Raw genomic sequence first — 54,818 nt, forward strand, 5'->3', positions numbered from 1 at the left:
GTTCGGTGAAGACCCCGAGACTGGTGGCACTCAGCAGTGCCTTCGACGCCCAGAATCCCTGACCGAGCTCGAGTATGCGTTCGGGAGTCGGCTCGTCTCCTGGCATCTCATGTACCCTCCGTGGTCCCGGTGACCACGGATGAAGCTATCGCGACCGCCAGAATTATAATTTTTGTGAGACGATTGCGACTCGGTGTGACCACCACAACGAGCTAACCGGCGGTAACCTCGCGGGAGGCGTCCGCGGTCAGTCCTGGACCTCGAGCGCGGGCATCTCCGCGGCGGTGTACTCGAACGCCCAGTCCTCGAACGCCTCGAACACGGTCGCGAGTCCGTCACCCGGTTCGGTCAGGTCGTAGTAGGTGGCGATGGGCCGGTCCTCCAGCCGGCGCGTGACAAGCTCCTGCTCCTCGAGCTCCTCGACAACTCGGGAGAGGGTGGACGAATCGGCGGTCGTCGTCTCCTGGAGCTCGCTGAACCGTTGCTCGCCGTACAGATGGAGGCTCCGGAGGACAGCGAGCCGCCACTTGGAGCCGACGATCTCGAACGCCCGGGCGACCGGGCAGACTTCGAACAGGTCGTCTTCCGGGTCGGGTTTCGGTGGGTCCTCGTAGTCCATCTTCCTAGGCTAGTGTTAACATCCCCCACGAAAAAGCTATCCGAAGCGTTCCGTCGGACACGAACGGCCCGGCACGGAGTCGACACCTGGGGTGGAGTCCCCTTGGAGAGCGACCGTCGCCGACGACCGTCTCTGCAGGGTGCGTGCGAGGCTACTGTGACTCGACACGGAGCCGTTCTGCCCGTGTCTGCGAGTCAACAGGATCCAGCTCCGAGACTGCGAACGGTCGCGCCTCCTCCCGGCACCGGGCGTAGACTGCCTCCGCCCATTCGCGTGCATCGGGCGACGCTGTGTCGATGACGGCTTCGAGCTGGGCGGTCTCCGGGTCGTGCCCACAGATACCGATACAGTCGTCCATGACGTTGAGGCCACACCGGGTGTCGTCTGGCAGGTCGTCGTGAAGGAAGACGGTGCAGTTGTCACACTCGAACGCGCTGGCCACCAGCTCCGGATTCCAGTCCACGACCGCCTGGAGCACTGGACGCGAGTAGATGTACTCCATCTCCATTCCCTCCAACACGCGTCGGCAGAAGACCTCGAGGTTCCCCGACTTGTAGATCGTCGTTCCGAGCCCCCGGATGGAATCGGTCGATTCGAGGAGGTGGGTCACCCGTTCGACGGGCGTGTACGGGTAGTTCGGCCCGGGGTACGCGACGACGACGTCCTCGAACTGCTCGACCGCGAACCCATCCATCTCCTGGGGCAACCACCGCCAGACCTCCTGGAGCGTCTCGCCTGTTCTCATCCCCTCGCGCAGTTCGAAGAACCGGTCGGTCACGTACTCGCCCAGCGGTGTGAGTTCGTACTTCGGGCCGTCGCGTGTGAGCCACGAGCGGTCCTCGAAGTCCCGGATGATCCGTCCGATGGTGGGGTCCGACGCCCCCGTCGTCGCGCGGAGGTCGCGGCGGTCCCGCGCATCTTCCCTGAAGGCCTCCAGTGCCGCGACGCGATGCTCCGAGCGTGCCAGAAACTCGATGGCCTGTATCGCGGTATCCATGCTAGAAACTCACAATCAGAGTATAAATCCCTTCTCCGGGGCTCGACCACCGTTCCAAACGGGAGCGCCTGGCTCCACACCAGAGCGTCCACGGGGTCTCCTCGCGGGAGGGCGGAGCCGCGGAACCGGACGCTACCCCGCTGACGAAACGGGGGGTCGTCCCCTCATCCACCCTCGCTCACTTTCGTCAGGACGTGATCGAGGACTGCTGCGTGCTCCTCCTGTGGGCTGAACATGACTATCTCGGAGTCGTCGTTGGCCCGAATCGTGTGGCCGGGCGGCCAGTAGAAGAGCTCGCCGGCCTGGGATATCTCCTCACGTCCGTCCGCATACTCCGCGGCGAGCTCGCCTTCCAGCACGTACCCCCAGTGGGGACACTGGCAGAGGTCGTCCTCCAGTCCGGCCAGGAGGGGCGTGAGATCCGTCCCGGAAGCGAACGTGAAGTACTCACCACTGAGCTCTCCGTACCCACTCGTGTCGCCGAACCCCATCTGCTGGCGGGCGACGGCGGCGGGCGTGTCGACTCTGACTGGCACCGCTTCTTTCGCTTGTTTCATCTGGGTCACCTGTCGTCGAGAGGCAGAACCGGAACACCTCGCATCGTCTCGACATCGGGGGCTGCTACGGTGACGTCCCGTAACTTCCTCCGACTGTGGGGGCATTCATCCGGACCGCCTCTCGGCAGTTCGACCGTCGCCCCCGGGGAATGTGTAGTTATCTTGTGAATATTTTCACGGGATGAAAGTCGTTCCAGTCCACCGGCGCGGTGACCGGTCACCGGCCCCCACTGGAGCCAGCTACTCCCGAGGGTTGTGGTCCGTGACTGTCGCGGTGATTCCGTGGCGGTACCGGGCGGCGAGCGTTCCCACGACGAGCCTGTCGCGGTCGTTGACGCCGAGCAGGAGTAGCGTGCCGACGTACGTCAGCGCACCCAACCCGAGCCCGACGGCGACCCCGCCGACCCCGGCCAGGCCCTCGCGGACGAGGAGCATCACCACCACCGTCGCAGCGCCGGCCCCGAGCGGCTTCAGGAACGTCGCGTCGAACGGCCAGAGCCCCTCGAAGCGCCGCAGGAGGACGACCTGGATGCCGTTCTGGACGGCGATGGCGACGGCCGTGCCGAGCGCGGCACCGACCAGCCCGAACTCCCGGACGAACGCGAACGTCAGCAGCGTGTTCAGCACGGCGAGCAGCCAGTCCAGCGCCATCCGGGCGTACTGGTGGTCGGTCATCATCAGCAGCCAGCCGGTCGCGCCGACCGCGCTACCGACGAGGACGCCGCCGAGATACACCACCAGCGGGACGTAGCCGGCGGTGAAGCTCGGGCCGAACACCGACAGGATGGCTCTCCCGTAGACGAAGAGCACGACGAGAATCGGGACGACGGTGGTAACGATGAGCCGCGTCACCGCGGAGTACACCGCGTTCAGCGTCGCCATCTCGTCGTCAGCGTACAGTCCGGAGGCCACCGGCGGCAGGAGCATGTTGAACGAGAGCAGCGGAATCCACGCCAGCGACACGAGGACGAGCACGACGTTGTAGACGCCCGCCGCACTCGCCGTGAGGAGGAAGCCGACCAGCATCACGTCGACGCGGTTCTGGAACACCTTGCCGAGGCTGCTCAGGGCGATGGGACCGGAGTGGTTGTAGAACCGCCGCGCCTCGGACCGGAGCCCGGAAAGGAGCGGTCGGATGCCCGTCGCGGAGACGACCACCGGAAATCCGACGAGCGCGAGACCCGCCATCCCGAGGACGAACGCGCCGGCGACGCCGACCACCGAGTACCCGAGGAGCAGGGCCCCAAGCGCGCCGACCAGCCTGACGGCCGGTCGGAGCACGCGGTTGAACAGCACCTCGCCGCGGGCGGACTGCGTCGCCCTGAGGACGCCGGCGTGGATGTTGACGAGTCCGACGAGAACCACGAGCGCGGCGAACAGCCGCACCGTCGGCGGGAAATCGATATGCGAGACCGTCACCCGGTTGAGCCAGTCGCCGCCGAGGAACAGTCCGCCGGCGAGCACGAGACCGACGACGACCGTCGTGAGGTAGGCCAGCGCCACCACGCGCCCCTGCCGGTCCGGCTCGTCGTCGTACGCGGCGAGGTAGCGCTGGAGCGTCCCGACCGACCCGAAGTTCACGAGGCGGAACAGCAGCTGGGCGACCCGCCACGCGAACGCGTAGACGCCGTAGACGACCGGGCCGAGCCCCTGGGCGAGGGCGTACTCGGTCGCGGTCGTCAGCGCCCGCTGGAGGGACTGGCCGCCGGAGGTGATGACCGCACCGTGGGCGATGGTCAGGAGCGACTCGCGTTCGTCGTCGGGGATGTCGTCTATGGCCACTCTGTCGTCCGTGTCTCTCGATTCCGTCGGGGATAAGTCGCCTGATTCCCGGTGCCGCCGTGGGCGACGGTCACCGCGGGGACGTGTCGTGAACCCAGCGGGCCAGGTCGGCGACGGCCTCGTCGGCGACGTTCCCGCCGAAGTAGAGGCTCAGGAAGCCGGTGGGCGTGCTCACGTGCTGGAAGTAGTGGTCCACATCCTCGTAGCGTTCGACGCGACTGCCTGCCGGGAGCGGGGCGTCCCGCCAGGCCTCGAACCCCCTGTGGAAGAACGCGGCGAGTTCCGGCTGGGAGTCGTGGTCGGCACCGCAGGTCTTCAGCGCGAAGGTGGGGACGTCGAGGTCGCTCGCGGTGCCCGAAGGGTCGTACTCGCCGACGCTCCGGTGCCAGACACCGGGCTTGCCCATTATCGTCTCGTCGTCGTCGAACTCACCGTCGGCGATCCGGCGGTACATCGCCGCCACCTCCTCGATCTCGGCACGGTCCTCCTCGTCGATGTCGCCGTCGACATCGAACTCGTACCGCATGAAATCGAGCCCGTCGGGGTCGAGGACGGAGTCGGCGCGGCCGTCGAGGACCACGACACCGGCGACGCCACCGTGGCGCTCGGCGATGCGCGGCGCGGCCATCCCGCCCTGGCTGTGCCCCGAGACGAAGACCGACTCGTCGTCGACCTCGGCGGCCGCCCCGAGGGTCCGGACCGCTGCGACGGCGTCGTCCACGACGACCCGGTCCAGCGTGTACGCCTCGTCGGGTACCTCGTGTTCGGCGAGTCGCTTCTCGTACCGGAGCGTGGCGATTCCTTCGCTCGCGAGCCCCCACGCGAGGTCCTTGAGTATCTTCGCGTTCTCGGCGGTTCCGTCGGGGTCGTGGACCCCGGCCCCGTGGACGAGTACCACGCCGGGGACCGGAGCCTCGCCCTCCGGCACGGCGAGGACGCCGTCGAGGTCGACGTCGCCGGCGTCGACGGTCACCGTGCGTTCCTCGAACGCGGACTCGTCGGCGTACGCCGGCGGCTCGTACTCGGGGTCGAACCGAAGGTCGGCGATACCCTCGTCGGTGACGGCGAGGCGTGCGATCTCGGTCCCGCTCTCGAACGCGAGGGCGACCCGGCCGTCGCCGTCGTCGACGGTCAGGTCCGCGACACCCTCGGGCTCGCCGTACTGGCCGTGGAGCCCCCACCAGTACTCCTCGAACGCGTCCGCGGCGTCCATCGACTCGTCGCTGAACTCCTCGGGGAAGGAGTCGACGACGGCGTCGTGCCCGTCGTCCGTCAGCAGGTCGGCCGCGTCGGCGAACGAGCGGTCGAGGAACCGCGTCGCGAACGTCCGTGCCGTCGCCGCGGGGTCGGTCGTGTCGGACATCGTGATGGAACTCGTTCGACGGGACGGAAATAGCTTGGCGGGTCCACCGGGGGCGCGGTGTGTACCGGGCACGCCGCGACCGCACACCACCGCGTCGACGGGCTCAAAAGCTTTCCCGCGGTGTCACGTCACTCCGGTATGGACGAGCGTGGTGAGCACGTGGAACGGCTCGCACCGGCCCACCGAGCGACCGCCGACTACATGCAGGTCGCCGGGGGGCGGAGCAACGTCCACGGGCTCGTCGAGGTGGACGTGACCGAGGCGCGACGCCGAATCCGGCAGTTCGAGACGGCGACCGGCGAGGAACTGTCGTTCACCGCGTTCCTCGCGTGCTGCCTCGCGAGGGCCATCGAGTACCACCCGCGGGTCAACGCCTACCGGGACTGGCGCGGGCGACTCCACGTGTTCGAGGACGTCGACGTGAACGTGCTCGTCGAGACGACCGGGGGAGGCGGAGAACAACTGGGCGTCCCGCACGTGGTGCGGGCCGTGAACGACCGGTCGCTCCGGGCCGTCCACGACGAGATACGGGGGGCACAGTACTCGCAGAAGTCGACCGCGCTCTCGTGGGGCGAGCGGGCGGCGCTCCGTCTTCCGGGGGTCGTTCGACGGCTCGTCTGGCGACTGCCCCGGTGGTTCCCCCGACGCTGGAAGTTGCTCGCCGGGACGGTCGCCATCACGTCGGTCGGGATGTTCGGCGAGGGCGGCGGCTGGGCCGTGAGTCCGACGAACTACACCGTCCAGCTGACCGTCGGCGGCATCGCCGAGAAACCTCGGGTCGTGGACGGGGGACTGTCGACGCGCGAGCTGCTCTCGCTCACGGTGACGTTCGACCACGACGTCGTCGACGGGGCACAGGCCGCCCGGTTCGTCGATCGGCTCGTTGCGCTCATCGAGGACGGGTACGGGCTCCCGGCGGCGACGCAGGGGGCGACGCCGGAGGTGGAGTCCTCCCTGCGCTCGCGGCTGTCCTCGCTGGTCGACCGCGTAACCGGCCGGTGGTAGCGCCCGTCTCAGCCGAGGCTCCGTGCGAGCAGGTCGCGCCCACCGGCGAGCGGTGGCCCGTGTCCCGGACAGACGAACCGGACGTCGCCGAGCGCCTCGCACAGCGACCGGATGCTCTCGCGGACCTGAGCTGCGTCGTAGCTCGTGAACCTGCCGGTCGGCCTGAGTTCGTCACCGAGACCGTAGACCAGGTCGCCGAGGAACACCGTCTGCGTCCCCTCGTGGACGTAGGCGACGTGGCCGGGGGTGTGTCCGGGCGTGTGGTGGACGGTGAAGCCAGCGACGGTGTCGCCGTCCCGGACCGCGCGAATCGGCAGGTCCGGAAGGTCGAGCCGGCGGTAGTAGAGCCGGTGGAGCGCCTCCAGCCCGTTGCGGGCGGTCCACGGCGGGAGGTCGTCGCCCGCGACGTACGCGGCTTCTCGCTCGTGCACGAACACCGGCGCGTCGAGGTCGGGCGTCAGACCTGCGAGGCCGCCGACGTGGTCCGCGTCGTAGTGTGTCAGTAGCACGCGGTCGACGTCGGCGAGGTCGAAGCCCGCGCCTTCGACGCCCGCCCGAACCGTCGTCGCGTCGCCGGGCCACCCGGCGTCGACGAGCGTGAGGTCGCCGTCGTCGACGAGGTAGACGTTCGGTCTGTCCCGGGTCCGGCAGTCGACGTGTGTCACTCCAGCGGGGAGCCGGGTGGGCATCGTCCGGGCATTCGGCCGCCGTGACTTAGTCGTTCTCGTCACGGGTGGATCGCCGAGCTGCGGCTCCCATGTTCGAACTGACCCGGAAGAACGGACGGTCGGCTACAGCCCGGCCACGTCCTCGATGGCGTCGGTCAGGGCGCGGATGGACGCCACGTCGTGCTCGCCCATGTGGCCGATGCGGAACGTCTTCTCGCCGAGCTGGGAGCCGTAGCCGTTCGAGAACGCGAAGTCGTACTCGTCGCTCACCTGCTCGATGGTGGCGGCGACGTCGATGCCCTGCGTGTTCTCGATGCAGCTCACGGTCCGGGACTCGTAGCCCTCCTCGGGGAACATCCCGAAGTGCTCCTTGGCCCACTCCCGGGTGTACTCGGCCATCTCGCGGTGGCGCTCGTCGCGGGCCTCGTGGCCCTCCTCGAGCATGTACTTCATCTGCTTGCGGTAGGCGAGCATGACCGGGATGGCGGGCGTGGAGTGGGTCTGGCCCTTCCGGTCGTAGTAGTCGATGGTGCGGCGGAAACCGCCGTACCAGGACGAGGTCTCCTTCTCGACCTCGCGCTCGTAGGCGTCGTCGCTGACGGCACAGACCGCGAGCCCCGGCGGCATCGCGAACGCCTTCTGGGTCGAGGCGAAGATGACGTCGATGTCGTGTGCGTCGATGTCGACGTAGTCGCCGCCCAGCGCGGAGACGGCGTCGACGACGAAGTACGTGTCCGGGTACTCCGCGACGACGTCACCGATCTCCTCGATGGGGTTCCTGACGCCGGTCGAGGACTCGTTCATCACGGTCGCGACCACGTCGTAGTGCTTGTCGCTGGATTCGAGGTGGTCGCGGATGTCCTCCGGCTTGACCGCCTGTCCCCACTCGTACTCCAGCCGGTCGACGTCCTTGCCGAGTCGCTCGGCGACGTTGGCGTGGCGCTCGCTGAAGCTGCCACACGTCGGCACGAGGATGTTCTCGTCGACGAGGTTGAGCGTCGACGCCTCCCAGAACTCGGTCCCGGACGCCGTGAGGATGACGACCTCGTTGTCGGTGCCGAGGAACGTCTTCGTGTCCTCGACGATGGTCGTGTAGAGGTCCGTCATCCGGTCCATCCGGTGGCCGAACATCGGCTGGGCCATCTCCTCGATGACGTCCTCGCGGACCTCGGTCGGACCGGGGATGTACAGCGTCTTCTCGCGGTAATCGTCTCTGTATTCGCGTTTCTCCATGCCGGTGTCCACCTGAGTACGGCCCACTGCGCGGCGAGGTGGCATGGAACTTGTGATACCGGCTCTTGTGATGTGGTCGCCCCGGTGATTATGACGACGGGGACAGTGCTGGGTGCCGGCCCCGCCGTGGCCCCTGCCGGGTCGGCCCCGGGCGAACAGCTATCCGAGAGAGCGTGCTACAGACACCCATGGGTCGCTTCGAGCAGTTCGAGCACGACCGACGGCGGCGCATCTACGAGTACGTGGAGTCACAGGGCGCGGTGGAGCCGGAGACGGTCCGTCGTAACGTGCTGGTCACGCCCGAGACGAGTTCGAAACCCGCGCGCTCCGGGCCGAACCTCCCACCGTCGACGCCGATGTCGTTCCAGGAGTTCCGGGACCACGTCTCCACCCTGGAGCGCGAGGGCTACCTGACCGAACGCGACGGCAGGCTCAGGGTCGCGTTCCCGATGACCGAGGACGAGACGACCGTCGAACTCGACGACGAGACCGAGGCGACCGTCCGCCCGGCGAGGCAGGAGGACATGGACGGCATCGTGGACGTCGTCGAGAGCATCGCGGCCGAGGACGCCTACGCCGTCGCCCGACGGCTCGCCGACCAGGTCGCCCGCGAGGACGTGCTCCTCCGGCACAACGAGGGCGGGAACCGGGTGTTCTTCGTCGCGACCGTCGACGACGAGGCCATCGGCTGGCTCCACGTCGAGGCCGTCTCCTCGCCGATGATGGACCACACCGCCGAGCTGACCGTCGGGGTGCTGGAGCAGTACCGTGGCCACGGGCTCGGCTCGACGCTCATGGAGCGCGGCCTCGACTGGGCGCGCGAGCAGGGGCTCCGCAAGGTGTACCAGAGCCTGCCGGCGACGAACGAGCAGGCCATCGGGTTCCTCGAGGACGCCGGCTGGTCGGTGGAGTCGACGCGCGAGGGCCACTACCACGTCGACGACGAACTCGTCGACGAGGTACAGCTCGCGGTCTGGCTCGACGAGTAGCGCGGCCCGAACCCGCCGTCACGGCGATGCGGACCGGACGAGGCGGGGTGCGAGCACTCGCCAGAGGATTCCCGGCTGGAACAGCGAGGTCGGCGGGCGTTCCATCATCATCACCCGGACGAAGGCGTCGCGGAGGTGGCCGTCGTCGTGCGCCCGACGCGTCAGCCGGGAGACGTACCGGTTCATCAGGTCGGTCCCGCGCGGTTTGTCCCCGGTCGTCTCCGGGAACTGGAAGTCCGAACCGATGGCCAGCCGCCAGGCTACGTCGACGACGTCGGCGGCACCCGCGAAGAACCGCGGCGTGAGTGTCGCGTCGTCCGCCGTGGCGAGCACGTCGTGGAGGACGAGACTCTCCAGCGCCGCGACGGACATGCCCTGTCCGTAGAGCGGGTTGAAGCTCGCGATGCCGTCGCCGACGACCAGCAGGCCCTCGGGGAACCGCTCCAGGGCCTCGTACCGCCGACGGACGTTCGACGGGAACGGGTAGTGGGCGATCTCGTCGCCGACCATGGCCCGCTCGTCGAGCAACGCCGCCACGTCGGGAACGGGGAGCTCGGCGGCGAACCGCCGGAATCCGTCGGCGTCTGTCGGCGGGTGGTCACCGTGGACCCCGGCCACCGTGACGACCCACCGGTCGTCCTCGACGGGCAGGACGCCGGCACCACGCGGCTGCGACGCCGAGGGCGTCACGAGGTAGGCGGTGTGGTCGTCGGCCGGGCGGTCCACGAGTGCCGTGCTGTACGCCAGGTCGATGTGGACCTCCTCGACGGGCGGCGCGTCGAAGCCGCTGGCGGCCAGCCACGCCGGTGTCCGGCTGGTCCGTCCGGTCGCGTCGACGACCAGTGACGCGTCCAGTGCTTCGGGGTCGCCCCGCTCGGACTGCACGACGACGCCGGTCACCGCCTCGCCGGCGGCGTCGAGACGGTAGTCCGTGAACCGTGTCCCCGAACGGACCGTGACCCCCTCCTGGTCGGCGATCCGTGACCTGACGAGCTGTTCGTACAGTGGACGGGTCGCCGCGAAGTGCGGCAACGGGGTTGGCCCCGCCGCGAGGAAGTCACCTTCGGCGAAGAACGCGAGGTCGGTGGCGCTGTCGATCTCCAGCCCACCCGCCGCCCGCAGGTCGGCACCGTATCCCGGGAACAGGGACTCAAGCGTGACCCGTCCCGCCTCCAGCAGGACGTGGATGTGACGGGACTGCGGGACGCCACGGCGAGGGACCGGCTCCGTCGGGAACTCGTCGCGTTCGACCACGGTGACCGCCTCGAACGCGTCGCTGAGGACGCGGGCCGCGAGCAGTCCGGCCATCCCGGCTCCGACGACGACGGCGCGACCGCTACGCGCCGGTAGTCGGTCCCCGTCGTACCGCGGAACGGTCTCCAACGTCATGGTTCGATTCGGCACGCCGGGCCGGAGGGCCGGGTGCCAGATTTGGGCAGGGCGGGGGACCCCCGGTCACTCGTCCCCGTCGTCCGTCCCGCCGTCGGTCGCCTGGTCGGCCCCGCCGTCGGTCGCCTGCCCGCCACCGCCGCCACCGCTACCGCCACCACTGCCCGCGGGCATCGGGGCGGGGCTCTGGCCGAGCCAGCCACCGATGTTGTCCGCGACGTAGTCCTTGCCGCCCCAGCCGAAGGCGATGCCGATGGCCAGCGCGATGCCGGCGGCGACGCCCCACGCGGCTGCCTGGGCGAACGTGTACAGGATACCGACGTCGACGCCCATCGTGTCGAGGCCCATCACGATGGCGATGAAGTAGAGGAAGATGCGGGCCCCGTCGGCGAAGTACGCCGTGTACCCCGTATCGGTGACGGTCTCGGTCCGACCGATGGCGTCGGCGAGGAAGTCAGCGAGGACGAAGCCGATGACGATTATCAGGGCACCCGCGACGAACGCCGGCAGGTACGAGACCGCGGTGCTGATCCACTCCGAGAGCAACTCGACGGCGAGCACGTCGGCCGCGGCGAGCAGTGCGAGCGCGTAGACGAACCACGCGCCGACACGGCCGAACGCCCGTGAGACGGCCCGTTCGGTGCCGCCGAGCATCCGTCCGAGCGGTGTGCCGAGCACCATCCGGTCGAGTTCGATGCCGTCCGCGACTCGGGCGATGATCCTGAAGACGATACGGCCGATGACCCAGCCCACGAGCAGGATGAGCAGAGCCCCGATCAGTCGTGGCGCGAACGCGATGAGATCCGCGAGCGTCTCCTCGAACGCCTGGTCCAGATCGGTCTGGAGCACGATAACGGGATGTAATGCCATGACAGAAGGGAGGCGAGACTGGCGAATAGTTATAAACGGGTTAGTTCTGGCGAACCAGGTCGCATCTCCCGGTAACCCCGGCTGACCGGACACACGCGAGGTGCCCAGGGCGGTCGATTCCACCGCGGGGCTGCAGAAAGGCGAGGTTATCCGACCGGTCCGACCGCACGGTACTTGCTCGCCGGTCGCCTACACGGGAGGAATGGCCACCGAGGAGGGGAGCGAACGGCCGGCGTTCGCGGCGAGCGACGCCTCGATGTGGCGGCTCTACGCCGAGTACGGCCGCGACAACGTCCGGTTCGCGGTGCTGGGAACGCTGATGGCGCTCCTCTCGCGTGCGACGGGACTGCTCCCGCCGCTGCTGCTCGGGCTCGCCATCGACGCGGTGCTGCTCGGCACGCGCCCGTTCGGCCTGCCGGGGCTCCCCGCCGCGCTGGTCCCCGAGACGGCCGCCGGGCGGCTCTGGCTGGTCGTCTCGCTGCTCGTCGGGGCCACGCTGCTCGGCGCGCTCGGCTCGTACGCCGGGAGCTACGGCTGGAACCGCTTCGCACAGAACGTCCAGCACGAGCTCCGGGTCGACGCCTACGAGCGGCTGCAGGCGCTGGACCGGGCCTTCTTCGACCGCTCGCGTACCGGCGAGCTGCTCTCCGTGCTGAACAACGACGTGAACCAGCTGGAGTCGTTCCTGACCGACGGCGTCAACTCGACCATCCGGCTCCTCGCCCTGGTCGGTGGGGTCGGGCTCGTGCTGGTCGTGCTGAACCCGTGGCTGGCGGCGGTCTCACTGCTCGCGGTGCCGGTGCTGGTCGTGTTCACCGCGCTGTTCGTCCGGCGGGTACAGCCGAAGTACGCCCGGATGCGAGCCAGCGTCGGCGACCTGAACGCCAGACTCGAGAACAACGTCGCTGGCATCGACGTCATCAAGACCGAGAGCGCCGAGGGCCACGAGGCCGAGCGCGTGCGAGCGGCGTCGTTCGCCTACTACGAGACCAACTGGGACGCCATCAGGACGCGCATCACGTTCTTCCCGGGGCTGTCGCTGGTCTCCGGGCTGAGCTTCGCGCTGACGTTCGCCGTCGGCGCGTTCTGGGTGCTGAACGGCCCGCCGGGGTTCGCCTCCGGCGCGGTCTCGCCCGGCGAGTTCGTCACGTTCATGCTGTACACGCAGCAGTTCGTCTGGCCGCTCGCGCAGTTCGGTCAGATCGTCAACAGCTACCAGCGCGCCCGGGCGTCCAGCGACCGGGTGTACGGCCTGTTGCAGGCCGAGGGTGCGGTCTCGGACGCGTCGGATGCGGTCGACCTGACCGACGTCGAGGGTGGAATCGAGTACGACGACGTGACGTTCAGCTACAGCGGGACCGACTCCCCCACGGTCGACGGTGACGACGGGCGCGCGACCGACGCCGAGCCGGTGCTGCGGAACGTCTCCTTCACCGTGACGCAGGGGGACACCGTCGGCATCGTCGGCCCGACGGGCAGCGGGAAGTCGACGCTCGTGAAGCTGCTCGTCCGGCTGTACGACCCCGACGAGGGGACGGTCCGCGTCGACGGCCACGACGTGCGCGAGGTCCGCAGAGCCAGCCTGCGGCGTGCGGTCGGCTACGTCTCGCAGGAGCCGTTCCTGTTCTACGGGACGGTGCGGGAGAACATCGCCTACGGCACGTTCGACGCGACCGACGACGAGGTCGAGACGGCGGCGCGTCGGGCAGCCGCAAACGAGTTCATCGAGAACCTGCCCGATGGCTACGATACACTCGTCGGCGAGCGCGGGGTCCGGCTCTCCGGCGGACAGCGCCAGCGCGTGGCCCTCGCCCGGACGTTCCTCAAGGACCCGGCCATCCTCGTGCTGGACGAGGCGACGAGCCACGTCGACACCGAGACGGAGGCGATAATCCAGCGCAGCCTCCGGGAGCTCGCGACGGACCGGACGACCGTCGCCATCGCCCACCGGCTCTCGACGGTGAAGGAGGCCGACGAGATACTCGTGCTGGAGGGCGGTCGCATCGTCGAACGTGGCACGCACGAGGCGCTCCTCGACGAGGACGGCCTCTACGCGAACCTGTGGCGGGTGCAGGCAGGCGACTTCGACGAGCTGCCCGAGTCCTTCTTCGAGGCGGCCATCGCGCGTCGTGCGGCCGTCGAGCGCGGCGAGTCCAACTGATTCCGCCGGGCGTGCGACGATACCCACGGTAGGCTGCCGGTTTCTTCGGTCGACGTCCGGATGACTACCAGAACCATGGTAACTGTTTTACTGTCACAGACTATCATTTCACACGGCACAGCCTGACCCGGTCTGGCACGAGGTGACCACACATACATGGAATTCAGTGGGACGTTCGAACTCGAAGACACCGCGGTAGACGAGGTATGGCTCGCGCTCTCGGACCCGGTAATCGTCCAGGAGTCGTTGCCGGGCTGTACCTTCCTGTTGCACGTCGAGGGCGACGAGATCGACTTCGACGAACTACGCGAGCGGGCGGAGGGGCTGGACCGTGAGCTCACGAACGACCCCGAGGTCATCGCGGAGCGCGCGTTCCGAGAGGGGGAGCGCTACGCCGCGCTGATGCAGGTGAGCGTCGGCCCCGTCAACCCGACGTTCGAGACGGTCGTCGGGATAGACGAACGCGAACGCCCCCGGATGACCGCATCGGGCGAGGGCAGTTCGGGCGACAGCTCGTTCGAGATGTCCTCGTCGATGGCGCTGTCGGAGACCGAGGGCGGCGACGGCGTCGTCGTCGAGTGGGAGACGCAGGCCGACGTGTTCGGGAAGGTGGCGGGGATGGGACAGCGCGTCATCAACCCCGTCGCCAACCGCATCGTCAAGCGCTTCTTCTCCTCGGTGCAGGAGAAACTCCACGACCTCGGCGTGGAGGACGTATCGTCGTCCGACGACGGGTCGGATGGGAACGAGGGCCGGAGCCTGGTCGACCGCGTGCTGGGCCGGTCGAAATCGACTGATTCTGAATGACTGAACACGACATCACACTCACGGTCAACGGTGCAGAGCACGACCTCACGGTCGAATCACGGACGCTACTGGTCCACGCGCTGCGGGACGAACTCGGCTACACCGGCACGAACGTCGGCTGCGAGAGCAGCATCTGCGGTGCCTGCACCGTCCGCATGGACGGCGAGGCGGTCAAGTCGTGTACGGCGCTCGCGGTCCAGGCCGACGGGGCCGAGATACGGACCGTCGAGGACCTCGGGACGCGCCACGACTTCCACCCCATCCAGGAGGGGTTCCAGGAGGAGCACGGTCTCCAGTGTGGCTACTGCACGCCCGGGATGATGATGACCGCGCTGGACGTCCTGGAGGAGAACCCGGACCCGACACGCGAGGAGATCCGCGAGGGACTGGAGGGCAACCTCTGTCGCTGCACGGGCTACCAGAACATCGTCAACGCGGTCCAGAACGCCGCCGAGCAGATGCAGCCGGCGGCCGTCGCGGACGGCGGCGAGGCAGACGACGACCCGACCCCGGCGACCGACGGAGGTGAGGAGCGATGACGGTCGAGTCGGTCGACCCGGGGGACGTCGACGCGGCGGACATCCTCGGCTCGGCCATCGAGCGCCGGGAGGACCCCGCGCTGCTGACGGGCAACGCGGAGTACACCGACGACATCCAGATCGACGGGATGCTCCACATGGCCGTGGTTCGTAGCCAGTACGGCCACGCGGAGCTCGGCGACGTGGACACGAGCGAGGCGGAGGCGATGGACGGCGTCCACGGCGTCTACACCTACGAGGACCTGACGAGCGACGAGACACCCGGTGCGGGCTCGTTCGCGCTCCCGACGGCGTGGCTGCTCGACAGCCTGAAGCAGGTCGAGCATCCGGTACTCGCCTCCGACCGGGTGCGCCATCAGGGCGACGGCATCGCGGTCGTCGTCGCCGAGGACCGCTACACGGCCCGTGACGCTGCGGGCGCGGTCGACGTGGAGTACGAGCGACTCGACGCGGTCGTACACCCGAGCGATGCGTTCGCCGAGGACGCCGAACAGATACACGACGACGCCGAGGGCAACGTCGCCTTCGACTGGGAGATCGGCGACGCAGACAAGACCGCCGACGCGTTCGCCGACGCGAGCCACACCGCGAGCATCGACCTGGAGAACCAGCTGCTCATCGCGAACGCGATGGAGCCACGCGCCGCGGTCGCGGACTACAACCCCGGCACGGACGAGCTGGACGTGGCGATGACCACGCAGAACCCGCACGTCCACCGGCTGCTGATGGCGGGGGTCATCGGCCACCCCGAGCACAAGCTCAGCGTCCGAGCCCCGGATGTCGGCGGCGGCTTCGGCAGCAAGATACACCACTACGCGGACGAGGCGCTCGTCGCCTGGTGCTCGATGATGCACGAGGCACCGGTGAAGTGGACCGCGACGCGCTCGGAGACGTACCTCACCGACGCGCCGGGTCGCGGCCACGAGACGAAGGCCGAGATCGCGATGGACGACGACGGCAACATCGTCGGCCTGCGCGTGGACACGAAGGCGAACATGGGTGCCTACCTCTCGACGTTCGCGCCAGCCGTCCCGACGTACCTGTACGGCACCCTGCTCTCCGGGCAGTACGACATCCCGGCCATCTACGGCCACGTGAAGGGCGCGTTCACGAACGTCCCGCCGGTCGACGCCTACCGCGGGGCGGGTCGACCGGAGGCGTCGTTCCTCGTCGAACGGCTCGTCCACCTCGGCGCGAAGGAGATGGGGATGGACCCCGTGGCGTTCCGCAGGCAGAACTTCGTCCCCGACGACGCGTTCCCCTACGAGACGCAGGTCGCCGTCGTCTACGACAGCGGCGAGTACGAGAAGCCGATGGACGAGGCGCTGGAGATGCTCGACTACGAGAACTTCCGCGAGGAACAGGAGCAGGCCCGCAACGAGGGCAAGTACCTCGGCGTCGGCTTCTCCTGCTACATCGAGGCCTGCGGGCTCGCACCGTCGGAGCTCGCCGGCCAGCTCGGCGCACAGGCCGGGCTCTGGGAGTCCAGCCTCGTCCGGATGCACCCCTCGGGCACGGTGACGGCGTACTGCGGCACCTCCGGCCACGGCCAGGGCCACGGGACGACGTACGCCCAGATCGTCGCGAACGAGCTCGGCATCCCCTACGACGATGTCGAGGTCGTCGAGGGTGACACCGACGAGATCCCGCAGGGGATGGGCACCTACGGGTCTCGCAGCGCGGCCGTCGGCGGCAGCTCGCTGGTCAAGAGCGCCCAGAAGGTCGTCGAGAAGGGCAAGCAGATAGCCGCACACCAGCTCGAAGCCGACCCCGACGACATCGAGTTCGAGAACGGCCAGTACAGCGTCGCGGGCGCACCGGACCGGAGCCTGTCGATGGCCGACGTGGCCGGACAGGCGTACCTCGCCCACGACATCCCCGACGACATGGAGCCCGGGCTCGAGGAGACGAGCTTCTACGACCCGGACAACTTCGTGTTCCCCTTCGGCACGCACGCCGCCATCGTCGAGGTCGACCCCGACTCCGGCGAGATCGAGATCGAACGCTACGTCGCCGTCGACGACGTGGGCAACCAGATCAACCCGAAGATCGTCGAGGGCCAGATCCACGGCGGCATCGCACAGGGTGTCGGCCAGGCGCTCTACGAGGGTGCCGAGTACGACGAGAACGCGACACTGCTGACGGGGTCGATGCAGGACTACGCCGTGCCGAAGGCCGAGCACATCCCCGAGATGGAGACCGAATCCACGGTGACGCCGAGCCCGCACAACCCGCTCGGCGTGAAGGGCGTCGGCGAGGCCGGCACCATCGCCGCGCCGCAGGCCATCGTCAACGCCGTCGCGGACGCGCTGGAGCCGTTCGGCGTCGACCACGTCGACATGCCGATGGACGCCGAGAGCGTCTGGAGCGCGGTGCAGGACAACGCCACCGCCGACGGCGGGAGCGACGAGCCGGCAGCCGGCACCGGTGACGACCCGGACGCCGCCGCGGACGACGGGGGTGAGCGCTGATGTTCCCCGACGAGTTCGACTACTACGAGGCGACGAGCGTCTCGGAGGCCATCGACCTCATGGAGGAACACGCCGGCGCGGAGACCGAACTGCTCGCCGGCGGGCACAGCCTGCTCCCGGCGATGAAGTCCGGACTCTCCAGCCCGGACGTGCTCATCGACATCGGAGAGGTCGGCGAGCTCCACGGCGTCAGCGCCGACGGCGACACGCTGAGCATCGGTGCGATGACGACGTACAGCGACTTCATCGGCGACGACCGCTCGGCCGAGCACGCACCGGCGCTCTACCACGCGGTCCGGCAGGTCGGCGACACGCAGGTCCGCAACCGCGGCACGCTCGGGGGCAACCTCGCCCACGCGGACCCGGCCTCGGACCTGCCCGGTGCGGCGCTGGCGTCGGACGCGACCATCGTCGTGACCGGCCCGGACGGCGAGCGCCGTGTCTCGGCGGACGACTTCTTCTTCGGGATGTACGCGACCGACATCGGCCCGTCGGAACTCGTCACGAAGGTCGAGGTCCCGACGGCGGCCGACGCCGTCGGTGCGTACGCGAAGAAGCCGTCGCCGTCCTCGGGCTACGCGATGGTCGGCGTCTGCGTGCAGGCCATCGTCGACGGCGGCACCGTGTCCACCGTCCGCGTCGGCGCGAACGGCATCATGGACCACGGGGTCCGGCTCGAGGGCGTCGAGGAGGAGCTCGCCGGCGAGTCGCTCGACGAGGACACCATCGTGGCGGCCGCGGACCGCGCCAGCGAGGGCCTCGACACCGCGATGATGATGTCCGACCTGCAGGCGTCGGCGGAGTTCCGCGAACAACTGCTCGGGACCTACACGGAGCGCGCCCTCGACCGGGTGCTGGACCGCGCCGCGACGCCGGCCGCCGCCGACTGAACCACCCATCCCGCCGGGGACGTTTTCGTGCTGGGGCACCCTATTCGACACAGAGACGACGACATGAGCGAGATAGACGGATTCGACGACGTGACCGAGGCCGACATCCGTGCCGCCTTCGACGAGCAGTCGTACGTCGCGGACGACGACATCGTGACGACGGTGCTGCTCGCCTTGCGGCTCGGCCGCCCGCTACTCGTCGAGGGCGAGCCCGGCGCGGGCAAGACCGAGCTTGCGAAGGTGCTCGCCGGCGGCTTCGACGCCGACCTCGTCCGCCTCCAGTGCTACGAGGGACTCGCCGCCGAGAACGCGCTGTACGAGTGGAACTACACGAAGCAGCTGCTCGCGGTGCAGGCCGGCGAGGGAGGCGTGGCGGACGGCGAGGGGACCGCGGACCGCGACGAGTCCGTCTTCTCCGAGCCGTACCTGCTCGAACGCCCGCTACTGGAGGCGCTCCGGGGCGACGGCCGGCGCGTCCTCCTCGTCGACGAGGTCGACCGCGCCGACGAGGCGTTCGAGGCCCTGCTGCTGGAGGTGCTGAGCGACTTCCAGGTGACAGTGCCCGAACTCGGCACCGTCGCCGCGACCACGCCGCCGGTCGTCGTCGTCACCTCGAACCGGACACGGCCACTGAGTGACGCGCTCAAGCGGCGCTGTCTCTACCTGCACGTCTCGCCGCCGAGCTTCGAGAAGGAGCGCGAGATCCTCTCGCGGAAGGTACCCGAGCTCCACGACGCCGTCGCCGCCGAGCTCTGTGGCATCGTCGACCGGCTGCGGGAGGAGCCACTCCGGAAGCCCCCGGGGGCGGCCGAGACCATCGACTGGGCGCGCGCGGTCGCCACGCTGCGTGAGAACGGCGGGGGCGACGCGCTCTCGCGCGAGGAGGTCCGGCGCACGCTCGGCACCGTGCTGAAGGAGGTCGAGGACGTCCAGCGCGTCGACGAGGACCTCCTCGACACGCTGGTCGAGGCGGCGCGCGCGGCGCGGGAGGCCGCCGAGTCGTGACCGACGGCGACGCGCCCCGCGAGCCGGGCGCAGCCGGCGACGCCGAGGGACTCGACGGCGAGTCCGTCGCCCGCGCCAGCGACCACGTCCGCGACGAGCTGGTCCGGTTCGCCCGCGCGCTCCGCCGGGCGGGGGTGTCCGTGCCGGCGAACGCGGCGACGACGGCCGCCCGGGCGCTCGTCGTGGTGGGGTTCTCGGACGAGGACCGGGCGTGGGCAGCGACACGGGCCTGTCTCGTCACCGACCCGCACGACGCCGCCGAGTTCGACCGGCTCTTCCCGGAGTTCTGGCGACGGCTCACCGCCGGGCTCGGCGAGACGGGGCCGGCGGCCCGCATGGAGGAGCCGCCGGAGGGCGCACTCGCTCCGATCGGCGGCGAGCCAGCCGACGGCGAGGCGGCCGAATCCGCGGGGAGCGACGAGACGGAGGGCGACGAGCACGAGGACGACGCAGAGAGCAGCGTGGCCTGGCGCGCCTCGTCGCTGGCCGCGCACGTCGAGGACCACGGCGACGAACCGGCCGCAGTCTCCCGGTACAGCCCCACCGGCGCGCCGACGCCCGTCGAGGCGGTCCCGTCGTTCGTCGGACACGACGAGCTCGCCGCGGCGGTCGACGAGCTGACGGCCGCGCTCGCGACGCTCCGGGGGCGAGCCTGGGACACCGTCGGCGACCGGCGGACCGACGCGAGACGCGCGCTCCGGGCCAGCGTCGGCACGGGGGGGACGGTCGTCTCGCTTCCCACCCGCGACCGCAAGCGGAGCGAGGTCCGGGCGACCTGGCTGGTAGACGTGAGCCGGTCCGTGCTGGACACGCTTGACCGGAGCTTCCTGCTCGACACCCTCGGACGGACCCGGACGGCGTGGCGCGACTGTCGCGTCTTCTTCTTCGACGAGGAGATCCGTGAGGTCACGTCCGCGTTCGACGACGGCACCGCGAGCGGCGCGGCCGACGCGCTCGCCGACGCCGAAGCAGAGTGGGGTGGGGGCACCCGTATCGGTGGCTCGCTCGCGGAACTGCGTGCGCGGTCGCCGGACGCGGTCGACAACCGGACGGTCGTCTTCGTCGTCAGCGACGGGCTGGAGATGGGCGACGTCCGGACGCTGGAGCGCGAACTCGCCTCGCTCACGTCGCGAGCGGCCGCGGTCGTCTGGTGCAACCCGCTCGCCGCCTCGCCCGGCTTCGAGCCCACGGCACGGGGGATGGCCGCCGCGCTCCCGTTCGTCGCGGGGCCGTTTGCGTTCGCCGGCCCCGACGACGTGTCCGAACTCGCCCGGCAGCTCCGGGCACAGGGGCCAGGTGGACGGGTCGGCTACGAGTACGACCCGCGCCGGGAGGACGTCTGAGGACCAGGCCGGAAACGCGGCACCATCACACCGCCGTTCCAAAACGGGTTAGGCGGCGCGGCCCCGATTCGAGGTATGGACCGGGACCGGTACGTCACGCTCGCGCTCGTCGCCTTCGGGCTCGTCCTCGTGGGGTTCGTGCTGCTCGGCTTCGGCCGCATCTTCCTCGGCTACCACACCGCACAGCTCCTCTCGGCTCCGTTCGGGCTCACCGGCTTCGCGCTCGTCGTGGTGCTGTTCCTCGACGGCGTCCGGACGGTCGTGCGCGACCGGGCTGGAGAGTGACCGAACGCAACCGTTTTTCGCGCCCCGTCCGAAGCGAGTTCCATGAACGTACGAGCAGTCGCCGACCTCGGCCCCGACGAGCGCCGCGCCTTCTTCGAGCGCGACTCGGGCGTCGACGCGGTCCGGAGCGACGTGGCCGACATCGTCGACCGGGTGCGCGAGGAGGGTGACGTGGCGGTCCGGGAGTTCTGCGCGGAGTTCGACGACGTGCAGGTCGCCAATCTGGACGTGGCCGACGAGTGCGAGCGCGCCTACGAGGAGATCGACGACGACGTGCGCGAGGCCGTCGAGACGGCGGCGGCGAACGTCCGCGAGTTCCACGAGGCGCAGGTGCCCGTCGACTGGCGCGACGACTTCGACGGCCGCGAACTGGGCCGGCGGTTCCGGCCGCTCCGGCGCGTCGGCGTCTACGGCCCCGGCGGCACAGCCGCGTATCCGTCGTCTGTCATCATGGGCGTCGTGCCGGCCGTCGTCGCGGGTGTCGAGGACGTGGTGGTCTGTACCCCGCCGGCCGACGAGCTGAACCCGGTGACGCTGGCGGCCATCCACGTCGCCGGTGCAGACGAGGTGTACTCCGTCGGCGGCGCGCAGGCCGTCGCCGCGATGGCCTACGGCACCGAGTCCATCCCGGCGGTCCAGAAGGTCGTCGGGCCGGGCAACCGCTGGGTGACGGCGGCGAAGGCCGAAGTGCAGGGCGACGTGGACATCGACTTCCTCGCCGGGCCAAGCGAGGTGCTCGTGCTCGCCGACGAGACCGCCGAACCGGCGTTCGTCGCGGCCGACCTCGTCGCGCAGGCCGAGCACGACGAGCATGCATCGGTCGTCTGCGTGACCGACGACGAGGCCGTCGCCGAGGCGATCGCCGACGAGGTCGAGGCACAGGTCGCCGGGGCCGAGCGCGAGGAGGTCGCCCGCGACGCACTCGAAGGCGATGCCTCCGGCGTCCTCGCTGCACGCTCGATGAGCGAGGCAATCCTGTTCGCAGAGGAGTACGCGGCCGAGCACCTCTCCATCCAGACCGACGACGAGGAGGCAGTCCTCGACCGCATCGACAGCGCGGGCAGCGTCTTCCTCGGGCCGTACACGCCCGTCGCGGCCGGCGACTACGCCTCCGGCACGAACCACGTGCTGCCGACCGGCGGCGGCGCGAAGCGCCACGGTGGGCTCTCCGTCGACCACTTCCTGCGCTCGACCACCGTCCAGCGGCTCGACCGCGACGCGCTCGACGAACTCTCGACCACCATCACGACGCTCGCCGACGCAGAAGGGCTGGGCGCACACGCCGACAGCGTGCGTCGCCGGTTCGAGGACTGAGCTACTCGTCGTCCTCGTCGATACCGACGCCGATGCCACAGATTCCGATGGGTTCGCCGTCCTCGTCGGTGAGCAGTGACGCGCTGATACGTCGCAGTTCGAGCTCCCCCGACTTCGTCTCCATCCGCGCCTCGTAGGTCACCGTCTCGCCGTCGAGCACCCTGTCGATGACCGACTCGACCTTCCCCACGTCCTCGTCGGCGAAGATCTCGTCTATCTCGATGTCCCGCAGCTCCGCGGTCGAGTAGCCGCTCGCCTCCTCTAGCTTGCGGTTCCAGCGCCAGCCCGACCCGTCGAGGTTCGAGACGTAGAAGACGTGCGGGAGGGCGTCGAGCGCTGCGTCGAACAGCTCCTGCTCCTCGCTGAGCAGCTGTTCGGCCTCGACGCGCTCCGTCACGTCCCTCGTGTTGACGACGAACCCCTCGATGGCAGGGTCTTCGAGCCGGTTGGTGCCGTTCGACTCCAGGTGTCGCCACTCGCCGTCGGCGTGTTGCAGCCGATAGCTGACCGACGGCGTCGTGCTCGAGTCCGCTTTCATGCGCTCGAACGCGTCGGTCACCGTCGAACGGTCGTCGGGGTGGACCATCTCGAACGAGTGTTCACCGATGAGCTCCTCGGGCTCGTAGCCGAGCACGCTCCGGGTCGCCGGGCTCGTGTACTCGAACACGCCGTTCTCGTCGAGGATGGTGATGAGGTCGGAGGAGTGCTCGATGAGCGCCTGATAGCGGTTCTGGGTGTGCGTACGCTCCCGTTCGGCCCGTCGCTTCGCGACAGCGTTCCGGATACGGTTCGCGAGGACCGTGTACTGGTCGGTGCCCGCGCCCTTCTGGAGGTACTCGGTCGCCCCGGCCGAGAGCGCTCGGCTCGCGATCTCCTCGCTCCCCCTGCCGGTGAAGAGGACGAACGGGAGGTCGGGACGGCTCCCCCTGACGGTCTCCAGCAGGTCGAGCCCGTCCATCTCGGGCATCTCGTAGTCGCTGACGATGCAGTCGATGCGACCGTTCTCCCGCAGGCACGTCATCGCGCCGGACGCGGAGCAGGCGCTCTCGACGGTGATGTCCTCCCCCTCCCGTTCCAGCATGGTCTTCGTCAGGTCGAGCAACGCGTCGTCGTCGTCCACGTGGAGGACGCGGATGGTCCTCGGCATCTACCGACGAGAGACGTGGCGGTAGCTTCAAACTACCGGCAGTACGACCCCGGTGTGCAACAGGGTTAACATCCCACGGTGCCGTACGGGAACGTATGAGCACGGGCACCGCAGACGGGGAGACCACCCCACGGATCGAAGTGACCGAGACGGCCGCCGACGAGGCGCTCTCGTTGCTCGACGGCGAGGGGCTCGATACCGATGAGGCGGGCCTGCGACTGTTCGTCCAGCAGGGCGGCTGTGCCGGCCTCTCCTACGGTATGCGGTTCGACGACGAACCGGAAGCCGACGACACCATCTACGAACACCACGGGCTGCGCGTCTTCGTCGACCCGTCCAGCCTGAACTACGTCGAGGGCAGCGTCCTCGACTTCGAAGGCGGCCTGCAAGGTGCCGGCTTCCACGTCGAGAACCCGAACGTGGTGTCGGAGTGTGGCTGCGGCGAATCCTTCAGAACGTAGCCGCGTCGACCCGTCAGCCGTCCAGTTCGAACGCCACCGTCACCTCTGCCTGGTACTCCCGGTCCGCCACCGACGCGATCTCGACGCCCAACTCCTCTACTTCGACCCATTGGACGTTGTCGATGGTGTCTTGCGCGCGGTCGATGGCGTCGTCCGCGGCGTCCTCGAAGCTCTCCGAACTCGTCCCGATGAGCGTGATCTTCTTGAATACCATATCCGTGTGATAGCACGGGTCATACGAACTTAAAGCTACGTCGCGCCGCCGGTCGATTCGTCGTCGCGGTGGGCGAGTTTGTCACGGAGCGCACCGGTGACGTCGGTCAGGTACGCCTGCCCCCAGACTGCGACGACGAAGCCGCCGGCGGTGTTGAACAGGAGGTCGAGCATCGTGTCGTCGATGCCGAACTGGACGAGGAAGGTCGCGTCGCTCCCGCTGGCTGCCACGCCGATGCCGAACTCCAGCAGTTCCCAGACGACGCCGAACGCCATCACGAACGCGAGGATGAACACGAACATGAACCGCGGCGGGATGACGATGTCCTCGTTGTGTTCGTCGAGCGCGCGGACCGTGGTGTAGCCGACGGCGGCGACGACGGACGACGAGAGCGCGTGGGTCATGTGGTCCCACCAGATGGTGCTGCGGTAGAACGTGCCCTCGGTGCCGGGGATGCCGACGGTCCCGAGCGCGTGGAGGAACGCCGCGGTGGTGATCCAGAGCGTGAGCCCCGCGTCGAGGGAGATGCCGTAGTCGCGTTCGAGCAACGAGGGGAGCTGTGTGACGCCGAGTCCCACCAGCGTGTTCACCACGATACCGGGGTTCCGTCGTTCGACGCCGACGAACAGCAGGCCGACGAGGGTTATCTGCATGACTCGGGTGAGGCGACGCTGGAACGCCTCGTCGATACCGAGTCGGTCTCTGAGTCTCACTTCTCCCCCACCTCGAGGTCGAACTGCTCCCCGAGCTCCTCGGAGACGTCCTCGACCATCGCGAGCGAGCGCCGTGCAGTGTGGTTACGCCGTCGGAAGTACGCCTCGAAGGTCACCCCGGCGAGCAGCCCGGCGGCGGCGGAGTAGACGAACTCGATCATCAGCGGGTCGAGCTCCGTGTAGAACGCCGTCCCGATGTAGAGGTGCGCGAGCCACCGGACGACCGCCCAGACGCCCGCCGCCGCGAGCGTCAACACGACGACCGTGAGGACGGCGAAGCCGGAGGTGAGCTTGACCGGTGTGAACACGTGCAGTTCGACGACGACGATGAGCGCGAAGGCCGCGACCGAGACGTAGGCGGCGGTGCTCGACACCGGCGAGGCCGAGAGGAACTCCTGGACCGTGGGCATCGTCGCGATGACGAGGTCGGTCACCAGCCCGCGGACCAGCGCGGTCCGGCCCAGGACGGGCAACGCGGCGAGCAGCAGCACCTCCCAGGGGAGCATCACGAGCCAGCGTCTGTGCGTCAGCGGCGGGAGGACCGCGACGGCGGCCACTGCCAGCGCGAACAGGGTCCAGAGCCAGTCACCCAGGAACACCTCCTCGACGGCCGCCAGGACGACGATTGCCACGAGGATCCACGAGAGGACGGCGTTCAGCCGGTGCTCCTCGAACAGTCGACCTAGGTCCCGTCGTTCCGTCATACGATAGCACGAGGGGCCGGGGGTACAAGAGTCTGTGTTCGTCGGATGCACGCCGGGTCAGACGAGCACGTAGAGCACGCCGTAGGCGACGAGCGCGAGCGTCATCGCCGCGAGCCCGGTGGTCACCGACCGAACGCCGTGGTCGGCGATGGACCGGCGGAGCGTGTCTATCGCCACGCTCGTCCGACTCGGGGCCGCGACTGGCACCGCGAGCACGGTGCCGACCGCGAGGATGGAGAACACGAAGTGGTACGACACGTCGAGCGTCGGGGGCGGCAGCAGGAAGAAGACCCCGCCGTAGGCGAGCCCGGCCATCGCCCGGGGTTTCACGCGCGGCCGCCGGGCGGTCACCCAGCAGAACGCGAGCAGCGCGGCCCAGACGACCGCCAGCTCCAGCGCGAACGCGCCCAGCAGGTGTAGCGTCGGGTCGGCCGAGAGCGCGACGCGCCCGGGGAGGACCGCGGCGTCGAGCGGCCAGAGCATCGCCGGCGGCTCGCCCGTGAACAGGTCGCCGAACGGATGCGACGCGAGTCCGGCGAGTGCCACCGCGAAGGTCGTCCGTGCGTCGAGGCGGCTGTGCTCGCGGACGACGGCGGCGACGGCCACACCGGCGAGCGAGAACGCCGCGAGGACGACGAGTCCGAGCAGGCCGTGGAGCGCCGTGGCGACGACGGTCAGCCCGCCGAGCAGCACGAACCCGGCGACCGTCGTCGGGCTCGCGTGCCGGCCACGGACGACGACGAGCGCGAACGCGAGTGCCGCGACCGGGGCGACGACGAGAGAGTGCGTCATCGACCGGTGGACGACGGTGCTGGCCGACCAGAACGCGGTCGTCAGCGAGAACACGCCGTCGAACTCCGCGCCGGCGAGCCCGGTGAGTGCGTACACCATGTCCACGTCGGGCACCGCGGCGAACGCGCCCGCGGCAGCGCCGGCAGCCAGCGCTCGTCGCGGCGGCGCGTCGAGCGCACGCGCCAGCGTCGCGACGAGTGCGAACGCCAGCAGCGAGTGCCCGAGCATCATGTCAGCTTCTGTACGCCGCGGCGAGGGATAAGTCACTCGCCGGGTGCGCGAACCGTTCTCAGACGTCGGCCACGCCCGGTTCGCTCGGCTCGCCGCGCTTCGTCCACTTCTTCTCGATCTCGGCGTTCCCCCGGACGACGGTGTCGCCGTCGACGGCGAAGCGGGTCTTGCGGAGTTCGATGGTCGTCACCTCGCCACTGACGTCGCCGACGGTCACCTCGTCGCCGGGGTTGAAGTCGGGGTCACGGAGCAGGTAGACGCCAGCGACGGCGTCGGCGATCATCCCGGAGAGCGCGTAGGAGACGCCGAGCGCGATGAAGCCAGCGGAGGTCCCCAGCGCGGCGGCGAGTTCGGAGAGGCCGACGACCGAGAGGAACGAGAGCGCGACCGCGAACCAGAGCACGATCGCGACGACGGTCGAGAGGAACTGGCGGTACACCGGTGCCTCGCCGGGGAGTGCCCGCGCGAGCACCCGGCGCACCACGAGCATCACGAGCTTCACGAGCAGGCCCGCGAGCACGAGGAACACGATGCCGGCGAGCACCTTCGGGAGCGCCTCGGTGATGTCGGTGACGAACAGGTCGAGCGAGCGTTCGACGACCTCGACGACGCCGGTCGGTGGGTCGGGCTGGTCCTGCATGACCGGTCACTCGACCGCCGGGATGGTAAAACCACGTCCAGGGCTGGTGCGGCCGGTGGTCACTCCCCGTCGAGCGCGTCCGCGACGGCCTCGATGGGGTGCTGTGGCCGGTCGGCACCGGACCTGTCGGCCAGCTGGGTCCGACAGGACGCACCGGGCGCGACCGGCCGGCCGTCGGCGGCGTCGACCTGCTCGAAGAGGATGCGGCCGATGGCCCGCGAGAGCTCGAGATGCTCGGCCTCGTAGCCGAAGCTACCGGCCATGCCACAGCAGCCCGAGTCCAGCGGCTCGACCGCGTACCCCGCGCGCCGGAGGACGCCGACCGCGTGGTGGTCCGTCCCGAGCGCCTTCTGGTTGCAGTGCCCGTGGTAGACGAGCCGGTCGTCGGGCGCGTCCGTCGGCAGGTCCGCGACGAGCCGGTGGCGGTCGAGGTACTCGCAGACGCCGTAGCTGGCCGCAGAGACGGCCGCACGAGCCGACGAATCCGGCAGGAGGTCCGCGTACTCGTCGGCGAGCATCGCGGCGTCGCTCGGCTCGACGAACACCACGTCCCAGCTGTCCGCGACGGGCGGTTCGAGCGCCGCGACCGTCGCCCTGGCCCGCTCCCGGGCGGTGTCGAGGAAACCCAGCGAGTACGCCGGCCGGCCGCTCGCCCCGAGATTCCCGGGAACCGCGACGTGGACACCGGCGGCCTCCAGTACCCGAACGGCCGCCCTGCCGACCGCCGGCTCCGTATAGTTGGTGTAGGTGTCCGGGTAGAGCACGACGCGACGGTCGGCGTCGGCCGGCACCCGCGGGCCGCGGGCGTCGAACCAGTCCACGAGGCTCTCGCGCTCGAAGGTCGGGAGTTCCCGGTCGGCCGCCACGCCGAGCAGGCGCTCACCGACGGCGCGGACGCCCGGAACCCGGGTGGACCAGTTCGACAGCGGCGCGAACGTGCTCCCGAGGCTCGCCCAGCGGTCGATGTCGCGGAACAGCCGCTCGCGGAGCGAGGCACCCTCGCGCTCGTGGTGCTGGTGTTTCAGCTCCGACTTGAGCTTCGCCAGGTCGACGCCGGTCGGGCAGTCGCTCGCACAGCCCTTGCAGCCGACACAGAGGTCGAGCACCTCGGACTGGAACCGCTCGGAGTGCAGCTCGTCCTCGTCGAGCTCGCCGCCGATGGCCGCCCGGAGCAGGTTCGCCCGTCCCCGGGTGCTCTGAATCTCCTCGCGGCTGGCGCGGTAGGTCGGGCACATGGTGTCGCTCCCGGTCTGGCGGCAGGTGCCACAGCCGTTGCAGAGCTCGACGAGGTGGGCGAAGCCGCCGTCGTCGTCGAAGTCGAGTGCCGTCCGTGGCTCGACGGCGCTGTAGTCGCCCCCGTAGCGCAGGTTCTCGCGCATGTCGGCCCCGACGCCGCGGCCGTTCGGTGGCCCGCAGTCTGCGGGCGAGTCGCGGTAGACGACGTTGCCGGGGTGGAGCAGCCACGACGGGTCGAACGCGGTCTTGACCCGCTTGAAGGCGTTCCAGAGGTCGGGGCCGTACATCTTCGGCGTGAACTCGGTGCGCGCGAGCCCGTCGCCGTGCTCGCCGGAGAACGCCCCGTCGTACGCGAGCACGAGGTCGGTCACGTCGTCGGCGATGGCGTGCATCGTCTCGACGCCGTCGTCGGTCTTCAGGTTCAGGATGGGCCGGATGTGGAGGGTGCCGACGCCGGCGTGAGCGAAGTACGCCGCCGAGGTGCCGTGACGGTCCAGTATCTCCTCGAACTCCTCGACGTAGCTGGCGAGCCGGTCCGGCGGGACCGTCGCGTCCTCGATGAACGGGTACGGCTTCGGGTCGCCGTCCATCGACATCAGCAGCGGGATGGCCGCCTTCCGGAGCTTCCAGAGGTCGGCCTGGTCGTCGGGGTCGAACGCTTCGAGGTGTTCGGTGGCGGCTCCCTCGCGCTGGAGCGTGTCGGTGACGGTGTCGATGGCCGCCACGAAGTCGTCGTGGAGTTCCGAGTCGAACTCGACGAGCAGGAAGGCCGCGGCGTCCACGGGGAACGGCTCGGCGTACTCGCTGTACTCGGGTGCGTCGCGGGCCATCGCGACCACCTGGTCGTCGACGAGCTCGACCGCGCTCACGTCGTGGGAGAGCGCCTCGGGGACGGCCGCCAGTGCGTCCACGAGGTCGTCGTAGGCGAAGACGGCCAGCGCGGTGGACTCGGGACGGGTCACGAGGTCGAGGTCGGCCGCGGTGACGACCCCCAGCGTGCCCTCGCTCCCGACGACGAGCTTCGCGAGGTTCATGACGCGCTTGCCGTCCTCTTCGCGGACCACCTTGTGGAGGTTGTAGCCGGAGACGCAGCGCTTGAGTTCGGGGTAGCGGGACTCAATCTCGGTCTCGTGCCCCTCGACGAGTTCCCGCACTGTCCGGTGGAGGTCGGCGACGCGGTCGTCCCGGTCGAGGAGTGCGTCCCACTCGGGGGAGTCGAGTGTCACGTCGCCGAGCGTCGCCTCGATCCCGTCCGCGAGCACCACGTCGACGGAGCGGACGTAGGCGTCGGTGATGCCGTAGCGGACCGAGTGTGCACCCGTCGAGTTGTTGCCGATGCCGCCGCCGACGGTCGCCCGCGCCGAGGAGGCCGGGTCCGGCGCGAACTGGAGGCCGTGGGGTTCCAGGGTGGCGTCGAGGTCGTCCTGCACGACGCCGGGCTGGACCCGGGCAGTCCGTGCCTCCGGGTCGACGTCGAGCACCGAGTCCATGTGGACCGAGCAGTCGAGGACGACACAGCCCTTCCCGACGCCCTGTCCCGCCAGCGAGGTACCGGCCCCGCGTGGGAGCACCGGGACCCCGTGGTCTGCCGCCGTCCGGACCGCCGCCTGCACGTCCGTGGCGTCCCGTGGTTCGACCACACCCGCCGGACGGGCCTGGTAGATGCTCCCGTCCGTGGCGTACAGCACCTGTGCGTACTCGTCGAAGCGGACGTCGCCGCGGACCGACTCGCGGAGGTCCTCGGCGAGGTCGACGTAGGACTCGTCGTCCGGGTGCGCGAACCCGAGGCTGTCGTGGCCGGGGCGGCTGCCGTCGTCAGTCGCCATCGTGTTACGTGACGGCATACCACGGTAAATGCCTTCGCCACGGGCCGGCGAGATAGCTTTTTGCCGCGACGCCCTGATGCTCCCGGTATGCAGGACACACCACAGGTCGGCGAACTCACGCCACCGAACCGGACGCTGATGGGGCCGGGACCGAGCGACGTCAACCCGCGGGTGCTCCGCGCGATGAGCACGCCGCTGGTGGGCCACCTCGACCCGTCGTTCATCGAGATCATGAACGAGGTGCAGGAACTGCTGCGGTACACCTTCCGGACCGACAACCAGTGGACCATCCCGGTGTCGGGGACCGGCTCGGCGGCCATGGAGGCGGCCATCGGGAACGTCGTCGAACCCGGCGACACGATGCTCGTCCCGACGAACGGCTACTTCGGCGGTCGGATGGCGGAGATGGCCCGCCGGGCCGGCGGCGAGGTCGTCGAGGTCGACGCGCCGTGGGGCGAACCGCTCTCACCGGCGGACGTCGCCGACGCCTTCGACGAGCACCAGCCAGACGTGTTCGGCTTCGTCCACGCCGAGACGAGCACCGGCGTCCGCCAGCCGCATGTCTCCGAGCTCACCGGCATCGCCCACGAGCACGACGCGCTCGTCGTCGCGGACACCGTCACCAGCGTCGGCGGCGTCGAGCTGCGTGTCGACGAGTGGGACATCGACGTGGCCTACGCCGGCCCGCAGAAGTGTCTCTCCTGTCCGCCGGGCGCGTCGCCGCTGACGCTCAACGACGACGCGATGGACAAGGTGCTCGCCCGCGAGGAGCCCGCCCGCTCCTGGTACCTCGACCTCTCGCTGCTGGAGGGATACTGGGGGGAGGAGCGTGCGTACCACCACACCGCACCCATCACGAACGTCTACGCGCTCCGCGAGGCGCTCCGGCTCGTCGCCGAGGAGGGCATCGCGAGGCGGTGGAAGCGCCACGAGCGCATGGCGGGTGCGCTGAAGGCCGGCGTGAAGGCGATGGGGATGGAGATGAACGCACCCGACGAGTACTGGCTCCCGAGCCTGAACGCCGTCCGGGTACCCGCCGGCGTCGAGGACGGCGCGGTCATCTCGCGGCTGCTCGACGAGTACGACCTCGAGATCGCCGGCGGGCTCGGTGACCTTTCGGGCGAGATATTCCGCATCGGCTGCATGGGTCACTCCGCGCGGCCGAAGAACGTGACCTACCTCGTCAACGCGCTCGGCAGCGTCCTCGAGGACGAGGGCGCGGACGTGGACGCCGCTGCCGGCGCGGCGGCGACCGCAGAACGGCTGTAGGCCGGCCTAGGTGGCCGGCGGTGCGCGCTCGACCTCGTACTCCGCCTCCTCGTCGACGCCGATGACGGCCCACTCGTAGTCGGGGTCGGTCTCGCGGACGCGACGCCTGACCGCGTCGGCGTGTTCCGTACGGGTGACGAAGCAACGATACGAACCGGGCGAGGAGTTCTCCGGCGGATTACGTAGCTCCTCGGTTGCGGTCACGTGGACGACCTTCCAGTCTCGTTCCGCGCGGACTTCGTCGCCATCGGTCGTGACGGAGTAACCGAGGCGGCTGAAAATCGACTCCGCTTCCTCCCGCAAGTGCCGGTTCGTGTTAACGGGGCACATTCGGTAACTCATACCACGGCCGGCCTAATAAACGTTCACCCGAACTAACCATCGGAAACCTCCGCCGACGGGTTCTGAAACGGCCGAACTCGGCCAGGCGTTCGACCACGATGTCGTTCACTCACGGACAGACCTGTTCGTCACTGCATCGGGAGATGACGGAACGCTCACTCGTGTGCGGCGTCCCACTCGGTCGCCTTCCGGAAGTTCTCGCAGATGTTGCACTGGATGCGCCCCATCGAGTCCATCGCGTTGTCGACCGTCTCGCAGTTCGCACAGAACCATCCGTACTTTCGCCCGCGGTCCGGCGTCCCGTAGACCACGAAGAAGGGGGCCTTCGAGCCGCGGTCGCCCTCCGTCCGGTCCACGTACACCGTCTCCCCGTCCGCAGTGCGCAGCTCCTCCAGCGCGTGGTCGCTCATGCCCCGGGCTTGGGGACAGGGTCGCTTAGGTCTGTTCGTCTCGCCAGGGGAGAACGTTCTTGATGGAGCGCGGCGGACGCCCGGACGTGACCCTCCGACTGCTGCACTACGCCGACCTGGAGGCCGCCTACGACGTGCCCGAACGCGTCGGCCGGCTCGCGACCGCCATCAGCGAGCGACGGGACGACCGGACCGTCGTGACCGGCGGGGGCGACGACACCGGACCCTGCGTGCTCAGCTTCGAGGGCGACGGCGGCCACGCCGAGGCGTTCTTCGACGCCGTTGCCCCCGACGTGGAGACGTTCGGGAACCACGAGTTCGACGGGCCGATGGAGCGCGCCCGACGGTTCGCCGCCGAGACGTCGCCGACGTGGCTCTGTGCGAACCTCTACGACGGTGGCGGCGGCGACGAGGGGCGATTCGCGGCCGACGCGACGGAGCCGTGGACGACCATCGACACGGCAGCCGGTCGCGTCGGCGTCTTCGGCGTGACGACGCCCGCCCTCCCCCACATAAAGCCCGACGTACCACTCGACGCCCGTGACCCGGTCACCGCGGCCCGCGAGGCGACCGGCGCGCTCCGGGACGCCGGCGCGGAGTACGTCGTCGGCGTCTCGCACTGCGGCGACGACGAGCCCATCGCCCGGGCCGTCGAGGTGGACGCCATCCTCGGCGGACACGACCACACGCCCCGCGACGAGGTGGTTGCGGGCACGCGGATCGTCCGATCCGGCGCGGCCGGCCAGCAGCTCGTCGAGGTGCGGATCGACGATGCCGGCGCGACGACCACCGAGTTCCACGACGTGCCAGCTCACGAGCCCGACCCGGAGTTGACCGCGGTCCTGCGCGACCAGCTCGCCGCAGCCGAACTGGACGACACCGTGGCCCACGTCGACGGGCGCGTCGAGCGCACCGCACGCGAACCTTCGCCGGTCGGGACGTTCGTCGCCGAGTCGTTCCGCCGGGCCGGCGACGCCGACATCGGGCTGGTGAACAGCATGACGATGCGGGACTGCGGTGTCCCGCTCTCGGGCGCGGTCCGGCGGGTCGACCTCCACTCGCTCGTCCCGTTTCCCGCCGGGCTCGTAACGGTCGAACTCGACGGCTCGGAACTCGCCGCCGTCGTCACCGAGGCCGGAGGCGGTCACACGGGCCGCGACGGGCCGCCGTGGAACGGGCAGTTCGCCGGCCTCGAACTCGCGTGGGACGAGGAGCGCGGTCGTCCGGAACAGGTGGCCGTCCGAGGTGAGCCGCTGGCCCGGGACGCGACCTACCGGCTCACGACCATCGGCTACCTCGTCGTCGAGGACGTGGAGTTCCCGACGCTCACCGAGGAGCATGTCGTGGCGGAGCCCGGTGCCGTCCACGACGCGATGGTCGCCCACGCCGAGCGGGCGGGTATCCCGACGGAGCCGGTGGACTGGTTCGAGCGCGTCGCCGGTGGACGACGGTCTGGAGCGGGCGACGTGTGGCTTCCCGACAGGGGAGCCGAACGTTCATAACCCGATGCCCACACCGATTTACCATGCCCCTCCGCATCCTCCACTACGCCGATATCGAGCGGGCTCCCGACGACCCGGAACTGCTCGCCCGACTCGTCGGCCTCGTCCGCGACCGACGCGACGAGGAGACGCTCGTCCTCGGCGCGGGCGACAACCTCGGGCCGGGCGTGCTCTCGCTCGTCACCGGGTGCCGTCACGCGCTGGACTTCTTCCACGCCGTCGAGCCCGACGGCGACACCTTCGGCAACCACGACTTCGACCGCGGCCCCGAGGTGACCCGCGCGGTCGTCGGCGACTCCCCGATGCCGTGGATCTGCGCCAACGTCTTCGAGGACGACGGCGGGGACGCCGATTTCTTCGCCGCCGACGAGGGTGTCGTCCCGTGGACCGTCTGCGAAGCCGGCGAGCATCGCGTCGGCGTCACCGGCGTCACCAGCCCGGAGACCGCCGACATCAACCCTTCCTCGGAACCGCTCACCTTCGCGGACCCCGTCGCGGCCGCGGGCGACGCGGTCGCGGAACTGCGCGAGCACGGCGTCGACCACGTCGTCGTCATCTCGCACTGCGGGGACGACACCCCGCTCGCCGAGAACCTCGACGTGGACGTCGTCCTCGGCGGGCACGCCCACGAGGAGTTCATCGACGTGGTCGAGGGGACGCTGCTCGTCCGCGCGGGCTCGAACGCCTCCGGCCTCTCCGAGGTCGTCTTCGAGGACCGGCCACGGGGCTACCGGCTCCCCACGCGCGACGCCCCGGTCGCGGAAGACCTGCTCGACGCGCTCGAGACCCGCCGCCGCGAGGCGGGCCTGACGGACGTGGTCGGCAGCGTCGACGAGCCCGTGACGGTCGACCGGGCGGACACGAAGCAGGGGGAGAGCCGCGTCGGCAACCTCGTCACCGACGCGTACCGGTGGGCCGCCGCAGCCGACATCGCGGTCCACTCCTCCGGTGGCCTCCGGACAACCGACGCGCTCGCCGGCGAGGTGACGGCGGCCGACCTCGTCGGGCTCTGCCCGTTCGAGAACGAGCTGGTGTCCGTCCGCGTCACCGGCGAGCAGGTCAGACGGACGGTCCACGACGCGGCCCTCGCCCAGTACGGTGACGAGGTGCCGACGCACTGGTTCGGCCACGTCAGCGGTCTCTCGGTCGTCTGGGACGACCTGGCCGACGAGGCGCGCGAGATACTCGTCGGCGGCGAGCCGCTCGACCACGACGCGACGTACCGGCTCGCGACGAGTCGGTACTACGTCACCTCCTCGCACCTGTTCGACGCGTTCGACCCCGACGACGTGGTCGACTCGCACGGTCAGCAGTTCGACGCCATCGTCGAGTACGCCCGGGAGAACGAGGTCGACCCCCGGATCGAGGGCCGGGTCCGGCGGCCGACGCTCGACGAGGTCGGTGGTGCGACGGCAGACGACGTCCGGAACTGAGGGACACGCACGAACCCCGCTGCCGGCGGCTGTGCGAACCGCCCGCCGGAGCGACACGTTCATCTGTGAACCACGGTTACGCAGGGTGTATGTCTCCCCGTCTGCTCCACTACTCCGACGTCGAGAACGCCTACGACGACCCCGACCGAATCGGGCGGCTCGCCGGCACCCTCGCCGCCCTCCGCGACGACGACGCGCTCGTCGTCGGCTCCGGCGACAACACCTCCCCCGGCGTGCTCTCGCTCGTGACCGAGGGCCGGCAGGCGCTCGACTTCTTCCACGCCGTCGACACCGACGTCGAGACCTTCGGCAATCACGACTTCGACTACGGCCCCGAGGCGACCCGCGATATCGTCGCCGACTCGCCGCAGACGTGGGTCAGCGCGAACGTTCGCGACGGCGACGACCGGTTCGCCCCCGACCTGACGGAGCCGTGGACGGTCCGCGAGGTCGACGGCGCACGGGTCGGGTTCTTCGGCGTCACCGACCCGAAGACGCCCTCCATCAACCCGAACGCGACGGCACTGCACTTCACGGAGCCCATCGCCGCGGCGGAGGACGCGGTCGACGCCCTCCGAGACGCCGGCGTGGACCACGTCGTCGCCGTCTCCCACCTCGGCCAGGGCGACGAGGAGCTCGCCGTCTCGGTCGATGTCGACGTGGTCCTCGGCGGCCACGTCCACAGCGTTGTCGAGGAGTGGATCGACGACACGCTCCTCCTGCGCCCCGGCGTCAACGCCGCCGCCGTCTACGAGGTCGAGCTCGGCCCCGACGGCCCCGAGGCGACCCGGCACGACCCGATGGACGGCACCCGCGACGAGGCGCTCGCCGACACCCTCCGTGACCGGATGACCGATGCCGACCTCGACGAGGTCGTCGGCCACGTCGACGAGCCCATCGTGCGGACCAACTCGGCAGCGTTCCGCGGCGAGAGCCGCATCGGGAACTTCGTCGCCGACGCCTACCGGTGGGCGACCGACGCCGACGTCGGCCTGCAGAACTCGGGCGGTATCCGGGAGGGCGACGCGCTCGACGGCGCAGTCACCATCGCCGACCTCGTCAGCGTCGTCCCGTTCCAGGAGCCCGTCGCCGTCGCCGAGGTCACCGGGGCGGAGCTACGCGACGTGTTCCGCGAGGCCAGCGGCGCGAACCTCGCGTTCGGCGAACTCGACTGGTGGCACGCCCACATCAGCGGTGCCTCGATCACCTGGGACCGGAGCGACCACGTGCTCGTCGACGCCACCGTCGCCGGTGAGCCGGTCGACCCCGACGAGACGTACACCGTCGCCACGACGGACTACCTGTTCCACACCGATCACGAGTTCCCGACGCTCGACGAGGAGCACCGACTCGGCCTCCACGACACCCAGTACGAGGTGCTCGCTGACTACGCCCGCTCGGTCGGCGTCGACCCGAGCGTCGACGGCCGCGTCGTCTGGCGGCGCGATTGAGAAGATTTACCCGCGCACGTCGATTCCCTTCACCCGATGACCCGCGTCGTCGTCCCCGTTCGATACCCACTGAGCAAGCACTCCAGAGCGACGCTCGAATCGGCTATCGACACCGCGAAGGAACGCGACGCGGCGCTGACGGTCCTCCACGTCAACCTCTACCAGAACGGGAAACGCGTCTCGCGGGCCGACCTCAAGCGGGCCACCGAGCGCGCGTTCGGGACCGTCCCACACGCCCGGTACGTCGTCCGCCGGGGCTTCCTCGTCGAGGAGACCATCCTGGACGAGGTGGCCGCCGAGGAGGCTGACGTCGTCGTCATCGGTTCGAAGCAGATGGGCCGCTGGCGGCGGATGCTCCAGAAGGTCGTCGACGAACCCGACATCGACGAGTACCTCCGGCGCAACCTCGACTGCGAGGTCGTCACCGTCGAGGCCGAGTAGTCAGTCCTCCCGGTCCTCCGGGCGCTGCCCGGCACGGCCGGAGGGTGCCTCCCCACGCTGCATCTCCACCGGGAGCGAGCCGCTCGTCTCGTCGAAGACGACGTGGGAGTGCGGGTACGGGATGTGGACGTCGGCGTCCTCCAGCCCGGCCCACACCGCCTCGTTCACCTCCGAGCGGACCCGCATGAGCTTGTACGGTGCCTTCGACCAGTATCGGAGCACCAGCTTCACGCCGTGGTCCGCGTACTCGTCGATGAAACACGTCGGTGCGGCCGGGTACCGCGCCGAGCCGATACGGATGTCGGGGCCGCCGGTGATGACGCCGTCGACACCCTTCGCTGCGTCCTCCATCAGCTTGCGGGCCTCCGCCAGATCGCCCTCGTAGGTGACCGTCAGCGAGAGCGAGAGCCGAGTTCGCTCGTCCTCCGCGGAGTAGTTCACGATGTCGCGGTCCCGGATCGACGAGTTCGAGATGACGATGAACGTGTTGTCGAGCGTGAATATCTTCGTGTACCGGATGGTGATGTCCTCGACGAACCCGCGCGTCTCGCTGTCCGATATCTCGATCATGTCGCCGATCTCGTACGGCTGGTCCGCCAGGACGAACACCCCGTTGATGATGCTCCCGACGATGGGAGCGAGCACGATACCGAGGACGGCCGAGAACACACCGACCGAGAGGAGGATGTCGCTCCCACGGAAGCCGATGATGGAGAGCGCGACCGCGACCGCGACGAGCATGATCGCCAGCCGGACCGACCGGAGCACGGTCTGGGTGATGCTCGGTCGCTGGATACGTCGGGCGATGGTCCGCCCGAACAGCCGGATGGCCAGCTTCGAACCGTACAACCCGATGATCAGTACCAGCACGGCCATCCCGTACTCGATCACCAGCCCCGGGATGGCGTCGGGGAGCAGCTGCTCGACGAGTCGAACGCCCTCCTGCGTCGCACCGTCGCTCGTCGCCGTCTGGTTCCCGGCGGTCGTCGTCCCGCCGTCCTGCATGACCGGCCCGGGTGACATACTCCTGCCCTCTCACTGGCCCGAAATAAGGGTTGGGACCCCGGTCGAAGGCCGAACCGCTCCCGGTTTTATCGCTTAGCAGCACGTACTGACAGTATGGCCACTCAGTCCACAGAAGACGTCCGATTCGACGTGACCCACGACGAGGCGGTGTCCGACGTGGTCGTCGCCGGCTTCTCGCAGTTCGGTCTCGCCGGACTCACCGCTGTCGACTACCTGGTCGAACAGCTGGACCTCGAGCAGACCGGCCACATCGTCGCACAGGACCTCCCCTCGATCACCCCGTTCAGCGACGGTGCCCCTCGCTACAGCACCCGTCTGCTCTCGCGGGACGACCTGAACCTGACCGTGCTGATGTCCGAACTGTTCGTCCCCACGTGGGCGGCGAAACCGTTCGCCCGCGCGGTGCTCGACTGGACCGAGACGAACGCGGTCGAGGAGGTCGCGGTGCTCTCGGGCGTGCCCGTCCCACACGGACCGGAGGACCATCGCACCTTCTACGTCGCCACCGAGGACTACCGACGCGAGCGGTTCGACGAGAGCGAAGTCCCACCGATGGCCAACGGCTTCCTCGACGGCGTGAACGCGGCGCTCGTCGAGCGCGGGATGGACTCGTCGCTCGCCGTCGGCGTCTACGTGACGCCGGTCCACGCACAGGCACCCGACGTGGAGGCCGCGCTGAACCTCCTCGACGCGGTCTCGACGGTCTACGACCTCGACCTCGACACCGCCCCGCTGGAGGAGTTCGCCGAGCGCGTCGGCCGGTACTACACCGAACTCGCCGAGAGACTCGACAGCGTCCCGGAACGCGACACGCCGGACGATCGTATGTACATGTGACTGCTTGACAGGAGCCAGTTTCGGAACAGTGTGCTACTCGAATTTCAGTAAATGATTTAACGGTCGCCCCGAGTGCATACGGTATGCCATCCGACGACCTCCGTGGGACGATGGAGCGGGTTGGGGAGCGGTTCAATCTCGGGGAGTACGAGATAGACGCCTACCTGACCGTGCTCGAACACGGGCAGCTCACCGCATCGGAGATCGCCGACCGGACCGAGATACCCCAGCCACGGGTGTACGACACGGTCCGGAGCCTCTCGGACCGCGGGCTCGTCGAGCTCCGCGAGTCCCGGCCGATGAAGATCATCGCCGTCGACCCGGACGACGCCTTCACCGACCTGGAGTCCTCGCTGTCGGAACTGGTCGACGAACTCAACGCCCGCTACACCGCCCCTGCTCGCGACACGGAGGCCGTCTCGCTCGTCAAATCCCGCTCGACCATCCTCCGCTATCTGGAGGAGGTCATCGACGCCGCCGAGTACGAGCTGGCGCTGTCGCTCACGCCGGACTTGCTCGAGCGGTTCGAGGACCTGTTGGCGACCCGACACCATCAGGGCATCAGCATCGAACTGCTGGTGACCCCCGCCGCCGGCGCGCCCGACCCGGACGAGTTCGACTACAGTCGCATCGCCACCACGGCCCGTGTCCGCAGGGGCATCACGACGCCGGTCATGGCCGTCGCCGACGGCTCCTACTCCATCTACGCCACGCAGGACGCGCTCCGCGACGACCAGGACCGCTACGGCGTCATCTTCAACCGCTCCGCGCTGGGATTCCTCGTCTCCGGCTTCTTCGGCACTGTGCTCTGGACGACCGCCGAGGAGGTGTTCGCCGACGGCGAGAACCGGCCGTTCCCGCGTCGCTACTCCTCCATCCGCCGCGCCGTGAAGGACCTCATCGACGAGGGCGGGGAGTTCTACGCCACCATCGAGGGACGGGACGTCGAGACCGGGACGCCCCGGCTCGTCCGCGGGCAGGTGACTGACATCTCCTTCGAGATGACCGAGGAGGTCGCCGGGCTCACGCTGGGGACCGACGACGGCGAGATCACCGTCGGTGGGCAGGTCGCGGCCTACGAGGACGTCGAGGCCCACGAGATAACAATCGGCCGTGACGAGCCGCCAGCAGTGGACCGATAGCTCAGAACTCCATCACGCCTTCGTCCGTTATCGCACGCGTCAGGAGCGACACCGGCGTCGCGTCGTACGCCGGGTTTCTCACGTCGAACCCCTCCGCCGGCTCGCGCATCACCTCGCTGGGCGACCGGAACTCGTTCTCGAAGACGAACCCGCCCTCGATGACCTTCGAGCTCGACCCGACGACGCTCACGGGCACGTCGCAGTGGGCCGCCGTCGCCGCGATGGTGAACGTGCCGACGCGGTTGTACAGGGTGTCGCCGACGATGCAGTCCATCCCGACGAACACCTCGTCGCACTCGTCGAGGTAGTAGCCCGACGCGGCGTCGGTCAGCAGGTGGGTCTCGACGCGGTCGTTCCCGGCGAGCGTGCGGGCCGTCTTCCGACCGAGGTAGCGCGGCCGAGCCTCCGTGACGAACATCTCGACGTGCGCGCCGTCGCGCGTCGCGAGCTCGATGGCCTCCAGCACGGTCGAGGAGTAGTCGTGGGTGAGTATGGTACTGCCGTCCTCGATGTGCTCGGCGGCGCGCTCGGCTGCGCCGCTCTTGCCGTGTTCGACGGCATCGACGACGCGCTCGACGGCCTCGCTCGTCGTGGCCTTGGCGTCGTCCACGTCCTCGCTGTCGGCCGCGCTCACCGTGTCCACGACCTCGCGCATCGCGTTGTACAGGGAGGCGTGGGAGGGGTTCGCGCGCTGGAGGGCCTTGGCGTTGCGGTCGAGTGCCCGCTCGTACTCCTCGACGGTCGCGAACTCGCGGTCGAGCAGTTCGAGCAGCGCTCGCGTCGCCTTCACGGCGACGACCGAGGAGGAGTGGGTCTGCATCTCCTCGATCTCCTCGACGGTCTCGTCTATCATGCTCGAACCCTCGCCGCTCGGTGCCAAAGACCTTTCCACTGGGTCGGGGCGGCCGCGGAGCTAAGTCCGTCCGTTCCCTACCAGCGGTATGGTCTCCGTCACCTACTACTGTCCCTACTGCGGGGCCCTGACGAGCCTCGAACGCGACGCCTACATGGCCGACAAGTGCGTCACGAAGGAGCCACTCGACGGCTGGGAGTACGCGTCGACGACCGACGAGTACGAGGACGCGGACGGTGTGGAGTTCGTCTGCATCGGTGACGCCGAGGACGACCCGGACGCCGGCTGCGGCCGTACCTTCTACCTCAGCTTCGTGAAGTTCGAGGGTGGCGAGCCGGTCGACCACCGCGTGCCCGACATCGACCGACCGCGGTTCGACTTCCTTCGCTGACGCTCGTCGCGGGTTCGCCTCCAGCCGGAGGCTTTTGTGTCGCCACCGTCGAGACAGGGGTGATGGACGACGAGATACTCGACGAACAGCGGGAGCTCGTGCGCGTGCTCGAAGCCCACGGCTGGGACGTGACGGAGTCGGAGCTGTCGGTGTACGAGAGCCCGTGGGAGGACGACGACACGCCGGAGGCGACGATCACCCTGACCGCTCGCCGGCAGTTCCCGGGGAGCGAGGTGCCGGAGGGTGTGGGCGAGGACGGTGGCGACGACGACAACCCCTACCGGCTGAAGTAGCGTTCGCTGGGCGAGCGCGCCGTCGGACTCGATGGGCTGGCGAACAGGCGGTACCTGGGGGAGTTCGCATCCGGCGTACCGCGCGAGCGCCTGGACCGAGATGCGACGTGGCTCAGACCACGCCCAGTCTGGCCCCGGCTTCGCATTTCAAGGGCCGGGCGGTCGGCGACGCGTCGGCGCTGCTCAGCCCTTGATGTTGCAGACCGGGAACGTCCGTGCGACGCGGTCGCCGATGCCGAGTGCGTCGCTCACGCGGACGACCTCGTCGACGTCCTTGTAGACGCCCGGTGCCTCCTCGGCGACCGTCGCGCCGGACTGTGCTTTCACGTATATCCGGTCGTGTTCCCGGAGGGCGGTCTGGACGTCGCCGCCCCGGTACTCCTTCTTGGCCTGCGTGCGGCTCATCAGCCGGCCCGCGCCGTGTGCGGTCGACCCGAACGTCTCGTGCATCGACCGCTCGCCGCCGCGGAGGACGTAGCTCCCGGTGCCCATGCTCCCGGGGATGATGACGGGCTGGCCGACCGCTCGATAGGCGGGTGGGACCTCCTCGCGGCCCGCCGGGAACGCCCGCGTCGCCCCCTTCCGGTGGACGTAGAGCTCGCGCGTCTCGTACTCGACGGCGTCCCCGTCGTCCGCGACGACGGTGCCGTCGGCGTCGACACCAACCTGGTGGTGCTCCTTCTTCGCGATGTTGTGGGCCACGTCGTAGAGGAGGTGCATCTCCATATCCCGCCAGTCGCGGTCGAACACCTGCTCGAACACCTGCCGAGTGCGATGCATGATGAGCTGGCGGTTCACCCACGCGAAGTTGATGGCGGCGCACATCGCGCCGTAGTACTCATCGGCGAGCTGCGAGCCGGCAGGGGCCGCGGCGAGCTCCCTGTCGGGGAGGCTGTCCAGCAGGCCGGCGTGGGTCTTCTCGATGCGCCGGAGATAGTCGTTGCAGGTCTGGTGGCCGAGCCCGCGCGAGCCGCAGTGGATGAGCACGACGACCTGGTCCTCGGTGAGGTCGAACGCGTCAGCGACCTCGTCGTCGTACACGTCCGTGACGCGCTGGACCTCGAGGAAGTGGTTGCCCGAGCCGAGCGAGCCGATCTGGTTCTTCCCGCGGTCCTTCGCCTTCTGCGAGATTGCCGTGGGGTCGGCGTCCGGCCGTTTGCCCTCGTCCTCGCAGTGTTCGAGGTCCTCGGGGACGGCCCAGTCGTTGCGCAGCGCCCACTGCACGCCGTCCTCGAGGATTGCGTCCACGTCGCCGACGGTGCCCTCGAAGACGCCGCCCCCGCCGAGGCCGCTCGGGACGTTCGCGAACAGCGACTCGACGAGCTCCTGTTCGTGGCCCTGTACGTCGTCGTACGTGAGGTTCGTCGTCATCATCCTGACGCCGCAGTTGATGTCGTAGCCGACCGCTCCGGGCGATATACAGCCGTCCCGGGCGTCCATCGCGCCGACTCCTCCGACGGGGAAGCCGTAGCCCTGATGGCCGTCGGGCATGCAGATGGCGTACTTCGTGATGCCCGGCAGGTGGGTCGCGTTGCGGAGCTGTTCGAGCGTCTTGTCGTCGCTGATCTCGTCGAGCAGCGCCTCGCTCGCGAACACCCGCGCCGGGACCCGCATGTCGCCCTGTTTCGGCATCTCCCAGACGTAGTCACGGACCTTCCTGAGCGTGACCGCGCCTGCGTCGTAGGTGGTCATAGTTCGAGCTTCGTCGTCGCGGTCGGAATAGATTGTGTCCCGGTAGCGACCGGTTCGTTCCTACACGTCGAAGACGACGTATGCATGCCAGCCGTCGGCGGTCTCCTCGACGCGCATCTCGGAGTAGGTGACGGCCTTGACCTCGCGGGCCTCGACGGCGTCGAAGGGGACGCCGCGCGCGCTGGCGTCGACGCGCCAGGTGCCGTCGTCGCCCCCGGTGACGGCCGCCTCGTGGTCGGCGGGGAGGACGCTCCGCACGTCGCGCTCGTAGACGAGTTCGTCGAGGTAGTCGAACAGCAGGCTCTCGACGCGCTCGCTCTCGACGGACAGCTCGAAGCGGTCGCCGACGCCGTCCGGCACGTCGTCGCACTGCGCGGCGGTCAGTCCGTCCGCGACCGCGGCGAAGCACGCGTCGAGGGTGTCGCCGGACGCCTCGACGGCCACGTCGGCGGTGTGCTCGCGGAGCTCGAAGCTCATGGTGTGTCCTCGTCGGTCATGTCGGCCTCGGTCTGGCGGTCCTCTTCGTCCTCGGTCGTGGTCGCCTCGCCGCCCAACTCGTGTTCCTCCCGCGCGCCGGCCTGCCGTCGGCCGCCCGTCTCGAGGTCCAGGTCGCCGTCCGGCGCGACCTCCGCGTCCTGCACGTCCTCCCCGTCGGTCTCCCGGTCGAGCACGTCGGGTTCGACCTCTGGCTCGGCGTCGGTGCCCACGTCGTCCTCGGCCTGCTTGAAGGCCGCCATCTGGCCGAGCTCGGCCTCGGTGAGGTTGTCCGGCTCGCTCGGGTCGCCCCCTATCGCGACGCCGGTCGTGACGACCGTTCGGATGCCCTCCTCGACGCTCATGTCGACGTCGACGATGCGGTGCTCGGGTACGTGGACGAGGTTGCCGCCCATGACGGGGTTCGGCGCGAGCGGGAGGAAGAGCGTGACCATGTCGTTCCGACCGACAGCCTCCTGGAGAGGCTGTGGGGTCGACGTGGTCAGGAACCCGAGGGTGTACGTCTCCTCCTGCGGGAACTCGACGAGTTTGACGTCCCGGAAGTTGCGCTCCTCGCTCTGGACGATGACCTCGGACATCTCGCGGAAGCTGTCGTAGATGGAGCCGAAGCCGGGAATCCGCGCGACGAAGCCGTCGACGTAGGAGATGGCGAGCTCCCCGTACCGGAACCTGGTGAGGAAGCCGATAGCGAGGACGAGCAGGACCACGAAGGCGATGGTCAGCGTCTGGACGACCATCACGGAGACCCCCTGACTCAATCCCATCCGTCCGAGCGCGACGACGACGGCGTCGAGGAATGTGAACAGGTACCCCGCGAGCACGTTCAGGACGAACAGCGTGACGAGCAGTGGAACGACGACCGCCAGTCCCGCCACGAACGCGTCCTGGAGCACGTTCAGTGGCGAGAACCGGTCGTCAGCGCGCTCGTCGTCCACTGGAGAACCCATTTCCTGTCCGGACGGCTGGCGTTCGGGAAAACCTTTTCCCAAACCAACTCGGTGGGGGCTGACTGCCGGTGGAATTATATCGGCGTGTCCCGGAGTTTCACGACAGTGAGCGTCAACGTCGACACGCGCGTCGTCTCCCCCGGAAGCGACGAGTACGTCGAGGATGCGTGGCGCCTGAAAGAGCGCATCCGCCGCGATGAGGACGTACTCAAGCAGCGCAAGAGCTTCTTCACCGACGCGTATCGCCGGTCGAAGGTCCACCTTCTTCTGGACGAGGGGGCCGACCAGCCGGTCATCGGGTTCGCCGCGGTCCGCCGCGACGGCTACATACTCTTTCTCGCCGTCGATCCGAACTATCGCGGCGAGGACATCGGGAAACGCCTCGTCGCGCGGGTCGCGGAGGAGCATCGCACCGTCACGTGCCACGCACGCACCAGCAACGAGAACGCCCTGCGATTCTACGAGCACCTCGGTTTCGACATCAAGCGACGCATCGACAACTACTACGAGGACGGCGGCGACGCGTACTACCTGAAACTCGGTGACGACGTGAGCATCACGGGTCGTCTCTCCGAGTTCATGCGTCGCTGACCCGGGTTGACTCCGCAAGGTTTGTACGACCCCCTTCCGAACCAACGAGAGCCATGAACGAGCGCACCCGACGATACCTCCGCGGTCGCTTCGGCGACCACTACCGGGGGACGGAGCTCTCTCCGCCGCCCGAGCCGAACGAGCGCGAGTGGGGGTACATCACCTGGTCGTCGGGTGGCACGACGATGATCCGACATCACTCTTGGCTGGAGGTCGGCGACCTCGGCACGTTCCTCACGGACGAGCGGCCGCGACACGTCTACTTCTCCGCGGGCCGCTACGACGACCCCGGCGCAGGCTCGATGTCGGAGAAGGGCTGGCGCGGGTCGGACCTCGTGTTCGACCTCGACGCCGACCACCTGCCGGGTGTCGACCCGGACGAGGACAGCTACGCGGAGATGCTCGCGGTCTGCAAGGACGCCCTGCTGCGGCTGCTCGACCTGCTCGAGACCGACTTCGGCTTCGAGGACCTGACAGTGACCTTCTCCGGCGGTCGGGGCTACCACGTCCACGTCCGCGACGACGGCGTCGACGCGCTCGACCGCGGCCATCGGCGCGATATCGTGGACTACGTGATGGCCAACGACGTGGACTTCGAGTCGCTGGTCGACCGCGAGTCCGTCGCCGGGCTGGGGCTGAAGAACCCGACCGACAAGCGCAGCCTCGACACGACGGGCGGCTGGGGCCGGCGCGTCCACGACCGGCTGCTCGCGTTCGTCGACGAGGTACGCGAACTGCCCGAGGACGAGGCCCGCGACCGGCTCCAGTCGTTCGAGGGAATCGGTACGGGCCGGTCGAAGAAGCTCGTGGAGGTGCTCGACGACCGGTACGACGAGCTCGCGGCCGGCAACCTCGACGTCCACCCGACGGTCGTCCGGCTCGCCGACATCTTCGCACAGGAGACGTTCGACGCCGAGACGGCACCCATCGACGAGCCGGTGACGACGGACATCAACCGGCTCATCCGGCTGCCGGGGAGCCTGCACGGCGGCACCGGCCTCGCGGTGACGCGCATCCCCCGGGACGAGGTCGCCGAGTTCGACCCGCTCCACGACGCCGTCCCGGGGACGTTCGTCGGGAACGACATCGAGGTGACGGTCGAGGAGGCCACCGACGTCGAACTCGGCGGCGGTAGCTTTACGGTGGAGGCAGGCACACAGACTGTACCGGAGTACGTGGGCGTGTTCTTGATGGCCCGCGGCCGCGCCGAGAAGGGGAAAGAATGAATCTGGACGAACTGCGCTCTGCGCTCGACACGGAACGACAGAAGGGTGGCCTCCAGGGGTTGCGCGACTCCTTCTACCAGGAGGTCGCGGCGTTCGTCGAGGAGCTGAAACGGGAGCGTGACCGCATCGCCCAGGAGTCCGACGACCCGTTCGGCTCGCCCGAGGTCCAGCGCCTGACCGACGAGATAGACACCGCGCGCTCGACTGCCGAATCGCTCTACGAGCGCCGCCTCGGGAAGCTGGTCAAGCAGGCCAGCCTCGCCGCCGCCGACATGGCGAGCATGGACCAGGTCAAGGGCCTCACCGACGAGGAGCGCGCCCTGTACGACGACCTCGTCGAGCGTATCGAGGGCAACAAGGACCACATGTTCGACGTCATCGCGGGCGAGGCGTCGACGACACCGGCCGTCGCGGGCGACGACTCCCCGACTCACCACCCCGAAGACGGGATGGACCGGGACACCGATGCGACACCGTCCGAGCCGGTACCCGAACCGGCCGCGCGGGAGACGGAGGACACGACCTCCGCGTCAGAGACCCCGGCAGGTGCGGACGCGACGGCCCCACAGGACGAGACGTCGTCGCCGGCCGCACCGGAGCCCGACGACGACCGCGCGCCCGACGTGGCGGCAGCGGAGGCGAGCGCGATCGCGGGCGGTGACGGGGCCGAGGCGGGCGGCGACGGCGTCAGCGCCGCCGACGTGATGGGTGAGACGCCGTCGACCAGCGAGACACCGTCGTCGGGCGACCCGGCCACGGACGGCTCGGGCGTCGCCACGCAGTCCACGGAGGCGGCCGCCGAGCCGGTTCCGGCTGGTGGCGCGTCCGAGGGGACACCGGCTGGCGCGTCTTCGACGGCGGGGGCGGGCGACGACGTGGAGCGGACGACCGTCCGCATCACGGACGAGGTCGGGGAGATATTCGGCGTCGACCAGCGCGAGTACAGCCTCGACGCGGACGACGTGGTGACGCTCCCGACGGCCAACGCGGAGCCGCTGCTCGACCGCGAGGCCGCAGAGAAACTCGACTGAGCAGTCCGATCACGGGACGTTCTCACACAGTTCCAGTAGCTTCTTCTCGCGGAGCATCGTAGCCGGGGCCATGACCGAGACGGAGGCAGGGGACTCGGCGGAGCACGACCACTTAGCGACGGCTGGCACGGTCGAGGCGATCCACATCGCGTCCGAGTCGGGCGAACCCGTCGAGCCCGTCGAACGGGTCGAGGCCGTCGCCGAGACGGGCCTGCGCGGAGACCGCTACTTCGACGAGGGTGGTACGTTCTCCGACGGCACGCCCCGTGGCATCACGCTTATCGAGGCGGAGGCCATCGAAGCCGCCGAGACCGACTACGGCGTCGACGTGAGTGACGGCCGCCACCGCCGGAACGTGACGACGCGCGGGGTCGCGCTGAACCACCACGTCGGCGAGGAGTTCACGGTCGGCGACGCGGTCTGTCGCGGTGTCGAACTCTGCGAGCCCTGTTCGTACCTGGAGGGACTCACCGAGGACGGCGTCGCCCGGTCGCTCGTCCATCGGGGCGGCCTGCGGGCGACCATCGTCGAGTCCGGGACGCTGGCCGTCGGCGACACCGTCGAGCCGAGGTGAGCGCTCGCCGGAAACGAAATCCGTTTTACCCGTCGTTTCCTTCCCGTGTCTATGCTCGACATCGGCGCGGCGGCTCCGGACTTCGAACTGCCGGACCAGAACGGTGACCTCGTATCGCTCTCCGACTACCGCGGACAGACGGTCGTCCTCTGGTTCTACCCCCGGGCGAACACCGAGGGCTGCACGATGGAGGCCTGCTCGTTCCGCGACAACTGGGACGCCTTCGAGGACCGCGACATCGCGGTGCTCGGCGTCAGCGACGACGATGTCGCCGACCTCAAGACGTTCGAGGAGGACCACGACCTGCCCGTCCGCCTGCTCTCGGACGAGCACGGCGAGGTCGCCACCATCTACGAGTCCTACGGCGAGAAACAGATGTTCGGCAACACGTTCGACGGCGTCTTCCGGAACACGTACGTCATCGACGAGGACGGCGACATCGCGCGCGTCTACGAGGGTGTCGACCCGGAAGCCCACGCCGAAGAGATCCTCGCGGACCTGGACTGAGACGTTACTGGAACGTCCGGCCGAGCTGCTCTTCCTCCGTCAGGACCTCTTCGCGGCCGAAGCGCTTCTCGATCTCCTCGTAGCGATCCTTGACCTCCTGGGTGACGCTCGCCACCACCTCGTCCATCGCCTGCTCGAAGTGATCGGCAGTGATGCGGACGTTGCCGACGGATTCGGCCATCTCCTCCGGCTCGACGGAGTTGATGAACTCGCGGGTCGCGGCGAGCGACGCCTCGCGGCAGACCGCCTCGATGTCGGCACCGACGTAGCCCTCGGTGCGCGCGGCGAGGTCCTCGAGGTCCACATCGTCCGCGAGCGGCTTGTTGCGGGTGTGCACCTCGAAGATGCGCTTGCGGCCCTCCTCGTCGGGGACGGGCACGTGGACGTGGCGGTCCAGCCGCCCGGGGCGCAACAGCGCGTCGTCCATCAGGTCCGGGCGGTTCGTCGTCGCGATGACGACGACGTCCTCCAGGTCCTCCAGCCCGTCGAGCTCCGTCAGGAGCTGTGAGACGACGCGCTCGCCGACGCCGGAGTCACCGGTCCGCGAACCGCGCTCCGTGGCGATGGAGTCGATCTCGTCGAAGAAGATGACCGTCGGGGCGTTCGAGCGTGCCTTGTCGAACACCTCGCGGACGCCCTTCTCCGACTCGCCGACGTACTTGTTCAGCAGCTCCGGCCCCTTGATGGAGATGAAGTTGCTGTTGGCCTCGTTGGCGACGGCCTTCGCGAGCAGCGTCTTGCCGGTCCCGGGCGGGCCGTACATCAGCACGCCGCGGGCGGCTTCGAGGTCCATCGCCTGGAACACGTCGCCGTAGTCGAGCGGCCACTGGATGGTCTCGCGGAGGCGCTCTTTGGTGTCCTCCAGTCCACCGACGTCGTTCCACGTGACGTCGGGGACCTCGACGAACACCTCGCGCATCGCCGACGGCTTGACCGACTTCATCGCCTCCTTGAAGTCCCGCTCCGTCACCTTCAGGTTCTCCAGCACCTCGGCGTCGATCTCCTCCTGTTCGAGGTCGAGCTCGGGCCGGATGCGCCGGAGCGCGTTCATCGCCGACTCCTTGGCCAGGCTGGCGATGTCGGCACCGACGAAACCGTGCGTGTTCTCGGCGTACTCCTCGAGTTCGACGCTGTCCGAGAGCGGCATCCCGCGGGTGTGGACCTGGAGGATCTCCAGGCGGCCACCGGTGTCGGGGACGCCGATCTCGATCTCGCGGTCGAACCGGCCGCCGCGGCGGAGCGCGGGATCGAGCGCGTCGACGCGGTTGGTCGCCGCGATGACGGTGACCTGCCCGCGCTCTTCGAGGCCGTCCATCAGGCTGAGCAGCTGGGCGACGACGCGGCGCTCCACGTCGCCCGAGGCCTCCCCGCGCTTGCTGGCGATGGAGTCGATCTCGTCGATGAAGACGATGGCCGGGGCGTTCTCCTCGGCCTCCTCGAAAACCTCGCGGAGCTGCTCCTCGCTCTCGCCGTAGTACTTCGACATGATCTCCGGCCCGGAGATGGTGTGGAAGTGGGCGTCGATCTCGTTGGCGACGGCCTTCGCGATGAGCGTCTTGCCGGTGCCCGGCGGGCCGTGCAGGAGGACGCCCTTCGGCGGTTCGATGCCGAGCTGCTGGAACAGTTCGGGGTGGCGCATCGGCAGCTCGATCATCTCGCGGACCTGGTCGAGTTCGTCGTCGAGGCCACCGATGTCCTCGTAGGTCACGTTCGGGGCACCATCGGTGCCACCCTCGCCGGCGGGACCGACCTGCTCGGCGGGCGTCTCGGAGATCTGGATGTCGGTCGAGTCCGTGATGATGACCGTCCCGGAGGGGTCGGTCGAGGCGATCTTCAGCGGGACGGACTGGCCGCTCCCGCCCATCGGACCGAACGACAGCGAGAACGGGACGGTCTGCCCGCTGGTGACGGCCTGCCCACTGAGCTTGTCGCGGACGAGCGGGCCGATGTTCCCGCGGATACGGAGGTTCTGCGGGAGCGCGACGGTGACGCTCGTGGCGGGCTTCACGTCGGCCTTCTCGACCTCGATGCGGTCGTCGATGCCGACGTTGGCCTGCTGGCGAAGGCGTCCGTCGATGCGGACGACGCCCTGCCCCTGGTCCTCGGGGTAGCCGGGCCAGACGCGGGCGACGGTCGTCGCGTCCTGCTTGCCGTCGAGGCGGATGTAGTCGCCGTTCTCGAGGCCGAGCTCGGCCATCGAGCCTCTGTCGATGGCGGCGAGCCCGCGCCCCGCGTCCTTCTGCTTGAGGGGTTTGACGGTGAGTTTCATGCGTCGACCTCCACTTCGATAGTGAGGACGCCGTTTCTGATAAACGCTTGCGAGACACCGGGGACATCGAGCTCGTACTGCTCGGTCCCGCCGCCGACGACGACGACCGTGTCGCCGATGACGTCGACGGAGCCGCCGACGAATTCGTCCGCGAGGTCCACAGCCACGACGCGAGCGTCGTCGTACGAGTACTGCCGGACGAAGCGCTCGTCCTCCGCAGTGAAGTCTTGGATGTTCATGGGATTAACTAACCTAAAGTTAGTCGCAATACTATATAAGTTCTTCGGCGGGGGAACCACCAGACGGTGGCGGGTTGGCTCCTGTACAGTGTATCTGCGGTTCACGAAAGACTTAGGCTTTATGCCCTCGGGCGGGCAACTTCATAGCATGCAACAGGTCAGTCACCACGGTCGGACGACGACGTTCGAGGAGTTCGACCGTGGGGGGTCCGGGGAGACAGTACTGTTCGTACACGGGAGCGGTGGGAGTCGACGGCTCTGGAAGTCACAGGCCCGACTCGCCGACGAGTTCACCGTGGTCGCACTCGACCTCAGCGGGCACGGTGGGGCGAGCGACACCGACGCCAGCGCGGGCTTCGAGACACTGTCGGCGTACGCCGACGACGTGCTGGCCGTCGTCGAGGCGGTGGAGCCGAGCGTGCTCGTGGGGAACTCACTCGGCGGTGCCGTCGCCCTCCACATCCTCCTCGAACGCGACGCCGAGTTCGACGGCGTCGTCCTCGCCGGCACGGGCGCGAAGCTGGCGGTGCTGGACGACCTGCGCGACTGGCTCGCCGACGACTTCGAGCGCGCCATCGAGTTCCTGCACGGCACGGACCGGCTGTTCCACAGCCCGGACGAGAGGCTCCACGAACTGTCGAAGGAGAGCATGCGTGCCTGCGGTCGGGCGGTCACGGAGCGCGACTTCCTGACCTGCCACGAGTTCGACGTGCGCGGCGAGCTCGGTGAACTGGACGTGCCGACGCTCTGTGTCGTCGGCGAGTACGACCAGCTGACGCCGCCACACTACCACGACTACCTCGCCGAGGCGATGGACGGCCGCGTGGCCGTCGTCGAGGGCGCTGCCCACCTCACGATGCTGGAACAACCCGACGCGTTCAACAGCGCGCTCGCCCGGTTCGTGGCCCGTGTCCAGCAGTAGCTCTCAGTAGATGTCGTCGAGCTCGTCCTCGACGTGGCTGTGCTCCCCGGCCGGGAACTCGCCGGTCTCGACGGCCTCGCGGTACCCGTCAACGGCGTCGGCCATCGCCTCGCGCACGTCGCCGAACTCCTCGACGAACGACGGCGTCCACGACGAGAGCCCGACGGCGTCGTCGACGACGAGCACCTGTCCGTCGCAGTGCGGCCCCGCGCCGATGCCGATGGTCGGCATCGACACCGCCTCGGTCACCTCGCGGGCGACGTTCGCGGGCACGTGCTCCAGCACCAGCGAGAACGCCCCGGCCTCCTCGTGGGCGACCGCGAGGTCCAGCATCTCCGCGGCGGCCTCCTCGGTGGTGCCCTGTCGCGCGTAGCCCAGCTGGTTCACACGCTGGGGCGTGAGCCCGAGGTGGGCCATCACCGGGATGCCGAGCTGGCTCATCCGCTCGGTCAGCTCGACGGTGTGCGGCCCGGATTCGAGCTTCACCGCGTGCGCACCGGCCTCCTTCAGCATCCGCCCGGCGTTCTCGATGCTCTCCTTCTCGTCGTGCCCGTAGCTCAGGAAGGGCATGTCGGCGACGACGAGCGCATCCTCGGTCGCCCGCGAGACGGCCGCCGTCGCACTCGCCATCTCGTCCACCGTCACCGGGAGCGTCGACTCGTGCCCGAGCTTCGTGTTCCCGATGCTGTCGCCCACCAGGATCACGTCGACGCCCTGCTCGTCGACGATCTCCGCCGTCACCGCGTCGTACGCGGTCAGCATCGTGATCGGCTCGTCACCTGCCTTCTCTCGCACGTCACGCACCGTAGATCGCATGTGCCGACGTTGCTCGGCATCGGTCAAACGCCTGCCGGTTCCGCTACGAGGCGTGTTTGCATACCACAGTGTCGGCGTCTTCGAGGGGGCGTGGAATTTTACAGTATTTGTAAACTTCCGGTCCGACCAACCGGGTGGCGCGCGGCCGGCGAGACCATGCGAGCGGTGCGCGGTTCGGAGCGAGCGCCAGCGAGCGAGAACCGCGACTGCGAACGGGGAGCGTGCGACCCGTGAGCACAGCGAGCGCTAGCGAGCGAGAACCGCGACTGCGAACGGGGAGCGTGCGACCCGTGACCCCCCGGAGTGCCCTGACTTCCGCAGATGCAAGCGGTCGGGGGAGGCGTGGTGCGGTCGCGGTGGGCGGTCCCTTCCGGTCGTTCGCCGTTCCAGTCGCTCGGGGTAAGGGTAGCAGGACGCTTCGAGCCGCCGACAGCCGTCACGAACAGCGTCACCAGAAAATCGGCAGACCTTACCTGCTGGCCCGGTGAGCACCGTCTGTGAGCGATGCAGACGCCGCGGAGGGCGAGCCAGAGCCCGTCAGCAACCCGGAGCAGGCGGTCGACGCGGCCACACCCAGCGACGAGCAGGAGGACGGCGTCGACTACGCGTGGGTGATGCGGACGACGTTCGTCGTCACCATCCTCGTGGGCGTCCCGCTGGTGACACTGCTCTCGGTGCCGGTCTCGCTGCCGACGTGGAACGCGCGCGCCGAGTTCGCGGTCCGGGTCGGTGCCGTGGTCTGGTTCGTCACCGCCATCGGCGTCTACGTGTACGCGTCACGGAACCGCTGAAAAACCGACGGGTCACTCGACCCACTGGAAGTCGGTGCCGGCGCGCTCGGCCGTCACGGCGTCGCGTTCCGAGTCGCCGACGAAGAGCACGTTCTCGGGCGCGAGCCCCAGACCGTCGACCGCATGGAGCAGCGGTGCCGGATCGGGTTTCCACGTCGAGACGGTGTCGCGACCGACCACCATGTCGACGTGCGCGGTGAGGTCGTGGGTGTCGAGCGCGACCCGACAGGCGGCTTCGCAGTTCAGCGAGCAGACGGCGGCCGGGCGGCCATCGTGGGCGAGTTCGTCCGCGTACGGGAGGAGGTGGGACTCGCGCGCACCGTCACACTCGTGGGCCGCGATGGCTGCCTCCACGTCGTCGTACAGTCCGTGCTCGCGCGCCTCGCCGAGCATCGTCCAGAGGTCCCGGTCGACCGGCGCGACGCCCGCGTCGGCGTACACCGCCTGCACGTCCTGTGCGACTGCATCCCAGTCGACCACCAGCTCGACCAGCGTCCCGTCGAGGTCGTACACGACGCCGGCGTGGTCGCTCGTCATCGACCGTCGGTTGGGCCGTGTGCCGGTTGAGGGTGTCGGTTCCCCGGTGTGGGCTGGCACCCGACGTGTTCCACCGTGGAACCTAGGTTCTTGCCCACGGCAGCCCAATTCGGGTGTGCATGTCCTACACGACAGCCAGCACGGACGACGTTGACTCGGTCGTCCCCGAGGAGTACGGCGGCATGTGGTTCCTCAGGGACGCCCTCGACACCGAGGCACTGGGCGTGACCGTCCTCGAACTCGAACCGGGCGCGAAGGGCAAGGAGCACGACCACGCGGACGACGGCCAGGAGGAGGTGTACGTCGTCGTCGCGGGCGAGGTCGCCATCGACCTCGGCAACGAGACGGTCCGCGTCGGCGAGCACGAGGCCATCCGGCTGTCGGCGGACCAGACGCGCCAGATACACAACGACGGGGACGAGCGCGCCCGGCTCGTCCTCGCCGGGACGAGCCCGTAACGGAGGGTCCTTCGCGGCCCGCCCGCGGCTCCCGTCGCCGCTCCGCAACGGTCAAAGCCGTCGCGCGGGTAGGGACGCCCAT

At 69.2% G+C, this 54,818-nt stretch carries 58 protein-coding genes (2 of these 58 cut by a window edge); 30 read left to right on the forward strand and 28 right to left on the reverse strand.

All coding sequences use genetic code 11. The annotated features are described in order from the left end of the window. The 6 genes from NOW55_RS03600 to NOW55_RS03625 all read right to left on the reverse strand — a co-directional run. Positions 1-106, reverse strand: the start of a protein-coding gene (locus NOW55_RS03600) for a methyltransferase (protein ID WP_256398704.1). 920 nt of this gene lie to the left of the window's left edge; 106 of the gene's 1,026 nt are visible here — the first part of the coding sequence; its start codon is at positions 104-106; its stop codon lies beyond the left edge, outside the window. Positions 107-247: 141 nt separating this feature from the next. Then, the gene (locus tag NOW55_RS03605; RefSeq protein WP_256398705.1) at positions 248-619 is read right to left on the reverse strand and encodes a winged helix-turn-helix transcriptional regulator; all 372 of its coding nucleotides are present in this window, start codon (positions 617-619) and stop codon (positions 248-250) included. A 151-nt stretch (positions 620-770) separates the two neighbouring features. After that, a complete protein-coding gene (locus tag NOW55_RS03610; RefSeq protein WP_256398706.1) occupies positions 771-1,616 on the reverse strand; it encodes a helix-turn-helix transcriptional regulator in 846 nt (281 codons plus the stop codon). 164 nt (positions 1,617-1,780) lie between these two features. Then, positions 1,781-2,173, reverse strand: a complete 393-nt coding sequence (locus tag NOW55_RS03615) for a cupin domain-containing protein (protein WP_256398707.1) — start codon at positions 2,171-2,173, stop codon at positions 1,781-1,783. Between the two features lie 240 nt (positions 2,174-2,413). Next, on the reverse strand, positions 2,414-3,955 hold the full coding sequence (locus NOW55_RS03620) for a lipopolysaccharide biosynthesis protein (RefSeq protein ID WP_256398708.1): 1,542 nt from the start codon (positions 3,953-3,955) through the stop codon (positions 2,414-2,416). A 70-nt stretch (positions 3,956-4,025) separates the two neighbouring features. After that, a complete protein-coding gene (locus NOW55_RS03625; RefSeq protein WP_256398709.1) occupies positions 4,026-5,318 on the reverse strand; it encodes an alpha/beta fold hydrolase in 1,293 nt (430 codons plus the stop codon). 138 nt (positions 5,319-5,456) lie between these two features. On the opposite strand from NOW55_RS03625, the gene NOW55_RS03630 reads away from it, so the two are divergent. Beyond that, positions 5,457-6,323 carry a 2-oxo acid dehydrogenase subunit E2 gene (locus NOW55_RS03630; protein ID WP_256398710.1) on the forward strand — a complete coding sequence of 289 codons (867 nt, stop codon included), beginning with the start codon at positions 5,457-5,459 and terminating at the stop codon, positions 6,321-6,323. 8 nt (positions 6,324-6,331) lie between these two features. Here the strand turns inward: NOW55_RS03630 and NOW55_RS03635 are convergent, their stop codons facing one another. Continuing rightward, positions 6,332-7,012 carry an MBL fold metallo-hydrolase gene (locus NOW55_RS03635; RefSeq protein ID WP_256398711.1) on the reverse strand — a complete coding sequence of 227 codons (681 nt, stop codon included), beginning with the start codon at positions 7,010-7,012 and terminating at the stop codon, positions 6,332-6,334. A gap of 102 nt (positions 7,013-7,114) precedes the next feature. Next, positions 7,115-8,224 carry a pyridoxal-phosphate-dependent aminotransferase family protein gene (locus tag NOW55_RS03640; protein WP_256398712.1) on the reverse strand — a complete coding sequence of 370 codons (1,110 nt, stop codon included), beginning with the start codon at positions 8,222-8,224 and terminating at the stop codon, positions 7,115-7,117. A 188-nt stretch (positions 8,225-8,412) separates the two neighbouring features. Here NOW55_RS03640 and NOW55_RS03645 point away from each other — a divergent pair, with 188 nt between their 5' ends. Continuing rightward, positions 8,413-9,213, forward strand: coding sequence for a GNAT family N-acetyltransferase (locus NOW55_RS03645; protein WP_256398713.1), 801 nt, complete (start codon positions 8,413-8,415; stop codon positions 9,211-9,213). Between the two features lie 18 nt (positions 9,214-9,231). On the opposite strand, the gene NOW55_RS03650 is transcribed toward NOW55_RS03645, so the two are convergent. Then, on the reverse strand, positions 9,232-10,602 hold the full coding sequence (locus NOW55_RS03650; protein ID WP_256398714.1) for an NAD(P)/FAD-dependent oxidoreductase: 1,371 nt from the start codon (positions 10,600-10,602) through the stop codon (positions 9,232-9,234). A 66-nt stretch (positions 10,603-10,668) separates the two neighbouring features. Beyond that, positions 10,669-11,472: a mechanosensitive ion channel family protein gene (locus tag NOW55_RS03655; RefSeq protein WP_256398715.1), complete on the reverse strand. Its 804-nt coding sequence runs from the start codon at positions 11,470-11,472 to the stop codon at positions 10,669-10,671. 202 nt (positions 11,473-11,674) lie between these two features. Between NOW55_RS03655 and NOW55_RS03660 the strand changes: the two genes are divergently transcribed. The 9 genes from NOW55_RS03660 (at position 11,675) to hisD (ending at position 22,287) form a co-directional block, all read left to right on the forward strand. Then, the gene (locus NOW55_RS03660; protein WP_256398716.1) at positions 11,675-13,633 is read left to right on the forward strand and encodes an ABC transporter ATP-binding protein; all 1,959 of its coding nucleotides are present in this window, start codon (positions 11,675-11,677) and stop codon (positions 13,631-13,633) included. 156 nt (positions 13,634-13,789) lie between these two features. Further along, a complete protein-coding gene (locus NOW55_RS03665) occupies positions 13,790-14,440 on the forward strand; it encodes an SRPBCC family protein (protein WP_256398717.1) in 651 nt (216 codons plus the stop codon). Beyond that, positions 14,437-14,979: a (2Fe-2S)-binding protein gene (locus NOW55_RS03670; RefSeq protein WP_256398718.1), complete on the forward strand. Its 543-nt coding sequence runs from the start codon at positions 14,437-14,439 to the stop codon at positions 14,977-14,979. The genes NOW55_RS03665 and NOW55_RS03670 overlap by 4 nt, the downstream gene beginning before the upstream one ends. After that, a complete protein-coding gene (locus NOW55_RS03675; RefSeq protein ID WP_256398719.1) occupies positions 14,976-17,450 on the forward strand; it encodes a xanthine dehydrogenase family protein molybdopterin-binding subunit in 2,475 nt (824 codons plus the stop codon). Before NOW55_RS03670 ends, NOW55_RS03675 begins: the two co-directional genes overlap by 4 nt. After that, positions 17,450-18,340 (forward strand): FAD binding domain-containing protein, encoded by an 891-nt coding sequence (locus NOW55_RS03680; RefSeq protein WP_256398720.1) that lies wholly within the window; start codon positions 17,450-17,452, stop codon positions 18,338-18,340. Before NOW55_RS03675 ends, NOW55_RS03680 begins: the two co-directional genes overlap by 1 nt. 63 nt (positions 18,341-18,403) lie before the next feature. Continuing rightward, positions 18,404-19,345, forward strand: coding sequence for an AAA family ATPase (locus NOW55_RS03685; protein ID WP_256398721.1), 942 nt, complete (start codon positions 18,404-18,406; stop codon positions 19,343-19,345). Beyond that, positions 19,342-20,688: a VWA domain-containing protein gene (locus NOW55_RS03690; protein WP_256398722.1), complete on the forward strand. Its 1,347-nt coding sequence runs from the start codon at positions 19,342-19,344 to the stop codon at positions 20,686-20,688. Before NOW55_RS03685 ends, NOW55_RS03690 begins: the two co-directional genes overlap by 4 nt. Positions 20,689-20,763: 75 nt before the next feature. After that, positions 20,764-20,973: a hypothetical protein gene (locus NOW55_RS03695; RefSeq protein ID WP_256398723.1), complete on the forward strand. Its 210-nt coding sequence runs from the start codon at positions 20,764-20,766 to the stop codon at positions 20,971-20,973. A gap of 42 nt (positions 20,974-21,015) precedes the next feature. Next, positions 21,016-22,287: a histidinol dehydrogenase gene (gene hisD / locus NOW55_RS03700; RefSeq protein WP_256398724.1), complete on the forward strand. Its 1,272-nt coding sequence runs from the start codon at positions 21,016-21,018 to the stop codon at positions 22,285-22,287. A gap of 1 nt (position 22,288) precedes the next feature. Here hisD and NOW55_RS03705 read toward each other — a convergent pair whose 3' ends face one another. After that, positions 22,289-23,434, reverse strand: coding sequence for a PAS domain-containing response regulator (locus NOW55_RS03705; protein WP_256398725.1), 1,146 nt, complete (start codon positions 23,432-23,434; stop codon positions 22,289-22,291). A gap of 95 nt (positions 23,435-23,529) precedes the next feature. Here NOW55_RS03705 and NOW55_RS03710 point away from each other — a divergent pair, with 95 nt between their 5' ends. Next, the gene (locus NOW55_RS03710) at positions 23,530-23,895 is read left to right on the forward strand and encodes a HesB/IscA family protein (protein ID WP_256398726.1); all 366 of its coding nucleotides are present in this window, start codon (positions 23,530-23,532) and stop codon (positions 23,893-23,895) included. A 13-nt stretch (positions 23,896-23,908) separates the two neighbouring features. On the opposite strand, the gene NOW55_RS03715 is transcribed toward NOW55_RS03710, so the two are convergent. Genes NOW55_RS03715 through NOW55_RS03740 form a run of 6 tightly spaced genes read right to left on the reverse strand, consistent with a single transcriptional unit; the run spans position 23,909 to position 30,251 of the window. Then, complete coding sequence (locus NOW55_RS03715) at positions 23,909-24,109, reverse strand: dodecin (RefSeq protein WP_256398727.1); 201 nt, start codon at positions 24,107-24,109, stop codon at positions 23,909-23,911. A gap of 35 nt (positions 24,110-24,144) precedes the next feature. Further along, positions 24,145-24,822, reverse strand: coding sequence for a DUF2238 domain-containing protein (locus NOW55_RS03720; protein ID WP_256398728.1), 678 nt, complete (start codon positions 24,820-24,822; stop codon positions 24,145-24,147). Further along, on the reverse strand, positions 24,819-25,526 hold the full coding sequence (locus NOW55_RS03725) for a hypothetical protein (protein ID WP_256398729.1): 708 nt from the start codon (positions 25,524-25,526) through the stop codon (positions 24,819-24,821). Before NOW55_RS03725 ends, NOW55_RS03720 begins: the two co-directional genes overlap by 4 nt. A 57-nt stretch (positions 25,527-25,583) precedes the next feature. Next, positions 25,584-26,549 carry a metal-dependent hydrolase gene (locus NOW55_RS03730; protein ID WP_256398730.1) on the reverse strand — a complete coding sequence of 322 codons (966 nt, stop codon included), beginning with the start codon at positions 26,547-26,549 and terminating at the stop codon, positions 25,584-25,586. 58 nt (positions 26,550-26,607) lie between these two features. Continuing rightward, positions 26,608-27,189: a mechanosensitive ion channel family protein gene (locus tag NOW55_RS03735; protein WP_256398731.1), complete on the reverse strand. Its 582-nt coding sequence runs from the start codon at positions 27,187-27,189 to the stop codon at positions 26,608-26,610. Positions 27,190-27,248: 59 nt separating this feature from the next. Beyond that, positions 27,249-30,251, reverse strand: coding sequence for an FAD-binding and (Fe-S)-binding domain-containing protein (locus tag NOW55_RS03740; RefSeq protein ID WP_256398732.1), 3,003 nt, complete (start codon positions 30,249-30,251; stop codon positions 27,249-27,251). Between the two features lie 87 nt (positions 30,252-30,338). On the opposite strand from NOW55_RS03740, the gene NOW55_RS03745 reads away from it, so the two are divergent. Then, positions 30,339-31,520: a pyridoxal-phosphate-dependent aminotransferase family protein gene (locus tag NOW55_RS03745; RefSeq protein ID WP_256398733.1), complete on the forward strand. Its 1,182-nt coding sequence runs from the start codon at positions 30,339-30,341 to the stop codon at positions 31,518-31,520. A gap of 6 nt (positions 31,521-31,526) precedes the next feature. On the opposite strand, the gene NOW55_RS03750 is transcribed toward NOW55_RS03745, so the two are convergent. Then, the gene (locus tag NOW55_RS03750; protein WP_256398734.1) at positions 31,527-31,850 is read right to left on the reverse strand and encodes a DUF7116 family protein; all 324 of its coding nucleotides are present in this window, start codon (positions 31,848-31,850) and stop codon (positions 31,527-31,529) included. A 167-nt stretch (positions 31,851-32,017) separates the two neighbouring features. Then, on the reverse strand, positions 32,018-32,272 hold the full coding sequence (locus NOW55_RS03755; RefSeq protein WP_256398735.1) for a DUF5816 domain-containing protein: 255 nt from the start codon (positions 32,270-32,272) through the stop codon (positions 32,018-32,020). A 62-nt stretch (positions 32,273-32,334) separates the two neighbouring features. Between NOW55_RS03755 and NOW55_RS03760 the strand changes: the two genes are divergently transcribed. The 4 genes from NOW55_RS03760 to NOW55_RS03775 all read left to right on the forward strand — a co-directional run bounded on the left by NOW55_RS03760 (position 32,335) and on the right by NOW55_RS03775 (position 37,099). Then, positions 32,335-33,774, forward strand: coding sequence for a bifunctional metallophosphatase/5'-nucleotidase (locus NOW55_RS03760; protein ID WP_256398736.1), 1,440 nt, complete (start codon positions 32,335-32,337; stop codon positions 33,772-33,774). Positions 33,775-33,797: 23 nt separating this feature from the next. After that, entirely contained in the window at positions 33,798-35,207 is a 1,410-nt protein-coding gene (locus tag NOW55_RS03765; RefSeq protein WP_256398737.1) for a bifunctional metallophosphatase/5'-nucleotidase, read from the forward strand. Positions 35,208-35,296: 89 nt separating this feature from the next. Then, entirely contained in the window at positions 35,297-36,658 is a 1,362-nt protein-coding gene (locus NOW55_RS03770; RefSeq protein ID WP_256398738.1) for a bifunctional metallophosphatase/5'-nucleotidase, read from the forward strand. 36 nt (positions 36,659-36,694) lie between these two features. After that, positions 36,695-37,099 (forward strand): universal stress protein, encoded by a 405-nt coding sequence (locus NOW55_RS03775; RefSeq protein WP_256398739.1) that lies wholly within the window; start codon positions 36,695-36,697, stop codon positions 37,097-37,099. Here NOW55_RS03775 and NOW55_RS03780 read toward each other — a convergent pair whose 3' ends face one another. Further along, positions 37,100-38,122: a mechanosensitive ion channel family protein gene (locus NOW55_RS03780; RefSeq protein WP_256398740.1), complete on the reverse strand. Its 1,023-nt coding sequence runs from the start codon at positions 38,120-38,122 to the stop codon at positions 37,100-37,102. It abuts the gene before it with no gap. Positions 38,123-38,218: 96 nt separating this feature from the next. On the opposite strand from NOW55_RS03780, the gene NOW55_RS03785 reads away from it, so the two are divergent. Together NOW55_RS03785 and trmB are read left to right on the forward strand one after the other, a co-directional pair. Beyond that, positions 38,219-38,962, forward strand: coding sequence for a proteasome assembly chaperone family protein (locus NOW55_RS03785; protein ID WP_256398741.1), 744 nt, complete (start codon positions 38,219-38,221; stop codon positions 38,960-38,962). An 83-nt stretch (positions 38,963-39,045) separates the two neighbouring features. After that, complete coding sequence (gene trmB, locus NOW55_RS03790; RefSeq protein ID WP_256398742.1) at positions 39,046-40,104, forward strand: HTH-type sugar sensing transcriptional regulator TrmB; 1,059 nt, start codon at positions 39,046-39,048, stop codon at positions 40,102-40,104. Between the two features lies 1 nt (position 40,105). Here the strand turns inward: trmB and NOW55_RS03795 are convergent, their stop codons facing one another. Further along, on the reverse strand, positions 40,106-40,957 hold the full coding sequence (locus tag NOW55_RS03795; RefSeq protein WP_256398743.1) for an eIF2B alpha/beta/delta subunit family protein: 852 nt from the start codon (positions 40,955-40,957) through the stop codon (positions 40,106-40,108). 88 nt (positions 40,958-41,045) lie between these two features. Here NOW55_RS03795 and NOW55_RS03800 point away from each other — a divergent pair, with 88 nt between their 5' ends. Continuing rightward, positions 41,046-41,348 (forward strand): DUF7969 family protein, encoded by a 303-nt coding sequence (locus tag NOW55_RS03800; protein WP_256398744.1) that lies wholly within the window; start codon positions 41,046-41,048, stop codon positions 41,346-41,348. Between the two features lie 62 nt (positions 41,349-41,410). Beyond that, positions 41,411-41,641 carry a hypothetical protein gene (locus tag NOW55_RS03805; RefSeq protein WP_256398745.1) on the forward strand — a complete coding sequence of 77 codons (231 nt, stop codon included), beginning with the start codon at positions 41,411-41,413 and terminating at the stop codon, positions 41,639-41,641. Positions 41,642-41,824: 183 nt separating this feature from the next. Here the strand turns inward: NOW55_RS03805 and NOW55_RS03810 are convergent, their stop codons facing one another. From NOW55_RS03810 to NOW55_RS03820, 3 genes are read right to left on the reverse strand one after another with little or no spacing between them, the layout of a single operon-like run. Further along, on the reverse strand, positions 41,825-43,333 hold the full coding sequence (locus NOW55_RS03810) for an RtcB family protein (protein WP_256398746.1): 1,509 nt from the start codon (positions 43,331-43,333) through the stop codon (positions 41,825-41,827). 60 nt (positions 43,334-43,393) lie between these two features. Then, positions 43,394-43,810 carry an archease gene (locus NOW55_RS03815; RefSeq protein ID WP_256398747.1) on the reverse strand — a complete coding sequence of 139 codons (417 nt, stop codon included), beginning with the start codon at positions 43,808-43,810 and terminating at the stop codon, positions 43,394-43,396. Continuing rightward, positions 43,807-44,775, reverse strand: a complete 969-nt coding sequence (locus NOW55_RS03820; RefSeq protein WP_256398748.1) for a DUF502 domain-containing protein — start codon at positions 44,773-44,775, stop codon at positions 43,807-43,809. The genes NOW55_RS03815 and NOW55_RS03820 overlap by 4 nt, the downstream gene beginning before the upstream one ends. 105 nt (positions 44,776-44,880) lie before the next feature. On the opposite strand from NOW55_RS03820, the gene NOW55_RS03825 reads away from it, so the two are divergent. From NOW55_RS03825 to bcp, 5 genes are all read left to right on the forward strand, one after another. Then, a complete protein-coding gene (locus tag NOW55_RS03825; RefSeq protein ID WP_256398749.1) occupies positions 44,881-45,366 on the forward strand; it encodes a GNAT family N-acetyltransferase in 486 nt (161 codons plus the stop codon). A 53-nt stretch (positions 45,367-45,419) separates the two neighbouring features. Beyond that, the gene (priS, locus tag NOW55_RS03830) at positions 45,420-46,592 is read left to right on the forward strand and encodes a DNA primase small subunit PriS (protein WP_256398750.1); all 1,173 of its coding nucleotides are present in this window, start codon (positions 45,420-45,422) and stop codon (positions 46,590-46,592) included. Beyond that, positions 46,589-47,623, forward strand: a complete 1,035-nt coding sequence (locus tag NOW55_RS03835; RefSeq protein ID WP_256398752.1) for a hypothetical protein — start codon at positions 46,589-46,591, stop codon at positions 47,621-47,623. Before priS ends, NOW55_RS03835 begins: the two co-directional genes overlap by 4 nt. A gap of 70 nt (positions 47,624-47,693) precedes the next feature. Continuing rightward, the gene (locus NOW55_RS03840) at positions 47,694-48,197 is read left to right on the forward strand and encodes an MOSC domain-containing protein (protein WP_256398753.1); all 504 of its coding nucleotides are present in this window, start codon (positions 47,694-47,696) and stop codon (positions 48,195-48,197) included. Positions 48,198-48,248: 51 nt separating this feature from the next. After that, a complete protein-coding gene (gene bcp, locus NOW55_RS03845) occupies positions 48,249-48,704 on the forward strand; it encodes a thioredoxin-dependent thiol peroxidase (RefSeq protein ID WP_256398754.1) in 456 nt (151 codons plus the stop codon). Positions 48,705-48,708: 4 nt separating this feature from the next. Here the strand turns inward: bcp and NOW55_RS03850 are convergent, their stop codons facing one another. Beyond that, positions 48,709-50,973 (reverse strand): CDC48 family AAA ATPase, encoded by a 2,265-nt coding sequence (locus NOW55_RS03850; RefSeq protein WP_256398755.1) that lies wholly within the window; start codon positions 50,971-50,973, stop codon positions 48,709-48,711. Then, positions 50,970-51,212 (reverse strand): DUF7127 family protein, encoded by a 243-nt coding sequence (locus NOW55_RS03855; RefSeq protein ID WP_256398757.1) that lies wholly within the window; start codon positions 51,210-51,212, stop codon positions 50,970-50,972. Before NOW55_RS03855 ends, NOW55_RS03850 begins: the two co-directional genes overlap by 4 nt. A 148-nt stretch (positions 51,213-51,360) precedes the next feature. Here NOW55_RS03855 and NOW55_RS03860 point away from each other — a divergent pair, with 148 nt between their 5' ends. Then, positions 51,361-52,134: an alpha/beta fold hydrolase gene (locus NOW55_RS03860; protein WP_256398758.1), complete on the forward strand. Its 774-nt coding sequence runs from the start codon at positions 51,361-51,363 to the stop codon at positions 52,132-52,134. A 3-nt stretch (positions 52,135-52,137) separates the two neighbouring features. Here the strand turns inward: NOW55_RS03860 and panB are convergent, their stop codons facing one another. Beyond that, complete coding sequence (gene panB, locus NOW55_RS03865; RefSeq protein ID WP_256398759.1) at positions 52,138-52,950, reverse strand: 3-methyl-2-oxobutanoate hydroxymethyltransferase; 813 nt, start codon at positions 52,948-52,950, stop codon at positions 52,138-52,140. 497 nt (positions 52,951-53,447) lie between these two features. On the opposite strand from panB, the gene NOW55_RS20925 reads away from it, so the two are divergent. Next, positions 53,448-53,741 carry a DUF5822 domain-containing protein gene (locus NOW55_RS20925; protein WP_390293112.1) on the forward strand — a complete coding sequence of 98 codons (294 nt, stop codon included), beginning with the start codon at positions 53,448-53,450 and terminating at the stop codon, positions 53,739-53,741. A 12-nt stretch (positions 53,742-53,753) separates the two neighbouring features. Here the strand turns inward: NOW55_RS20925 and NOW55_RS03875 are convergent, their stop codons facing one another. Beyond that, positions 53,754-54,278, reverse strand: a complete 525-nt coding sequence (locus tag NOW55_RS03875; RefSeq protein WP_256398760.1) for an HAD family hydrolase — start codon at positions 54,276-54,278, stop codon at positions 53,754-53,756. Positions 54,279-54,397: 119 nt separating this feature from the next. On the opposite strand from NOW55_RS03875, the gene NOW55_RS03880 reads away from it, so the two are divergent. Together NOW55_RS03880 and NOW55_RS03885 are read left to right on the forward strand one after the other, a co-directional pair. After that, a complete protein-coding gene (locus tag NOW55_RS03880) occupies positions 54,398-54,736 on the forward strand; it encodes a cupin domain-containing protein (protein ID WP_256398761.1) in 339 nt (112 codons plus the stop codon). A gap of 80 nt (positions 54,737-54,816) precedes the next feature. Then, positions 54,817-54,818, forward strand: partial view of an MBL fold metallo-hydrolase gene (locus NOW55_RS03885; protein WP_256398762.1) — a 2-nt sliver only. The gene runs 580 nt beyond the window's last position; just 2 of its 582 coding nucleotides fall inside the window; the start codon is cut by the window's right edge — 2 of its three bases fall inside, at positions 54,817-54,818; its stop codon lies beyond the right edge, outside the window.

Origin of the sequence: Haloarchaeobius litoreus, assembly GCF_024495425.1 — an archaeon.
In the GTDB taxonomy this organism is placed as follows: domain Archaea; phylum Halobacteriota; class Halobacteria; order Halobacteriales; family Natrialbaceae; genus Haloarchaeobius; species Haloarchaeobius litoreus.

Bases quoted from the DNA above. Each gene is read 5' to 3' on its own strand.
- priS (WP_256398750.1), top strand. From the start codon at position 45,420: ATGAACGAGCGCACCCGACGATACCTCCGCGGTCGCTTCGGCGACCAC.
- NOW55_RS03710 (WP_256398726.1), top strand. From the start codon at position 23,530: ATGAGCACGGGCACCGCAGACGGGGAGACCACCCCACGGATCGAAGTG.
- NOW55_RS03860 (WP_256398758.1), top strand. From the start codon at position 51,361: ATGCAACAGGTCAGTCACCACGGTCGGACGACGACGTTCGAGGAGTTC.
- NOW55_RS03755 (WP_256398735.1), bottom strand. From the start codon at position 32,272: ATGAGCGACCACGCGCTGGAGGAGCTGCGCACTGCGGACGGGGAGACG.
- NOW55_RS03835 (WP_256398752.1), top strand. From the start codon at position 46,589: ATGAATCTGGACGAACTGCGCTCTGCGCTCGACACGGAACGACAGAAG.
- NOW55_RS03745 (WP_256398733.1), top strand. From the start codon at position 30,339: ATGCAGGACACACCACAGGTCGGCGAACTCACGCCACCGAACCGGACG.
- NOW55_RS03605 (WP_256398705.1), bottom strand. From the start codon at position 619: ATGGACTACGAGGACCCACCGAAACCCGACCCGGAAGACGACCTGTTC.
- bcp (WP_256398754.1), top strand. From the start codon at position 48,249: ATGCTCGACATCGGCGCGGCGGCTCCGGACTTCGAACTGCCGGACCAG.
- NOW55_RS03705 (WP_256398725.1), bottom strand. From the start codon at position 23,434: ATGCCGAGGACCATCCGCGTCCTCCACGTGGACGACGACGACGCGTTG.
- NOW55_RS03730 (WP_256398730.1), bottom strand. From the start codon at position 26,549: ATGATGCTCGGGCACTCGCTGCTGGCGTTCGCACTCGTCGCGACGCTG.
- NOW55_RS03795 (WP_256398743.1), bottom strand. From the start codon at position 40,957: ATGATAGACGAGACCGTCGAGGAGATCGAGGAGATGCAGACCCACTCC.
- NOW55_RS03800 (WP_256398744.1), top strand. From the start codon at position 41,046: ATGGTCTCCGTCACCTACTACTGTCCCTACTGCGGGGCCCTGACGAGC.
- NOW55_RS03680 (WP_256398720.1), top strand. From the start codon at position 17,450: ATGTTCCCCGACGAGTTCGACTACTACGAGGCGACGAGCGTCTCGGAG.
- NOW55_RS03610 (WP_256398706.1), bottom strand. From the start codon at position 1,616: ATGGATACCGCGATACAGGCCATCGAGTTTCTGGCACGCTCGGAGCAT.
- NOW55_RS03665 (WP_256398717.1), top strand. From the start codon at position 13,790: ATGGAATTCAGTGGGACGTTCGAACTCGAAGACACCGCGGTAGACGAG.
- NOW55_RS03685 (WP_256398721.1), top strand. From the start codon at position 18,404: ATGAGCGAGATAGACGGATTCGACGACGTGACCGAGGCCGACATCCGT.
- NOW55_RS03635 (WP_256398711.1), bottom strand. From the start codon at position 7,012: ATGCCCACCCGGCTCCCCGCTGGAGTGACACACGTCGACTGCCGGACC.
- NOW55_RS03645 (WP_256398713.1), top strand. From the start codon at position 8,413: ATGGGTCGCTTCGAGCAGTTCGAGCACGACCGACGGCGGCGCATCTAC.
- NOW55_RS03650 (WP_256398714.1), bottom strand. From the start codon at position 10,602: ATGACGTTGGAGACCGTTCCGCGGTACGACGGGGACCGACTACCGGCG.
- NOW55_RS03750 (WP_256398734.1), bottom strand. From the start codon at position 31,850: ATGTGCCCCGTTAACACGAACCGGCACTTGCGGGAGGAAGCGGAGTCG.
- NOW55_RS03810 (WP_256398746.1), bottom strand. From the start codon at position 43,333: ATGACCACCTACGACGCAGGCGCGGTCACGCTCAGGAAGGTCCGTGAC.
- NOW55_RS03675 (WP_256398719.1), top strand. From the start codon at position 14,976: ATGACGGTCGAGTCGGTCGACCCGGGGGACGTCGACGCGGCGGACATC.
- NOW55_RS03735 (WP_256398731.1), bottom strand. From the start codon at position 27,189: ATGCAGGACCAGCCCGACCCACCGACCGGCGTCGTCGAGGTCGTCGAA.
- NOW55_RS03670 (WP_256398718.1), top strand. From the start codon at position 14,437: ATGACTGAACACGACATCACACTCACGGTCAACGGTGCAGAGCACGAC.
- NOW55_RS03855 (WP_256398757.1), bottom strand. From the start codon at position 51,212: ATGAACATCCAAGACTTCACTGCGGAGGACGAGCGCTTCGTCCGGCAG.
- trmB (WP_256398742.1), top strand. From the start codon at position 39,046: ATGCCATCCGACGACCTCCGTGGGACGATGGAGCGGGTTGGGGAGCGG.
- NOW55_RS03660 (WP_256398716.1), top strand. From the start codon at position 11,675: ATGGCCACCGAGGAGGGGAGCGAACGGCCGGCGTTCGCGGCGAGCGAC.
- NOW55_RS03725 (WP_256398729.1), bottom strand. From the start codon at position 25,526: ATGACGGAACGACGGGACCTAGGTCGACTGTTCGAGGAGCACCGGCTG.
- NOW55_RS03695 (WP_256398723.1), top strand. From the start codon at position 20,764: ATGGACCGGGACCGGTACGTCACGCTCGCGCTCGTCGCCTTCGGGCTC.
- NOW55_RS03770 (WP_256398738.1), top strand. From the start codon at position 35,297: ATGTCTCCCCGTCTGCTCCACTACTCCGACGTCGAGAACGCCTACGAC.
- NOW55_RS03805 (WP_256398745.1), top strand. From the start codon at position 41,411: ATGGACGACGAGATACTCGACGAACAGCGGGAGCTCGTGCGCGTGCTC.
- NOW55_RS03840 (WP_256398753.1), top strand. From the start codon at position 47,694: ATGACCGAGACGGAGGCAGGGGACTCGGCGGAGCACGACCACTTAGCG.
- NOW55_RS03820 (WP_256398748.1), bottom strand. From the start codon at position 44,775: ATGGGTTCTCCAGTGGACGACGAGCGCGCTGACGACCGGTTCTCGCCA.
- NOW55_RS03715 (WP_256398727.1), bottom strand. From the start codon at position 24,109: ATGGTATTCAAGAAGATCACGCTCATCGGGACGAGTTCGGAGAGCTTC.
- NOW55_RS03655 (WP_256398715.1), bottom strand. From the start codon at position 11,472: ATGGCATTACATCCCGTTATCGTGCTCCAGACCGATCTGGACCAGGCG.
- NOW55_RS03815 (WP_256398747.1), bottom strand. From the start codon at position 43,810: ATGAGCTTCGAGCTCCGCGAGCACACCGCCGACGTGGCCGTCGAGGCG.
- NOW55_RS03625 (WP_256398709.1), bottom strand. From the start codon at position 5,318: ATGTCCGACACGACCGACCCCGCGGCGACGGCACGGACGTTCGCGACG.
- NOW55_RS03765 (WP_256398737.1), top strand. From the start codon at position 33,798: ATGCCCCTCCGCATCCTCCACTACGCCGATATCGAGCGGGCTCCCGAC.
- NOW55_RS03875 (WP_256398760.1), bottom strand. From the start codon at position 54,278: ATGACGAGCGACCACGCCGGCGTCGTGTACGACCTCGACGGGACGCTG.
- NOW55_RS03740 (WP_256398732.1), bottom strand. From the start codon at position 30,251: ATGGCGACTGACGACGGCAGCCGCCCCGGCCACGACAGCCTCGGGTTC.
- NOW55_RS03615 (WP_256398707.1), bottom strand. From the start codon at position 2,173: ATGAAACAAGCGAAAGAAGCGGTGCCAGTCAGAGTCGACACGCCCGCC.
- NOW55_RS03760 (WP_256398736.1), top strand. From the start codon at position 32,335: ATGGAGCGCGGCGGACGCCCGGACGTGACCCTCCGACTGCTGCACTAC.
- panB (WP_256398759.1), bottom strand. From the start codon at position 52,950: ATGCGATCTACGGTGCGTGACGTGCGAGAGAAGGCAGGTGACGAGCCG.
- NOW55_RS03785 (WP_256398741.1), top strand. From the start codon at position 38,219: ATGGCCACTCAGTCCACAGAAGACGTCCGATTCGACGTGACCCACGAC.
- NOW55_RS03630 (WP_256398710.1), top strand. From the start codon at position 5,457: ATGGACGAGCGTGGTGAGCACGTGGAACGGCTCGCACCGGCCCACCGA.
- hisD (WP_256398724.1), top strand. From the start codon at position 21,016: ATGAACGTACGAGCAGTCGCCGACCTCGGCCCCGACGAGCGCCGCGCC.
- NOW55_RS03640 (WP_256398712.1), bottom strand. From the start codon at position 8,224: ATGGAGAAACGCGAATACAGAGACGATTACCGCGAGAAGACGCTGTAC.
- NOW55_RS03780 (WP_256398740.1), bottom strand. From the start codon at position 38,122: ATGTCACCCGGGCCGGTCATGCAGGACGGCGGGACGACGACCGCCGGG.
- NOW55_RS03850 (WP_256398755.1), bottom strand. From the start codon at position 50,973: ATGAAACTCACCGTCAAACCCCTCAAGCAGAAGGACGCGGGGCGCGGG.
- NOW55_RS03880 (WP_256398761.1), top strand. From the start codon at position 54,398: ATGTCCTACACGACAGCCAGCACGGACGACGTTGACTCGGTCGTCCCC.
- NOW55_RS03775 (WP_256398739.1), top strand. From the start codon at position 36,695: ATGACCCGCGTCGTCGTCCCCGTTCGATACCCACTGAGCAAGCACTCC.